Raw genomic sequence first — 57,671 nt, forward strand, 5'->3', positions numbered from 1 at the left:
GGAGGGCATGCCCCGCCGCTACGCCGACTACCTGGCCTCGGACGGCTTCACCACGCTGAACACCATCTCGACCGTCGCGTCGTTCCTGCTCGGTCTGTCGGTCCTGCCGTTCCTCTACAACGTCTGGAAGACCGCGATGTACGGCGAGGCGGTCGGAGAGGACGACCCGTGGGGCTACGGCCGTTCGCTGGAGTGGGCGACCTCCTGCCCGCCGCCGCGGCACAACTTCCTCACCCTGCCCCGGGTCCGCTCCGAGTGCCCGGCGTTCGACCTGCACCACCCGGACATCGCCGAGCTGGACCAGCTGCTGAACGCCCCTGAGAAGCAGCAGCGGTGACGCACTACCGAAGGAGCTGCCTCAGTACTTGCGGACCGTAGCCGCTTCGGCGAGGGCGAGCAGGGTGCTGCGGGTCGGGCCGTCGGCGAGCGGGGCCGCGTCGAGGGCGGCGAGGGACTGGGTCATCAGTTCGTCGATCCGGCGCTCGACGGTTTCGGCGGCTCCGCTGCGTTCCACCAGCTCGCGCAGGACCGGGACCTCCTCGGCCGTCAGGTCGGCTGCGCCGAGCCGCTCGTCCAGCTGGTGGGCGTCCGCCTTGGAGAGGCCGCGCATGGCGTGGGCGATCAGCAGCGTCCGCTTGCCCTCGCGGAGGTCGTCGCCGGCGGGCTTTCCGGTGACGGCGGGGTCGCCGAAGACGCCGAGCAGGTCGTCGCGGAGCTGGAAGGCCTCGCCCAGCGGGAGGCCGAACGCCGAGTAGGCGGCGACCAGTTCGGGGCTCGCGCCGGCCAGCAGGGCGCCGACCTGGAGCGGTCGTTCGATGGTGTACTTCGCCGACTTGTAGTGCAGCACGGTCTGCGCCCGCTCCAGTGCACCGTCGTCGGCGGAGTCCCCGGCGACCGGCTCCAGGACGTCCAGGTACTGACCGACCATCACCTCGGTGCGCATCAGGTCGAAGGCGGGCTTGGCGGCGAGCACCCGCTCGGCGGGCAGGCCGGAGCGCAGGAAGAGTTCGTCGCACCAGATCAGCAGCAGGTCGCCGAGCAGCACCGCCGCCGAGGCCCCGTACTGCTCCCGGTCGCCACGCCAGCCGCGCTCGCGGTGCAGCGCCTCGAACCTGCGGTGGATGGAGGGGAGGCCGCGCCGGGTGTCGCTACGGTCCATCAGATCGTCGTGCACCAAGGCGCTGGCCTGGAGCAGCTCCAGTGCGGCGGCGGCCCGGGGGATGCCCTCGGAGCCGGCCGCGCCGCCCGCCCCGCGCCAGCCCCAGTAGCAGAAGGCGGGCCGCAGCCGCTTGCCGCCGTCCAGCAGGAACTCGCGCAGCGCGTCGGCGGCGGGTGCCAGCTGGGTGGAGACCGTGGCGAGCAGCTCGGTCTGCTCGGCCATGAAGACCGCCAGCGCCGCGTTGACGCGCTCGCGGACGTCCTCCACGTCGATGGGGCTGACCGGCCGGGCGGTGGGCGAGGACACGATGGACTCCGGAGTCGAGGAGGGGGTGACGATCAGCTTAGACCGACCTTCTTACCGGGCCGGGTCAACGCCCCGGGTGTGCCCGTCCGTCGAACGGGGCATCGGTGTCTCAGCCAGTGGACCACGATTGTCAGGCCCTTCGCGTGCCGGGCTAGTCTGCTCGACATGGCACTCGGTATCCCCTCCACCAGAACAGACCGGGCGGATACCGTCCGCGACCTGCTGGCGGCCGGCGACCGCTCGTTCTCCTTCGAGTTCATGCCGCCGCGCACCGAGGCCGGTGAGTCCAAGCTGTGGGACGCGATCCGCCGGGTCGAGGCGCTGGACCCCAACTTCGTCTGCATGACGTACGGCGCGGGCGGCTCCTCGCGCGGACGGACCGTCAACCTGGTCGGCCGGATCGCCACCGAGACCACGCTGACCCCGGTCGCGCACCTGACCGCGGTGGACCACTCGATCGCCGAGCTGCGCAACATCATCGGCCAGTACGCGGACGAGGGTGTCCGCAACGTGCTGGCGGTCCGTGGCGACCCGCCCGGCGACCCCGAGGGCGAGTGGGTCAGGCACCCGCAGGGTGTCGAGTACGCGTACCAGCTGGTCGAGCTGATCAAGAGCATCGGCGACTTCTGCGTGGGGGTGGCGGCGTTCCCGTCGATGCACCCGCGCTCGGAGAGCTGGGACGACGACATCCGGCACTTCGTGGCCAAGTGCCGGGCCGGTGCGGACTACGCGATCACCCAGATGTTCTTCGAGGTCGAGGACTACCTGCGGCTGCGCGACCGGGTCGAGGCGGCGGGCTGCTCGACGCCGATCATCCCGGAGATCATGCCGGTCACCAACATCCGGCAGCTCACCCGCTTCCCGCAGCTCTCGGGCTCCGAATTCCCGCCCGAGCTGCAGCGCCGGTTCGAGGCGGTCGCCGAGGACCCGGAGGCGGTCCGCGCGATCGGCATCGAACATGCCACCGCGATGGCCGGGCGACTGCTCGCCGAGGGCGCTCCGGGGCTGCACTTCATCACGCTCAACCACTCGACGGCGACCCTGGAGATCTACCAGAACCTCGGCCTGCACCAGCGCTGAGCACGGTCCGTCCAGGGATGTGGGCCCCGGCCCGCCGAGCCTGTACAGTCGCCGCAACGCGCGGGGTCGGTGACGTTGGAGGTCGCGGTATGGGCATCGGGTTCCTGTTGCTGTACGCCGCGCTCGCGGTCGTCGCACTCTGGCTGGTCGCCGAGCTGCTGCTGCAGAACCGTGCCCCGCTGCACTGGCGCGCGGTCGCCCTCGGCGGCTTCCTCGCCGTGGTCGCCGGGATGGCGCTCTCGTCGGTGCTGGTGATAGGAGCCGGGGCCGCCCTGTTCGCGGCCGGCCAGGTGCTGGTCACCCTCTCGGTCAAGCGCGGCTACGTCGCGGGCTGGTCGCTGCGCCGCGCCGACGGTGCGCTGCCGGGAGCACTGGCCAAGGTGCCGCTGCTCAGCGCCGCCACCGGCGGCGAGCCGGAGGAGGCCGCCGAGGTGGTCCAGCAGGTCGGTGAGGTCGGCCCGATCGAGCCCGAACAGGCGCCGGTGGCCTACGAGTTCGAGCAGATGCAGGAGCTGGCACCCGAGCCGGTCGCGGCTGACGGGGTCTACGCCGCCGCCTACTACCAGCAGCCCTACTACGACCAGGGCTACCAGCAGCCGCAGTACGGCTACGAGCAGTACCAGTACCAGGACCCGTACGGCCAGCCGCAGCAGCAACAGCAGCAGTACTACGACCAGGGGTACCAGCAGCAGGAGTGGCAGCAGCCGGCCGTCCCGCAGCAGTTCAACCCGGAGCAGCCGGAGCAGTACGCCCCCGGGCAACAGCCCCAGCAGCAGAACTGGAACTACCAGCAGCAGATCTGACCGACCGTCAGGACTCGTAGCCCTCGACCTCGGCGGCCGGGCGGACCCGTGCGGTGCCCGGGTCCTCGCCGAACTCGCTCCGGGCCCGGCGCTGGCGCAGCAGGTCCCAGCACTGGTCCAGCTGGACCTCCAGCGCGGCCAGCTCCTCCCGGGCGGAGGCCTCGTCGGCGGTGCCGTCCGAGATGCGGGCGCGCAGCTGCTTCTCGGCGTCGACCAGCTTGCCGATCGAGCCGAGGATGTCGGAGTTCTCCTGGCCGGTCATGACGGGCCTCCTGGGGGTACGGGCTGCGGACACCGTCATCCTCGGTCCCGGCCGGGCTCCGCGCATGCCGGGAACACCCGGACGGCCGTCTCGGTTGACGTCGCCGGAAGCGGAAGGAGACCCACCCCCATGAGCTACCAGGAGTACCAGCGGGCCACCCTGTTCTTCGACTCGAAGGACTACAGCGGTGCGGCCCGGATCCTCGCCCCGATCGTCGACGCCGACCCGGAGAACCGGGCCGCGGTCGAGCTGCTCGGGCGGTCCTACTTCCACAGTGCCCAACTCGGCCGGGCGGAGCTGACGTTCCAGCGGCTGATCGAGCTGGACCCGGGCAACGGCTGGGCGTACGAGGTGCTCGGCCGCACCCTGGAGCGCCAGAACCGGGCCGACCAGGCCGCCCGCTACCGCAAGCTGGCCCGGGCGATGGGCCAGCCCGGCGCCGACGGTGCCGTGCTGCCGGTCTGACCTGAGCGAGTGAGGGGCCGTCAGGCCGGGCCGATCAGGCCCGCCACGATCGAGGCCGACATCCCGGCGCGGGCCAGCCCGCCGCCGGGGTGGGCGGCCGCGCCGATCCGGTACAGGCCGTCGAGCCCGGCCGCGTTCGGCGGGCTCAGGAAGCTGCCGCCGGCGCCCGCCAGGGAGGGCAGCGGCTGGGGCCGTCCGGGGGCGAGCTGCTCGCTCCAGCGGATCCGCTCGCGCAGGTCGAGTCCGGCCGCCGCGAGGTGGTCGAGCAGGTGGTCGGCGTAGCCCTCGGGTGCCGGCCCCGGGGGGACGGTGGCGGTCAGGGTGACCGTCTCGTGGCCCTCGGGGGCGAGCGCCGGGTCGTCCGGCCGGTGCACCTGGACGGTCGGGAAGCGGGGGTACTCGGCGGTGTCGAAGAGCGAGGCCAGCTCGGCGGCGGTGTCCCGGGCGTGCACCACGGTGCGGACGGCGGTACCTGACGGCCGCTCACCCCGCAGGGCCAGCAGTACGGTCAGCCGGGCCTGCCCAGGCCCCGCCGTGCCTTCGGCGTGGGCGGACAGCACGGTGTCGGCCTCGAAGCGGCGCTCCCCGGCGGCCACCCCGGTGACCCGGCCGTCGGCGCTGAGCACCTCGGTGACGGCGGTGTCGAAGTGGAACTCCACCCCGCGCTGCTCGCACCGGCGGAACACCGCGTCGGCCAGCGCGCGCATCCCGCCGCCGACGTACCAGACGCCGAAGGACTGCTCCATGTACGCCAGCACGGTCGCCCCGGCCGGGGCGGTGCGCGGGTCGAGGCCGAAGCGCAGCGCGTACTCGTACAGCAGCGCGGTCGGTCCGGCGCCGCCGAGCTCCCTGGCCGCCACCTCGGCCACCGTGTGCGGGGTGGTCCGGCGTAGCCGGGCCAGGCCGCGGCGGGGGGCGGCGGGGTAGGGGTCGGTGTGCAGCGGGGTCGGGTCGGCGGGGAGGGGTTCCTCCAGCAGCGGGCGGCGGGTGGCCTCCCAGACCGTGCGGGCCCGGTTCATCACCTCGCTCCAGCGTTCGCCGGAGCCGGGGCCGAAGGCGGTGTCCAGCGCCTGGGCCACACCGCCCCGGGAGGCGTTCGGCAGCAGCAGGTCGGTGCCGTCCGGGAACAGGTGGCGGCTCTCGGGCTCGACCGGGGCCAGCGCGACCAGCTGCTCGAGCGGTTCCTTGCCGGTCTTCAGCGCGAGGTCGCGGTAGACGGCGGGCAGCGCGAGCAGGGTGGGCCCGGTGTCGAAGGCGAACCCGTCGCGCTCGTACCGGCCGACCTCTCCGCCGTACGTCGGGCCGGCCTCACAGACCGTCACCCGGTGCCCCAGGGTGGCCAGTCGTGCGGCGGCGGCCAAACCGCTCATTCCAGCGCCGATGATGACGATCCGTGCCATGGGGCTTGATCCTATGCGGTCCGGTGATCCTGGCTCGGCGGGTGGTCGGGACCGGCGAAAACCACCTTCTTGCGGCTTTCATTGTCATATCGTCAGTTCAGTCTCTGCACAGCACCGACGGATCCCGACGAGCGGATGTGACCGATGAGTGACCTGGACCAGCTGGCCGAGCGCTTCGAGGCGGAGCGGACCCAACTCCGAGCCGTGGCCTACCGAATGCTGGGCTCGGTGAACGAGGCCGAGGACGCCGTCCAGGAGGCCTGGTTCCGGCTGGAGCGGACCGATGTGGCGGAGGTGCGGAACCTCTCGGCCTGGCTGACCACCGTGGTCGGCCGGGTCTGTCTGGACCAGCTGCGGGCGCGCAAGTCCCGCCGGGAGGACGCTCTGGAGTGCCACGTGCCCGACCCGGTGGTCGGCGAGCTGGACGTGGTGGACCCGGAGCAGCAGGCGCTGCTCGCCGACTCGGTCGGCCTGGCGATGCTGGTGGTGCTGGACACCCTGCCGCCCGCCGAGCGGGTGGCCTTCGTGCTGCACGACATGTTCGCGGTGCCGTTCGAGTCGATCGCCCCGATCGTCGACCGGGAGCCCGCTGCCACCCGCCAGCTGGCCAGCCGGGCCCGCCGCCGGGTGCAGGGTGCGGCCGTCCCGGAGGCTGATCTCGGGCGGCAGCGGGTGGTGGTGGAGGCCTTCATGGCCGCCTCCAGGGCCGGGGACTTCGAGTCGCTGCTCGCGGTGCTGGACCCGGACGTGGTGCTCCGTGCCGACACCGGGGCGGGCGGCCTGGCGGGCGCGTCCCGGTTGATCCGTGGTGCACAGGCGGTGGCGAACCAGGCCCTGATGTTCTCCGCGATGGCCCCGTACTCCCGGCTGGCGCTGGTTAACGGCGCGGTCGGCCTGGTCGGTGTGCCGGAGGACAGGGCGTACTCGGTGATGGGTGTGACCGTCCGGGACGGTCGGATCGCCGAGATCAACCTGCTGGTCGACCCCGACCGGCTGGCCGGGATCGACGTGTCCTTCCTGACGGGCTGAGCGGGAGTCAGTACGGGACGCGGGTCGCTCCCTGAGCAGGCTGGTGGGCTGCGGCCCGGCCCGCTCTGCGCTCGCGGCGGCGGACGATGAAGCGGCGGATCCGGGAGATCGCGAACCAGACCAGCAGGGCGCCGACCAGTATCAGGACGGCGGCGGCCGAGGCGGCCAGCCACGGGTGGAAGATCGCCAGGGTGACCAGGCCGGCCACCGAGAGGTCCTCGGTGATGCTGGCCACGATGTTGCTGGCCGGCTCGGGCGAGGTGTTGATCGCCATCCGGAGCGAGGCCTTGATGCCGTGGCTGATCAGGGCGGTGGTGCCGCCCATCGCCCCGGCCGCCACCTCGCCGAGCGAGCCCGGGTCCTGACTGGCCAGCAGCGCACCGATGGTGGCGCCCGCGATCGGCCGGATCACGGTGTGGATCACGTCCCAGACCGAGTCCACGTACGGGATCTTGTCGGCCACCGCCTCGCAGAGGAAGAGCACGGTGGCGGCGATCAGCACGTCGGTGCGCTCCAGTGTCGGCGGCACCGAGTCGGCGCCGCCGAACCGGCCCAGCAACCCGAGCAGCAGCACCACCGCATAGGCGTTGATCCCACTCGCCCAGCCGCTGGTGAAGACCAACGGGACGACGCTCATCCGTTCCCCCTCCGTGGACCCTGCCGATGTTCGGGGCTCACCGTATCCGGTGCTTCCCCCGGCGGGTCAGGACGCGGTGAGGGCGGGTGCGGTTCCCGGGGGCCGAGCGGCGGGTGAAAGGTGAGTACGGATACTCAGATCATCAGTTGAGTACTCCAGCGGATGGCCCCCGACCTGCGGGAACGGCAGAGTTGGGGCCACCCGGGACGACGGACCGTCAGCTCCGCTCCCGGGCAGCGGCCCGGCCCGCCCACGGACTGTGGGGGACCGGTGGGCACCTCGGGCCGCGACACCGAAGCCGGACACCGGCCACGGACCGCCGACACGGGGCGGCGGACCGGGGCCACGGGGGGAATGTCCGGCGGCGGAAAACACGGGGGTCACCACGGGGGAAAACGGGGGGACCAGCGGGGGGCCACGTGCAGGGCGCCCCCGTCCGGACAGGTACCGACGGCGGTCGGCTACCAGGCCCGGGCGGGGGCGTCTTCGCATACGGTCCACCCGGATTGTCAGTGCTGCCGTTCACGATGGAGGGGCTCGGGTCAGCCGGCCCGGGTCACCCGCTGTGGACCGGGGGATCGCATGACCATCAGTCAGCCCGAGACCGCCCCACTGCTCCCACTTGTGCCCGCGCCCGCCCGGCCGATCCGGGGCGCCGACATCCACCCCGTCCCGCGCCGGGCCGCACTGGACCTGCTCCGGCACGCCGAGCTGACGCTGATCCAGTCCCGCCAGTACGAGGACCCGCTCCAGCGTTACGCCACCGCGCACCTGGCCGCGCTGCGCACCACCGCCGCCGTGCTGGCCGTCCGGGGGCGCCCGGAGAAGCGCACCCGGCGGCGGCAGGCGATCCGCAGCGCCTGGGAGGTGCTGCCCGAGGTGGCACCCGAGCTGGCCGAGTGGGCCGTCTACTTCGCCGCCGGGGCCCGCCGCAGGGCCGCCGCCGAGGCGGGCATCCGGCACGCGGCCACCGCCCGCGACGCGGACGACCTGATCCGGAACACGGCCCTCTACCTCCGCCTGGTCCAGCGCCTCCTCGACCTCCGCCCCGACCAGCCGCTACCACTGGACGCGAGCTGAGCGAGGGAGCCCGGAGGGCCTCAGGCAGGCCGTAAGGTGGTGGCGTTCAGTGACATCGCTGTGGTGAGGAGCCTCCACCGTGTACCCGACCCGTCCTCGCAGTGCCCTGCGTACCGCCGTGGTGTGGGAGGTGGTGCGAGCCGCTCTGGAGCAGCGGGCCGGGGATCTCGGCCGGCCCGTGCTGGAGGTGCTCGACACCGGTGGTGGCACGGGCAACTTCGCCGTGCCCGTCGCCCGCCTCGGGCACCGGGTGACGGTGGTCGACCCGAGCCCGGACGCGCTGTTCGCGCTGGAGCGCCGGGCCGCCGAGGCCGGGGTCACCGAGCTGGTCCGGGCGGTCCAGGGCGACACCCAGACCCTGCCCGAGCTGATCGAGCCCGGCACGGTGGACGCGGTGCTCTGCCACGGCGTGCTGGAGATGGTGGACGACCCGACCGAGGCGCTGAGCAGCCTGACCGGGACGCTGGCCAAGGGCGGCCTGGTCAGCCTGCTGGCCGCGAACCGGAACGGCGCCGTGCTGGCCCGCGCGCTGGCGGGTCACTTCACCGACGCCCGGGCCGTCCTGGACGCACCCGACGGCCGCTGGGGCCCGCAGGACCCGATGCCCCGCCGGTTCAGCGTCGAGGAGCTCGGCGATCTTGCCGTCGCGGCCGGTCTCGCGGTCACCTCGGTGCACGGCGTCCGGGTCTTCGCGGATCTGGTCCCCGGTGTCCTGGTGGACACCGAGCCGGGTGCGATGGAGGCGCTGCTCAAGCTGGAGCAGGCCGCCGCCGAGCAGCCCGCGTTCCACGCCGTCGCCACCCAGCTGCACGTTCTGGCCGCGCTGGTCTGAGGTCATTCCGACGATCCGGGCACTTGTCGGAACGCTCCTGCGTTGGTCACCTTCGGATCGGGTGAGCGAACGTGGCCGGGGCCACGGACGCGTGACCATCCCGATCCGGCCGCTCGGACCGTATGATCTGGGTAAAGCCGGAAAGCATGACAGCCCGGCGCGTGGGGCATATGGACGACACAAGGCCCAGCCAGGGGTGGCGGACCGGTCGCCCCGCGACCGACGAGTAGGAGGACTCCGTGCCGCTCTCGGAGCACGAGCAGCGACTGCTCGAGCAGATGGAGCGAGCGCTGTACGCCGAAGATCCCAAGTTCGCGTCAGCGCTTGAGGGAACCGGGCTGCGCACCTACACCCGTCGGAGGGTCTACCAGGCCGCCGCAGGGTTCGTGGTGGGCATTGCCCTCCTGATGGGAGGCATGGTCGCCCAGCTAATCTGGGTGAGCGTCGTCGGGTTCCTGGTGATGCTGGGCTGCGCGGTCCTTGCCGTTACCGGCTGGAAGCGTGGTCCGGCCGGGCATGGAGCGGGACCGAAGGCGTCCCCTGCTCCTCGCCGGAAGGCCGGTGTGATGGACCGGATGGAGCAGCGCTGGCAACGCCGTCGGGACGAACACGACGGAATGTGAGCCGACCGGAAGTACGGAGCTGGTGAGGGCGGGCAGTCGAATCGACTGCCCGCCCTCAGCCTTGTCAGGACTTGTTCCGTCGCAGCAGCCCGGCCAGCCGCCGGACGGGTGCGAAGACCCGCCCGATCCGGTCCCGGACGGCGTCCTGGACGGACAGCCGCCGGTCGGCGATCCGCCGGCGCAGCCGCGCGGCGGAGGCGGGCAGCAGGACCGCCCTGGCCCGGCCGCGCCGTCCGGCGGCGGCCCGCAGACCCTGGGCGGCGGTCCGGACGTCCGGACCGAGCGGCAGCTCCGGAGCGGCCGCACGGGCGTACAGCACCCGTTCGGTGGCCAGCGCCACCCGGCCCGCCGCCGCGGCGGCCGGGGCGTCCAGCCGGCCGGCCTCGGCGATCCGGTGCGCGGTGCCGCGCGGGGAGTACGAGTCGTCCGGCGGGATGCCCAGGTCCCAGGCGGTGTCGATCAGCTCCTCCCAGGCGGCCAGCACCTGGTGGTCCGTCAGCTCGGGGGAGCCGGCCAGATGGCGGCCGCCCCCCAGCCGGCGGCGGCGTTGGCCGATCCGCCAGAGCATCGGGGTGGCCAGCAGGGCCAGTACCACCAGGACGGCCAGCAGCCCGGTCAGCGCGGGCCAGGAGAGCCACCAGGGCAGCGGCTGCTCGGGCTTGAACGTGACGTCCACCCCGTCGTCGCAGGCGTCCTGGCGCTGCTGCTGCCCGGTGCAGGTGCTTCCGGCACTGGGGGCGGCGGAGGCGCCGGGGTCGGCCTGGACGCTGGGCTGGACGGTCGGGGCGGCGGTCGGCTGGGTGACCTTCTCCGAGGTGTAGCCGGGGGTGCTGCCCCGGCTGGGGGTCGGTTCGAAGCGCAGCCAGCCGGAGCCGGGGAAGTACAGCTCGGGCCAGGCGTGGTAGTCCTGGCTGCGCACGATGAAGTTGCCCCGGCCCTGGTCGGCGCCGGGGGCGAAGCCGATCGCGACCCGGGCCGGGATGCCCAGGGAGCGGGCCATCGCGGCCATGCTGGCGGCGAAGTGCACGCAGAAGCCGGTCTTGTTCTGCAGGAACTTGGTGATCGCCTCGTTGCCGGTGCCCGCGTCCACCTTGAGGCTGTAGGTGAACTCCTTCGACGTGAACCAGTTCTGCAGGGCCACCGCCTGGTCGTACGGGTTGCTCTTGCCCGCGACCACCTTGCGGGCGGTCTCGGCGACCACCGGCGGCAGGGTGTCGGGCAGGGCGGTGTACCGCTTCGCCAGGTCGGCCGGGGTGGTTCCGGCGGCCCGCAGCTGGGCCGGGCTGGGCTCGATCTCCAGGCTGGTCACGTCGTAGCCGATGCCGTCGCTCTTCTGGCCCCGGTCACCGACCACCGTGCGGGTGCTCGGCTCGTACCGCCAGTTGCCCCGGACGGAGACCGACTGGGCCGGGTACGGCATCGGCAGCCACTCGGTGCTGAGCTTGTCGGAGATCTTGATCGAGGTCAGGAAGGTGGTGGCCGTGACGTCCTGGCCGAGGCCCTGGGCCGGCGGCATCGGGTTCGGGATCGGCTGCAGGTGCTGCTCGGAGACCTTCCACTGGACGCCGTCGAAGCTGTCCAGGGCGCCGATCCGCAGGTACAGCTGGTTGCCCTGCAGGGAGTCGGTGGAGTAGCGGAGCATCTCCACGTTGTCCTGCCGGTTCAGATTGGCCGTCAGGGCGACCACCGGGCTGAGCGAGGTGACCTGGCGGCCGTTGCCGGTGCCGAGCCCGTCGCCGTCGCCCCGGTCGATCAGGCCGAGGTCCGAGTAGGGCACCAGCAGCGGCAGCGCCACGGCGACGGCCAGCGCCAGCAGGCCGATCCGGTGGCCGCTCTGGGAGAGGCCGCCGGAGCCGTCCTGCGCGGTGCCGTGGAAGACCCGGCCCCAGCGGGACAGCCGGTCCTGGCCCTCGGCGTTGAGCAGCAGCAGGTAGCCCAGCGCGGCCAGCAGGAACCAGAGCCAGGCGGCGTCCGGGGCACCGATGCCGGTGCCGACCGAGTACAGCGTGAGCAGCGGCAGCCCGGCCAGCGCGGCCTTGCGGAAGGTCACCGCGAGGGTGTCCACCAGGACGGCGATCAGGGTGACCGAGCCGACCAGGATGAGCGTGATCCCCGGGGAGTCGGGGGCCGGGATGGTGTACTGCTGGATGTCCTCGATCCCGGCGGCGATCAGGGTGCCGACGGCGTCCAGCGCGCGCGGCCCCGGCAGTACCGCGTAGTCCATCGAGGACTGCACGGTCAGCAGGAGCAGCACGTACAGGGTGAGCAGCAGCTGGAGCGAGGCCTGCAGGGCGCGGGCGACCGAGAGCCTGCGCAGGCCGGCGCCGGCCGCGCCGGTCGCCGCGATCATGACGAAGGCCTCGCCGATCCAGCCGCTCGGCTGCACCAGCGGGATCAGACAGAACGTCACCAGCGTGGTGGCCAGCGCCGAGTAGAGCGTCAACTTCGCCCGGGTGGTCACGTACGGGGCTCCTCGGGGCGGGTGGTGCGGAAGCTGGTCATGAGCCGACCCCGTTCCGGTAGGGGGCCGGGCCTGCGGCGCGTTCGGCCAGTCGCCAGAGGGCGGGGACGGAGTCGCCGGCCCGCGCGGGCAGGACGGTCCAGCCGGCCTCCCGGAGGGCGCGGACCTGGTCGGCGGCGTCCTCGTCGGGCGCGTCCGGCAGGATGTGCCGGAGCCCGGCCCAGGTGGCGGTGTCCAGCAGGATGGCGACGGCGCCGCCCGCGCGGCGGCGGAGCCGGCCGAGCCGGGCCACCTGGTCGTCGTCCAGCGAGCCGAGGATCGCCACGATGACGCCCTCGCCGCCGAGCCGGAGCACCTCCTCGGCGCGGGCCAGCCCGCCGCCGTCGGACTGCTCGACCACGGCCAGCGAGTCCAGCAGCAGCCCGGCGGCCTCGCCGACCGAGGCGATCACGCCGCTCTCCGGGCCCGGCACGGCCAGGCCGGTGTCGGTGAGCAGCCTGGTCCGGTAGCCGCGCTCCATCAGGTGCACGCCGACCGAGGCCGCGCAGCTGACGGCCCATTCGAAGGAGGAGGCGGGGCCGCTGCCCCGGTGCCCGATCTCCCGGGTGTCCAGCAGGACGGTCGCGCGGGCCTTGAGCGGCTGCTCCTCCCGACGGACCATCAGCTCGCCGTACCTGGCGGTGGACTTCCAGTGCACCCGGCGCAGGTCGTCGCCGTGCCGGTACTCGCGCGGGATCACGTCGTCGTCCCCGGCCAGCGCCAGGGTGCGGGTGTTGGAGTCGCCGTGCCCGGACGACTCGCCGGTCAGCCGGACCGCGGGCAGGCTCTGCACCTGCGGCACCACGGTCAGCACGTCGGAGGCGGCGAAGGACCTGGTCAGCTCGCACATCCCGAACGGGTCGGCGACCCGGAGCTGGAGCGGCCCGAGCGGGTAGCGCCCGCGCAGGTCGGAGCGGACCCGGTAGGAGACCTCACGGAAGCCGCGCGGTTCGACCCGGTCCAGCACGAAGCGCGGGCGCGGCCCGAGCACGTACGGGACCTTGTCCTCCAGCAGCAGCAGGCCGGTGGGCACCCGGGAGACGTTGTCGAGCCGCAGGTGCACCCGGGCCTCCTGCCCGGCCGCCACCCGGTACGGGCTGAGCCGGCGGCCGCCCGCGACCCGGTAGCGGGTGCGGACCAGCAGCAGGGCGGCGGCCAGCGGGAGGGCGGCGAGCAGCACGCCGATCTGGAGCAGGGCGTCCTGCCCGAAGACGTAGGCGCAGAGCACGGCGGTGAAGCCGGCGGCCAGGAAGGAGCGGCCCCGGGTGGTCAGCCCGCGCAGGCCGGTGCGCAGCCCGGACGGACTGTCGGCCCGGGGCACCTCAGACCCGCCCCTGCGGACGCGGGATCGGCAGCCGGGCCACCAGGTCGGTGACGATCTGCTCGGTGCTGCGGCGGCTCAACTGGGTCTCGGCGGTGGGGATCAGACGGTGTGCCAGCACCGGGACGGCGAGCGCCTGGATGTCGTCGGGGAGCACGTACTCGCGGCCGTCCAGGGCGGCGGCGGCGCGGGCGGCCCGGATCAGGTGCAGGGTGGCGCGCGGCGAGGCGCCGAGGCGCAGCTCCTGGTGGTGACGGGTGGCGCCGACCAGCTCGACCGCGTAGCGGCGGACGGTGTCGGCGACGTGCACGGTGCGGACCACGTCGACCAGCTTGAGGATGTCGTGGGCGTGCGCGACCGGCGTGATGTCGTCCAGCGGGTTGGCCCCGCCGTGCACGTCCAGCATCGCGAGCTCGGCCTCGGCGCTCGGGTAGCCGATCGAGATCCGGGCCATGAAGCGGTCGCGCTGGGCTTCGGGCAGCGGGTAGGTGCCCTCCATCTCGACCGGGTTCTGGGTGGCGATCACCATGAACGGCGAGGGCAGCTCGTAGCTGGTGCCGTCGATGGTGACCTGGCGCTCCTCCATCGACTCCAGCAGCGCGGACTGGGTCTTCGGCGAGGCCCGGTTGATCTCGTCGCCGACCACGATCTGGGCGAAGATCGCGCCCGGCCGGAACTCGAAGTCCCGGCGGTTCTGGTCGAAGACGTTGGTGCCGGTCACGTCGGACGGCAGCAGGTCGGGGGTGAACTGGATCCGGCGCACCGTGCAGTCCACCGACTTGGCGAGCGCCTTGGCCAGCATGGTCTTGCCGACGCCGGGCACGTCCTCCAGCAGCAGGTGGCCCTCGGCCAGCAGCACGGTCAGCGCGATCCGGACGGCCTCGGGCTTGCCCTCGATGACACTCTCCACCGAGGCCCGGACTCGCTCGGCCACCGCACCGAGCTCATGCAGGCTCGAACTGCCCGCGCCGGTCTGTCCGTTGTAGGTCGTCACGCGATTGCTCCCATGCCCCGAAAATCACCTGGCCGCCACACTGCCGGGTCGGCCCGCAGGCGCATTCTTCCCTGTCAGGCGGCCTGTCGTCACCCGCTCGGGCGACACGCGCCACACTGTCCCGGTTCGTCCGGGGACGCCGGGGGCGGCGCTGTGGTTCCCGGACAGCAGAACGGGCCCGGACGGCGCTGGCCGGGCCCTGCGGACGGAACGAGCGGTCAGTGGATCTCGCGGAGCAGACCGGTGTGCACGTCGAAGACGAATCCGCGCACGTCGTCGCGGTGCGGGATGAAGGGGGAGGTGCGGACCCGCTGCATCGACTGCCGGACGTCGCCGTCCAGGTCCACGAAGGACTCCACCGCCCAGGTCGGCCGCTGGCCGACCTCCTGCTCCAGCTCCCGGCGGAAGTCCTCGGTCAGCCCGAGCAGACCGCAGCCGGTGTGGTGGATCAGTGCGATCGAGCGGGTGCCCAGGGCGCGCTGGCTGATGGTCAGCGAGCGGATGGTGTCGTCGGTGACCACCCCGCCGGCGTTCCGGATCAGGTGGGCGTCACCGAGCTCGAGGCCGAGCGCGGCGAAGAGGTCGAGCCGGGCGTCCATACAGGCCACCACGGTGACGTTCCGGACCGGCCGGGCATCCATCCCGCCGTCGCGGAAGTTCACGGCGTAGGCGCGGTTGGCCTCGACGAAACGGTCGATGATGGCGGGTTCGGCAGCGGCGGTCGGCGTGGGCCGGTCGGGGGTCACTGTCATGCGGAAGACGGTAATGGGATTTCGGCCGCCGTGGTGGGGTGGAGGCCGGTGGGTGTGGCCGGTGTGACGGAGCGCATATCCGCCGACCGGCCTCCCCGTCTGCTTCGCCCCACTCTGTCCCGGCGCACGCCGAGCCTCGTGCGCGGTACCGCCGAGTGGGGGACCGGCCCGCCCGAACCGTCCCGACCTGCGGTGATTCATGACTCCAGCCGGGTGGTGCGCCGTCGCGGACGATTGACTGGGCAGGCCCGGGCGGTAGAGTTCGGCGCAGTGGAGCACGGGCCGCAAGGTCCGTCAACTCCCCTGCCTGGCACGGCCGTACGCAGCCCGTGGCCTCCTCCCGCTCCGTGCCACCTGGCGCACCTTCCCCGGTGCCGGGCGGTCACTCCTTCCCCGGGCGAGCGGGCGGGGACCACGGGCTGTGTCCTTTTGGCAGGTGCTCCAGTTCTACGGTCAGGGGCTCGGGGAACTGCGACGCCGGCCTCGGACAAGGTGATCCGTGCGCGGGCGGTCAGGCACTTTCGCGGTGAACCCGAGCGCCAGACCTCCTCGCAGTTCCCCGAGCCCCTGGACCGTAGATGCCTGAGCACCTGCCAAAATGGTCGTCATGAGCACCGACAGCCCCGCCCCCAAGCACGTCCCGGTGATGCTCCAGCGCTGCGTCGACGCGCTGGCTCCGGCGATCACCGCCCCCGGTTCGGTGGTGGTGGACGCCACCCTCGGGCTCGGCGGGCACAGCGAGGCGCTGCTCACCCAGTTCCCCGAGATCCGGCTGGTCGCGGTGGACCGCGACCCGGCCGCGTTGAAGCTCTCCGGTGAGCGGCTGGCCCGGTTCGGCGACCGGGCCACCCTGGTGCACGCGGTCTACGACGAGATCCCGCAGGTGCTGGCCGACCTCGGCATCCCGAAGGCGCAGGGCATCCTGTTCGACCTCGGGGTCTCCTCGATGCAGCTGGACGAGGCCGACCGGGGCTTCGCGTACGCCCAGGACGCGCCGCTGGACATGCGGATGGACCAGACCCGGGGCCTGAGTGCGGCCGAGGTGCTGAACACCTACACGCACGGCCAGCTGGCCCGGATCCTCAAGGTCTACGGCGAGGAGCGGTTCGCCGGGAAGATCGCCTCGGTGATCCTGCGCGAGCGCGAGAAGGAACCGTTCACCAACAGCGCGCGTCTGGTCGATCTGGTACGCAACGCCATCCCGGCCGCCACCCGGCGCACCGGCGGCAACCCGGCCAAGCGGACCTTCCAGGCGCTGCGGATCGAGGTCAACGGCGAGCTGGAGGTGCTGGACCGGGCCATCCCCGGCGCGCTGGACTCGCTCGCACTGGGCGGCCGGATCGTGGTGATGTCCTACCAGTCGCTGGAGGACCGCCTGGTGAAGCAGTATTTCGCCGCGGCGGCCACCAACACCGCACCGCACGGCCTGCCGATCATCCCCGAGGAGCACCAGCCCTGGCTGAAGCTGCTCACCAGGGGTGCCGAGCTGGCCACCGAGCAGGAGATCGAGGAGAACCGGCGCGCCGCGCCCGTACGGCTGCGGGTGGCGGAGAGGATCAGGGAGACCCGCGGTTAGTCGGACCGGGGGGCGGGGACGGGCGAGGGAGAGACGCGGTGCCGGTGGCCGGTGGTGGCCTGACGGGTCGAACACAGCGGGAGCGCGGTGCGCTCCCCGGCCAGGGCGGCAGGACGAGGATCACGGTACGGCCGGGCCGGGGGTCCTCCCGGGGCCGGACGCCGTTCGCGGTCCTGGTGGTGGCGCTGCTCTCGGGCGGGCTCTTCGGGCTGCTGATGCTGAACACCGCGCTGAACGAGGGCTCCTTCGAGCTCAGCCGGCTGGAGCGGCAGTCCACCGAGCTGACCGACCTGCAGCAGACCCTGCAGGCCCAGATCGACCAGCAGTCCGGGCCGGACGCGCTGGAGCGCAGGCTCCGCGAGCTGGGCATGGTGCCCGGCGGCGACCCGGCGTTCCTGGAGGCCGCCGACGGCTCGGTCAAGGGCAAGCCCGCCGAGGCCAAGGACAGCCCGCCGGTCAAGCGCTCGGGTGAGGAGCTCTGGCCGCAGCCAGGACCGAGCGCCCAGTCCGCACCGCCCCCCGCACCGCCCGCCGCGCCGAGCGGTGACCCGGGGGTCCAGATCGACCCGGCTCCGCCTGCCGCTCCGTCAACTCCCGCCCCGCCCGCCGGAGGTACGCCGCGATGAGTACGCCCCGTCAGCCCCCGCGCGGCGGCCCAGGACCGCGCCGGCCCGCCCGCCCGCAGCCGGGCCGGATCCAGGGCCGGCCCCGCCCGGCCGAGCGGCCGCGCGCCCCGCGCCAGCGCACCGGCGAGCCGGCCCGCCGCCCCGCCCAGCGCCGCCCTCGCCCCGGCCCGCCGCCGGTGCGCACCATCAAGCTCGGTGACCAGCGCCGCCGGCTGCGGCTGGTCACCGTCGCGCTGGCGCTGGTGTTCTCGGTCTTCGCGGGCCGCCTGATCCAGCTTCAGCTGCTCGACTCCGACGCGCTGGCCGCCTCCGCCGGGGCCAACAACTACGTGGAGGCCACCCTCTCCGCCGACCGGGGCTCGATAACGTCCTCCGACGGCGTCGCGCTGGCCACCACGGTGGACGCGTACGACATCACCGCCGACCCCTCGCTGTACCCGGCCGAGAAGTCCAACGTGCCGGACGCGCCCGAGCAGGCCGCCGCGCTGCTGGCCCCGATCCTGGACCGGACCAAGGAACAGCTCACCGCCGCACTGCGCACCCCGAAGACCAAGTGGGTGATGCTGGCGCCCCGGCAGAGCCCGGAGACCAAGAAGCAGATCACCGACCTGAAGGCGACGCTGGCCAAGCAGGCCGACACCGCCGCCTGCCGGGCCCAGCGCAAGCTGGTCGGCAAGCCCGCCGACCAGGGCGGCCGCCAGTACGTGGACAACGTCTGCGCCAACCCGCTGGCCGGGGTGATCAACCAGGAGAGCAAGCGCCGGGTCTACCCGGCGGGCGGCCTGGCGGCCAACCTGCTCGGCTACGTGAACGTGGACGGGATCGGCACCGGCGGCCTGGAGAAGCAGTTCCAGGACGAGCTCGCGGGCAAGGCGGGCAAGAGCACGTACGCCCAGGTGAACGGCCGGATGGTGCCGACCGCGGGCGGCAGCCAGCAGTCCCCGGTGGAGGGCACCGACCTGCGGCTGACCGTCAACCGGGACATCCAGTGGGCGGCCCAGCGGGCGATCACCGACCAGGTGGCCAACGCCGGGGCGGAGAAGGGCTATGTGGTCGTCCAGGATGTGAAGACCGGTCAGATCCTGGCGATGGCCGCCTCCCCGGGCTTCAACCCGAACGACCTGAGCTCGGCCAAGCCCGAGCAGCTCGGCAACGCCGCGGTCGGCGACGCCTTCGAGCCCGGCTCGACCGCGAAGCTGATGACCATGGCGGCGGTGCTGGACACCGGTACGGCCGCCTGGGACACCCACGTCACGGTGCCCAACACGCTGCAGCGTTCGGACCGGGTCTTCCACGACGACATCGACCACCCGACCTGGTACCTGACCCTGGCCGGGGTGTTGGCCAAGTCCTCCAACATCGGCACCATCCTGGCGGCCGAGCAGCTCGGCAAGAGCCAGCCGGAGGCCAACAAGGTGCTGGCCGACTACCTCGGCCGGTTCGGCATCGGGAAGCCGACCGGTCTCGGCTTCCCCGGCGAGACCAAGGGCATCCTGGCGAAGCCGGAGGACTGGAACGGCTCGCAGCAGTTCACCATCCCGTTCGGCCAGGGCCTGTCGGTGAACGCGCTGCAGGCCGCCTCGGTGTTCTCCACCATCGCCAACGGGGGAGTGCGGGTGACGCCCAGTCTGCTGGCGGGCACCACCGGGCCCGACGGCCGGTACCTGCCGGCCGGGCCCGGCCAGGAGACCCGGGTGGTCAAGCCGGAGACCGCGAAGACCCTCACCGAGATGCTGGAGTCGGTGGTCTCGGACGAGCAGGGCACCGGCGCCAAGGCCAAGATCGAGGGCTACCGGGTGGCCGGGAAGACCGGCACGGCCAACCGGGTGGACCCGAAGACCGGCAAGTACAACGGCTACACCGCCTCCTTCATCGGCTTCGCGCCGGCCGAGCAGCCCCGGGTCACCGTCTCCTGTGTGATCCAGGACCCGAAGAACGGCCACTTCGGCGGCCAGCTCTGCGGTCCGGTGTTCAAGCAGGTGATGGAGTTCACCCTGAAGACCCTGCGCGTCGCCCCCAGCGGCAGCGAGGCGCCCAACCTCCCCGTCGACTGGAAGCCCTGATGAACAGCCAGACCCCGTCCCAGCCCGTGCCCGGTGCCAGCTCGCGTGGTGATTCGGGGGAGATTCCGGACGGGTCCGGTGCAGATGCCGGGTCGGGGGCCGCGTTTGGCTCATCGGGGGGTGTGGCGGATAGCCTTCCGGCCGTGCCGAAATCCGATCAAATCTCCGCGAGCCCGCCCCGGCCCACCGGCGTGCGCCCCACCCCGCTGGCCGAGGTGGCCCGTCTGCTCGGCCTGCCGCCGGTCGAGGGGGCGCCGGTCAGCGGCGTCACCCACGACTCCAGGGCGGTCCGGCCGGGCGACGTGTACGTCGCGTTCCCGGGGGCCAACCACCACGGCGCCAAGTTCGCCGCCCAGGCGGTGCGGCAGGGCGCGGTGGCGGTGCTGACCGACCCGGAGGGCGCCGCGCAGGCCGCCGACTGCGGCGCCCCGCTGCTGGTGGTGCCGAGCCCGCGGGCCCGGATGGGCGAGCTGGCCGCCGAGGTCTACGGCCGTCCCAGTGCGGGCCTGCGGATGATCGGTCTGACCGGCACCAACGGGAAGACCACCACCGCGTACCTGGTCGAGGGCGGCCTCAAGGGCGCGGGCCTGACCCCCGGGGTGATCGGCACCGTGGAGATGCGGGTCGGCACCGACCGGATCAAGAGCGAGCGGACCACCCCCGAGTCCACCGACCTGCACGCGATCCTCGCGGTGATGCGCGAGCGCGGCGCCGGGGCCGTGGTGATGGAGGTCTCCAGCCACGCGCTCAGCTACGGCCGGGTGGACGGCGTGCTCTACGACGTCGCGCTGTTCAACAACCTGACGCCGGAGCACCTGGACTTCCACCCGGACATGGAGGACTACTTCCGGGCCAAGGCCAGGCTGTTCCAGCCCGACAAGGCCAGGCTCGGCGTGGTCAACCTGGACGACGCGTACGGCCGCCGGCTGGCCGCCGAGGCACCGATCCCGATGACCGGCTTCTCCGCCAAGGGCGACCCGGCCGCGCAGTGGCGGGCACTGGACGTCCAGCTCGGCCCGCTCGGCTCGACCTTCACCGTGGTCGGACCTGACGGGCAGTCGGCCGAGGCGAGCGTGCCGCTGCCGGGACCGTTCAACGTGGCCAACGCGCTCGGCGCGCTGACCGCCCTGGCCACCGCCGGGGTGCCGCTGGAGGAGGCGGTGGCCGGGGTGGCCGCCGTCCCCGGTGTGCCGGGCCGGCTGGAGCGGGTGGACGCCGGGCAGCCGTACGTGGCCGTGGTGGACTACGCGCACAAGCCGGACGCCCTGCAGGCCGTGCTGGAGTCGCTGCGCGAGGTCACCAAGGGCCGGCTGCACGTGGTGGTCGGCTGTGGCGGCGACCGCGACCCGTACAAGCGCGGACCGATGGGCGCGATCGCCGCCCGGCTGGCCGACACCGCCGTGCTGACCAGTGACAACCCGCGCTCCGAGGACGCCCTGGCGATCCTCGCCACCATGCTGAACGGCGCCACCGAGGTGCCGGAGGCCGAGCGCGGCGAGGTGCTGGTGGTGCCGGACCGGGCCGAGGCGATCGCCGACGCCGTGAAGCACGCGCACGCCGGGGACACCGTGCTGGTCGCGGGCAAGGGCCATGAGTTGGGCCAGTACGTCCGGGGTGAGGTCCGCCCCTTCGACGACCGGCAGGTACTGCGCGAGGCCATCGAGCACCGTGCCGGCCGAGGAGTAGTGGAGCAGCCGTGATCGCACTGACCCTTGCCGAGGTGGCCGAGGCCGTCGGCGGCACCCTGCACAACGCCGACCCGGCCGCGCTGGTCACCGGCTCGGTGGAGCACGACTCCCGCAAGCTCACCGAGGGGAGCCTGTTCGTCGCGATCGTCGGCGAGCGGGTGGACGGGCACGACTACGCCGAGCAGGCCGTCGCGGCCGGTTCGGTCGCGGTGCTGGCGACCCGTCAGCTGGACGTGCCCACCGTGCTGGTGGACGACGTGCAGCTGGCGCTGGGCCGGCTGGCCCGGGCCGTGGTCCAGCGGGCCGACGCCGAGGTGGTGGCGCTCACCGGCTCGGCCGGCAAGACCAGCACCAAGGACCTGATCGCCCAACTGCTGGCCCGCCGGGGCGAGACGGTCTTCCCGCCCGGCTCGATGAACAACGAGATCGGCCACCCGATGACCGCGCTGCGGGTCGAGCCGACCACGAAGCACCTGGTGCTGGAGATGGGCGCCCGGCACAAGGGCGACATCGACTACCTGACCGCGATCACCCCGCCCACCGTCGGCGTGGTGCTCAACATCGGCACCGCGCACCTCGGCGAGTTCGGCTCCAAGGCCGGGATCGCCGAGGCCAAGGGCGAGTTGGTGGAGGCGCTGACCAGCGACGGGATCGCGATCCTGAACGCCGACGACCCGCTGGTGCGGGCGATGGCCTCCCGCACCAAGGCCCGGGTGCTGTACTTCGGCGAGAGCCCGAACGCCGACGTGCGGGCCACCGGAGTTCGCCTGGACGACGCCGGACGGCCACAGTTCACTCTCACCACCCCGGCCGGTTCCGCACCGGTACGGCTGCGCCTGTACGGTGAGCACCACGTTTCGAACGCCCTCGCCGCCGCTGCGGTGGCGGTGGCGCTCGGTATGTCCGTCGATGACACCGCCGCCGCGCTCGGCGAGGCGGAAGCGCTGTCCCGCTGGCGCATGGAGGTCGTCGAACGGGCCGACGGTGTCACCGTGGTCAACGACGCCTACAACGCGAACCCGGAGTCCATGCGGGCCGCGCTGCGGGCGCTGGTGTCGATGGGAGGCCGGGGCCCGGAGCGCCGCCGCACCTTCGCGGTGCTCGGTGAGATGCGGGAGCTCGGCGAGGACAGCCTCACCGAGCACGACGCCATCGGGCGGCTCGCGGTCCGACTGGACGTCACCAGGCTGGTGGCGGTCGGTGGACGCGACGCGGCCTGTATGGAACTGGGCGCGAGGAACGAAGGTTCGTGGGGTGAGGAGTCGGTGCTGGTGTCCGACGCGGACGCGGCGGTCGAGCTGCTGCGGGGTCAGCTGCGGCCAGGGGACGTGGTGTTGGTGAAGGCGTCCCGTTCGGTGGGTCTGGAGCGGGTGGCCGAAGCCCTGCTGGCTGATGGAGCCGCGAAGTGAAGCAGATTCTCTTCTCCGGGATGATCGGGCTGGTGCTCACGCTGCTCGGCACCCCGGCGCTGATCCGGCTGTTGGCCAAGCACGGCTACGGCCAGATGATCCGCGACGACGGCCCCAAGGCGCACGCCAGCAAGCGCGGTACGCCCACCATGGGTGGCATCGCCTTCATCCTGGCCACCCTGATCGCCTATGCGGCGACCAAGGTGATAACAGGTGAGAAGCCCACCGCCTCAGGTCTGTTGGTGCTCTTCCTGACCACCGGCCTCGGCCTGGTCGGCTTCCTGGACGACTACATCAAGGTGGTCAAGCAGCGGTCGCTCGGCCTGCGGGCCAAGGCCAAGCTGCTCGGCCAGTCGCTGGTCGGCCTGACCTTCGCGATCCTGTCGCTCCAGTTCAAGGACGAGGCCGGGCGCACCCCGGCCTCCACCAGCCTCTCCTTCGTCCAGGACTTCAGCTGGTCGATCGGCCCGGTGCTGTTCGTGATCTGGGCGTACTTCATGATCGCCGCGATGTCGAACGGCGTGAACCTCACCGACGGCCTGGACGGCCTGGCCACCGGCGCCTCGGTGATGGTCTTCGGCGCCTACGTCTTCATCGGCGTCTGGCAGTACGGCCAGACCTGCGCGGTCCAGGTCACCGCCACCGCCAGCTGCTACGACGTCCGTGATCCGCTGGACCTGGCGGTGGTCGCCTCGGCGCTGATGGGCTCCTGCTTCGGCTTCCTGTGGTGGAACACCTCGCCCGCCAAGATCTTCATGGGCGACACCGGATCGCTCGCGCTCGGCGGCGCCCTGGCCGGCCTGGCGATCTGCTCGCAGACCGAGCTGCTGCTCGCGCTGCTCGGCGGTCTGTTCGTGATCATCACCCTGTCGGTGGTCATCCAGGTCGGCTCGTTCCGGATGACCGGCAAGCGGGTCTTCAAGATGGCGCCACTGCAGCACCACTTCGAGCTCAAGGGCTGGAGCGAAGTGCTGATCGTGGTCCGGTTCTGGATCATCCAGGGCCTGTGCGTCGCGGTCGGCCTCGGCCTGTTCTACGCGGGCTGGGTGACCGGGTGACCTCCGTCGACTTCAAGGATCTTCCGGTCGTCGTCGCCGGTCTCGGCATCTCCGGCATCTCGGCCGCCCGGGTGCTCCGTGACCTCGGCGCGCTGGTCACCGTGGTGGACGGCGGCGACGGCGAGGGCCTGCGGGCCCGGGCCGCCGAACTGGACGGCGTGACCGTCCGGCTCGGCGACGGCGCCACCCTGCCCGAGGGCACCCGACTGATCGTCACCTCGCCCGGCTGGCCGCCGAACAGCGCGCTGTTCCTGGCCGCCGAGCAGGCCGGGGTGCCGGTCTGGGGCGACGTCGAACTCGCCTGGCAGCTGCGCAAGCCGCTGCCGGAGACCGGCGAACCCGCCCCCTGGCTGGCCGTCACCGGCACCAACGGCAAGACCACCACCGTCCAGATGCTGGCCTCGATCCTGACCGCGGCCGGCAAGCGCACCGCCGCCGTCGGCAACGTCGGCGTCTCGGTGCTGGACGCGGTGCTCGCCGAGCAGCCCTACGACGTGCTCGCGGTCGAGCTGTCCAGCTACCAGCTGCACTGGGCGCCCTCGCTGCGCCCGCACTCGGCCGCCGTGCTGAACCTGGCGCCGGACCACCTGGACTGGCACGGCTCGATGGCGGCGTACGCCGCCGACAAGGGCCGGATCTACCAGGGCAACCAGGTGGCCTGCGTGTACAACCTGGCCGACCCGGCCACCGAGGAACTGGTGATCGAGGCCGACGTCGAGGAGGGCTGCCGGGCGATCGGCTTCGGCCTCGGCGCCCCCGGCCTGTCCCAGTTCGGCGTGGTGGACGGCCTGTTGGTGGACCGCGCGTTCGTCCCGGACCGGCAGCAGAACGCCGCCGAGATCGGCGCGGTCGAGGACGTCAACCCGCCCGCCCCGCACAACATCGCCAACGCCCTGGCGGCGGCGGCGCTGGCCCGGGCGTACGGGGTGGACACCAAGGCCGTCCGGGAGGGCCTGCGGGCCTTCCGTCCGGACGCGCACCGGATCTCCGAGGTCGCGGTGGTCGGCGAGGTCACGTACATCGACGACTCCAAGGCCACCAACACCCATGCGGCGGCGGCCTCGTTGGCCGCGTACGAGCCGGTCGTCTGGATCGCCGGCGGCCTGGCCAAGGGCGCGACCTTCGACGAGCTGGTGCAGGGCGCGGCGTCGCGGCTGCGGGCCGCCGTGCTGATCGGCGCCGACCGGGAGCTGATCCGGGAGGCACTGGCGCGACACGCGCCGGATGTTCCGGTGATCGAGGCCGCCCAGGGTGAGACTGGCGCGGTGGCGATGGCCGAGGTGGTCCGCGCGGCCGCCGGACTCGCCCGACCGGGTGACACGGTCCTGCTGGCGCCGGCCTGTGCCTCGATGGACATGTTCGTCAACTACGGCCAGCGCGGCGACTTCTTCGCCGAGGCGGTCCGGGCGCTCTGAGCGGGGCCCAAGGGGTTAGGTACGACTACGGGGGAGCTGTCTGATGGCCGGTCAGGGAACGGCTGGGCCGGAGCGCAGCTCCTCCAAGTTCCAGGTGATCTCGGCGAGTACCGCCACCTTCAAGGCGGCCGACCCGGTCACCCGGCTGCGGGCGTTCCGGGGCCGGGTCCGGTACCTGCTGGACCGTCCGCTGACGCCCTACTACCTGATCCTCGGCTCCGCGCTGCTGCTGTTGGTGCTCGGCCTCGGCATGGTCTTCTCCTCCTCGCAGATCCTGGCCAAGCGCTGGGAACTGCCGATGACCTTCTTCTTCCGCAAGCAGCTGATCGCCGTGCTGCTCGGGCTCGGCCTGATGGTGCTGTTCGCCCGGACCCCGCTCAAGCTGATGCGGGCGACGGTCTACCCGGTGCTGTTCGGTGTGCTGGGCGCGCTGGTGCTGGTCGCCGTGCCGGGGATCGGCAAGAACGTCGGCGGCAACCAGAACTGGCTCGACCTGGGCTTCTTCCAGGTCCAGCCGTCCGAGTTCGCCAAGCTGGCGCTGGTGCTCTGGGCGGCCGACCTGCTGGCCAGGAAGCAGAAGACCAGGACCCTGGACCAGTGGAAGCACCTGCTGGTGCCGCTGGTGCCCGGCACCCTGCTGCTGGTGCTGCTGATCATGGCCGGCGGCGACATGGGCACCACGATGATCCTGATCGCGATGCTGTTCGGCCTGCTCTGGCTGGTCGGCGCCCCGCTCCGGCTGTTCGCCGCGACGCTCGGCATCGCGGTGGTGGCCTGTACGGCGCTGATCATCACGGTGCCGCACCGGCTGGACCGGCTGGCCTGCATCGGCGTCACCAAACCGGACCCGAACGTCAACTGCTTCCAGGCGCTGCACGGCCTCTACGCCTTCGCGGCGGGCGGTCCCTTCGGTTCCGGCTTCGGCGCGGGCGTCGAGAAGTGGGGCCAACTTCCGGAGGCGCACACCGACTTCATCTTCGCCGCACTGGGCGAGGAACTCGGTCTGGTGGGGACGCTGTCGGTGCTCGGTCTCTTCGCGGCACTAGGCTACGCGGGTATCCGTGTGGCCAGCAGTACGAAGGACCCCTTCGTCAGGTACGCCGCGGGAGCTGCCACCACCTGGATCATGGCGCAGGCCATGGTCAACCTGGGGTCGGCACTGGGACTTCTGCCGATCGCGGGCGTCCCGCTCCCGCTGTTCTCCTACGGGGGTTCGGCGATGCTGTCGGCCATGTCCGCCGTCGGGGTGCTGCTGTGCTTCGCACGCAGCTCACCGGGGGCGAAGGCGGCGCTTGCCGCCAGGCCCCTACGCATAAAAAGATGGGCTAACAGCCGGTTCGGATCTGTCCTGACCCGGGTGCTGCCACGACGAACCACAGCGCGCGAGGCTGCGAAGCCGAAGCGCAGGGAGCGGTGAATTTCGGTGCATGTCGTACTCGCAGGCGGCGGAACCGCCGGGCACATCGAGCCGGCCATGGCGCTCGCGGATGCCCTCCGCAGGCACGACCCGTCCATCGGGATCACCGCACTCGGCACCGAGCGGGGTCTGGAGACCCGGCTGGTGCCCGAGCGCGGCTACCAGCTGGAGCTGATCCCGGCGGTGCCGTTGCCCCGTAAGCCCACCCCGGAACTGATCACGGTGCCGGGCCGGCTGCGCGGCACCGTCCGGGCCGCCCAGGAGATCATCGAGCGGGTCAAGGCGGACGCCGTGGTCGGCTTCGGCGGCTATGTCGCGATGCCCGCGTACCTGGCCGCCAAGCGCGCCGGGGTGCCGATCGTGGTGCACGAGGCGAACGCCCGCCCCGGGCTGGCCAACAAGATCGGTGCCCGGTACAGCGACTTCGTCGCGGTCTCCACGCCCGACTCCAAGCTGCGCGACTCCCGGTACATCGGCATCCCGCTGCGCCGGACCATCGCCACCCTGGACCGGAACGCGGTCCGCCCGGAGGCCCGGCACTACTTCGGGCTCGACCAGCGGCTGCCCACCCTGCTGGTCTCCGGCGGCTCGCAGGGCGCCCGGCGGCTCAACGAGGTCGTCCAGGCCATCGCGCCCCGACTCCAGCAGTACGGCGTGCAGATCCTGCACGCGGTCGGGCCGAAGAACGAGCTGCCGGTGATCGACGACATCCCCGGGATGCCGCCGTACCGCGCGGTGCCGTACGTGGACCGGATGGACCTCGCGTACGCCGCCGCCGACCTGATGCTCTGCCGGTCCGGCGCGATGACGGTGGCCGAGCTGGCCGCGGTCGGCCTGCCCGCCGCCTTCGTGCCGCTGCCGATCGGCAACGGCGAGCAGCGGCTGAACGCCCAGCCGATGGTCAAGGCGGGCGGCGGTCTGCTGGTGGACGACGCCGCGCTGACCCCGGACTGGGTGCTGCAGAACGTGCTGCCGGTGCTCACCAACCCGCAGAAGCTCTGGGACATGAGCCGGGCCGCCGCCGAGTTCGGCCGCCGGGACGCCGACGACCTGCTGGTCGGGATGGTGTACGAGGCGATCGAGGCGGCCAGAGGTGGTCGCCGCCGTGGCTGAGACGCCGGTCCTCACTGATCCGGTGGAGGACGAGGAGGAGGCCGAGGAGGAGTACGCTCCCCGGCTCCGGCTCTCCCGCCGCGGGATCGTGGTGCTGAGTGCGCTCGGGGCAGTGTTCCTGGGCGCGCTCGGCTGGCTGGTGTTCTTCTCCTCGGTGCTGGACGTCCGGGTGGTCGCCGTCCAGGGGCTGACCGGCGACAAGTTGACGGCGCACCAGGTGCGCGAGGTGCTGGGCAGCGGGCAGCACGGCCCGCTGGCCCGGGTCGACCTGGCCGAGGCCGAGCGACGGGTGGCCGGGCTGCCGCGGGTGGCCAGGGTCGAGGTCTGGCGCGGCTGGCCGCACACCTTGCGGATCAAGGTGGTGGAGCGGCGCCCGGTGGCCGCGGTGCGGACCGATGACGGGAAGTTCACCCAGGTCGACGCGACCGGCTTCGGCTTCGCCACCGAGGACGCGCCGCCGGCCGGGGTGCCGGTGGTGGAGCTGGCGCTCAGTCAGCAGGCGAACGACGCCCTGGCGGTGTTCGGGAAGCCCGAGCTGGTGCGGGCCGCGGTGACGGTGGCGGCGGGGCTGCCACCGGAGGTGGCCAAGCTGGCCGGAGCCGTTCGGGTACACAGCTACGACGACATCCAACTGCAGCTCGCCGACGGTGTGGTGGTGCGCTGGGGGAGTGCGGAGCGGACCGTGCGCAAGGCCCAGGTGCTGGCCGCGCTGCTGCCCCGGAAGGCCAAGATCTACGACGTGAGTGCGCCCGAGGCCCCCGGTATCGGCGGATGATGGCCCGGCGTGTCGGGAAGATCCGGTAAGTTCTCTTCCCAGGGGCGGTGTTGACGGAGTAGTACCTCCGCCCCGAACCTAGGTGGTCACCCCGGTTTCACCGGGTGATGGATGATCACATAGGCTCAAAAGAAAAACGGGAAGCTCGGCGTGTTCGTTGAACACGGATGAGTTGCCACCTAGTGTCCTGTGTCACCAGGCTGTGTCCCACGGTGATGTGACGCAGGCACAGCCACAACCCTAAAGGTCAAGTTTAGGGTTCGGGTCGGTGGTCGGAATTTCGGACATACAGTCAGGAAATACCCCGGGCTCCCCACCCATCGACATCCGTCGGCCCTCACAAACGGGAGGAAGCCGACCCGGAATCTCGAGGCGAGAGGCCTTCGACGTGGCAGCACCGCAGAACTACCTCGCAGTCATCAAGGTCGTCGGTATCGGCGGCGGTGGTGTGAACGCCATCAACCGGATGATCGAGGTCGGTCTCAAGGGCGTCGAGTTCATCGCGATCAACACCGATGCGCAGGCCCTCCTGATGAGCGACGCCGACGTCAAGCTCGACGTGGGCCGTGAACTCACCCGGGGCCTCGGCGCCGGGGCCAACCCCGAGGTCGGCCGGAAGGCCGCCGAGGACCACCGCGAGGAGATCGAGGAGGTCCTCAAGGGGGCCGACATGGTCTTCGTGACGGCCGGCGAGGGCGGCGGCACCGGCACCGGTGGCGCCCCCGTGGTGGCGAACATCGCCCGCTCGCTCGGCGCGCTCACCATCGGCGTGGTCACCCGGCCGTTCACCTTCGAGGGCCGCCGCCGGGCGAACCAGGCGGAGGACGGCATCGCCGGGCTGCGCGAGGAGGTCGACACCCTCATCGTGATCCCGAACGACCGGCTGCTCTCCATCTCCGACCGCCAGGTCAGCGTGCTGGACGCGTTCCGCTCGGCCGACCAGGTGCTGCTCTCCGGCGTGCAGGGCATCACCGATCTGATCACCACCCCCGGTCTGATCAACCTCGACTTCGCCGACGTCAAGTCGGTCATGTCGGACGCCGGTTCGGCCCTGATGGGGATCGGCTCGGCGCGCGGCGAGGACCGGGCCAAGGCGGCCGCCATCATGGCGATCTCCTCCCCGCTGCTGGAAGCCTCCATCGACGGCGCCCGCGGCGTGCTGCTCTCCATCTCCGGCGGTTCCGACCTCGGTCTCTTCGAGATCAACGAGTCGGCCCAGCTGGTCAGCGAGGCGGCGCACCCCGAGGCGAACATCATCTTCGGCGCGGTGATCGACGACGCGCTCGGCGACGAGGTCCGGGTCACCGTGATCGCGGCCGGGTTCGACGGCGGCCAGCCGCCCGCCATCGTCCGCGACCCGGTGGTCAAGTCCACCCCGGCCGCCGGTGGTTCGACCCCGGAGCGCCCGGCGGGCCGCCCGTCCTACGGCAGCATCGGTTCGGTGACGGACCGTCCGAAGGACGAGCAGGGCACCACCACCACGGCCTCGCCGGTCCCCCCGCAGGTGCAGCCGGTCCGGCAGCCGCTGCTGGAGAACCCGGCCGAGGAGCTCGACGTACCGGACTTCCTGAAGTAACCGAGGCACCCGATGCCCACCGTGTTCCCGTCGGGAACACGGTGGGCATCGTGCGGTCCGGAGTGCGATCATCTGCTGTGGCGAGCTGTGTGGGGCGACTGTGACTGACTTGTACGGACCGGAACCGGGCGGACCGGAGTTCCTGGCGGCGCTGACCGAGGGTCAGCGCGCCAGGTACGAGGAGCTGGGCGCCAACCTCGAGGTGGTGCAGCGCCGGATCGCGGACGCCTGTACGGCGGCGGGGCGGGCCCGGGACGCGGTCAGGCTGGTGGTGGTCACCAAGACCTATCCGGCCGAGGACACCGCCCTGCTGGCCGCCCTGGGCGTCACCGACGTGGCGGAGAACCGCGACCAGGACGCCGCCCCCAAGGCCGAGCTGTGCCGCGAACTGCCGCTGGACTGGCACTTCGTGGGCCAACTGCAGACCAACAAGGTCCGCTCGGTGGTCCGCTACGCCAACCACGTGCACTCGGTGGACCGGCTCCGGCTGGTGCAGTCACTGGCCGCCGCGGTGGCCAACGCCGGGCGTCCGCCGGTAGGTTGCCTGGTCCAGGTCGCCCTGGACAAGGAGGCCGGCGAGGGCGAGGGCCGGGCCGGGGCGGCCCCCGAGGAGGTCGCCGCACTGGCCGACGCGATCGCCGACACGCCCGGGCTGCGACTGTCCGGTGTGATGACCGTCGCTCCGCTGGCCGGGCCGTTGGCGGGTGATCCGGCGAAGGCTTTCGAGCGGCTGGCGGAAATCTCAACTGCCCTACGGTCGACGCATCCGGCTGCCACGATGGTCTCGGCGGGCATGAGCGGTGACCTGGAGCAGGCGGTGGCCGCCGGAGCGACACATGTGCGCGTCGGTACGGCGGTGCTCGGAGTGCGGTCAACGCTCCGGTAACGTCACCGGGTAGTAGATCAGACTGCAGGACAAAACAGGACAGAACCTAGCAGCTGGCTACAGCGCTAGTGAACCGTGGATCGATCGCAAACCCGCAGCCACTCCCACTCTATGACGGAGCGTCGGGTGGTGTGCGGAATCCCGCAGGCGAAGGCCGCCGGTGACGATCCACCACAGAGCGGAGGAGACAGGAGCATGGCCGGCGCAATGCGCAAGATGGCGGTCTACCTCGGCCTCGTGGAGGACGAGACGTACGACGGCCAGGGTTACGACCCCGACGACGACTACGACACGGACCCCGAGCCGATCCGAACCGGACGGACCGAGGGCCTGGAGCGCCCCGCGGCGGCACCCGCCGCGCCGGCGCCCGTCGCCCACATCGCGCCTCAGCCCGTCCCGGCTGCCGTGCCGATCCGGCAGGAGCAGCCGCGGATGGCCCCAGTGTCGTCCATCACACCCGACCGCCGCCAAAACCTGGAGAAGAGCACCCCGGTGATCATGCCCAAGGTCGTCAACGAACGAGAGCCGTACCGCATCACCACGCTGCACCCGAGGACCTACAACGAGGCCCGTACCATCGGGGAACAGTTCCGTGGCGGCACCCCGGTGATCATGAATTTGACCGAGATGGACGACACGGATGCGAAGCGGCTCGTAGACTTCGCCGCTGGACTCGTCTTCGGTCTGCACGGCAGTATCGAGCGAGTGACACAGAAGGTGTTCCTGCTGTCTCCTGCTAACGTCGATGTAACGGCGGAGGACAAGGCTCGGATCGCCGAGGGTGGGTTCTTCAACCAGAGCTGACCCGACCACGACTTCTCGGTGGATCTCGTGGCAGTGGTACGTGACTGACGGATCGTCCGGTATGCCGGATATGAACAGGGAGACGCGATGGGGATCGTGCGGGGAGTGCTCTTCTATGCGCTGAGTGCTTTCCTCTTGGTCCTGCTCTTCCGTCTGGTCATGGACTGGGTCTTCCAGTTCGCCCGCTCGTGGCGTCCTGGGAAGGCCATGGTCGTGGTGCTGGAGGCCACGTACACTGTCACCGATCCGCCGCTCAAGCTTCTTCGGCGATTCATTCCGCCGTTGCGTTTCGGGGGCGTGGCGCTCGACCTGTCCTTCTTCGTACTGATGATCATTGTGTTTGTCCTGAGATCGCTCGTGCTGACTCTGCCGTCTTGAGCGCTGCGACAGGATGCCGGTGTGCCGACGATCACGTTGAGGTGAAGAGATGTCACTGTCCCCCGAGGACGTTCGGAACAAGCAGTTCACGACCGTCCGGCTGCGTGAAGGCTATGACGAGGACGAGGTCGATGCCTTCCTCGACGAGGTCGAAGCTGAGCTGACCCGACTGCTCCGCGAGAACGAGGACCTGCGGGCCAAGCTCGCCGCGGCCACTCGTGCCGCCGCGCAGAACCAGGCCAACATGCGCAAGGAGCAGCAGCCGCAGGACGGCCGCCAGGGTGCTCCCGTCCCCGCCGCCATATCCGGCCCGCCGGTGCCCGGCCAGGGTCAGATGCAGCAGGGTCCCGGCCAGCAGCAGCAGATGCAGCAGCAGATGGGCAACCAGCCGCTCGGCCTGCCGTCCGGTGCGCCGCAGCTCCCGTCCGGTCAGGGCGGCCCGATGGGCCAGCCCAACCAGCAGCAGCTGCAGCCGATGGGCCAGCAGCAGCAGATGCAGCAGCCGATGCAGCAGCAGATGGGCCAGACCATGGGCGGCCAGCAGCAGCTGGTGCAGCCGATGGGTGGTCAGATGCTGCAGCCGATGGGCCAGCAGCAGATGGGCCAGACCATGGGCGGCCAGCAGCTGCAGCCGATGGGCGGCCCGATGGGCCAGCAGCTCGGCGGCCCGATGGGTGCCCCGATGCAGCAGCAGCAGGCCCCCGGTGGCGACAGTGCCGCCCGGGTGCTCGCGCTCGCCCAGCAGACTGCCGACCAGGCGATCTCCGAGGCCCGTTCCGAGGCCAACAAGATCGTCGGCGAGGCGCGCAGCCGGGCCGAGGGCCTGGAGCGGGACGCCCGCGCCAAGGCCGACGCCCTGGAGCGGGACGCGCAGGAGAAGCACCGGGTCGCGATGGGCTCGCTGGAGTCCGCCCGCGCCACCCTGGAGCGCAAGGTCGAGGACCTGCGTGCCTTCGAGCGTGAGTACCGCACCCGCCTGAAGTCCTACCTGGAGACCCAGCTGCGCCAGCTGGAGTCGCAGGCGGACGACTCGCTCGCCCCGCCGCGGATCCCGGCCACCGCCTCGCTGCCGCCGGCCGGTGCCTCGGCGATGAGCAGTCAGCCGTCCTTCGGCGGTCAGTCCTCCTTCGCCGGTGCGGGCCAGCCGTCCTTCGGCGGCCAGTCCTCCTTCGGTGGCGGCAACGGTCAGCCCTCCTTCGGTGGCCAGCCGAACGGTGCCTCCAGCGGCGCCGCGCAGATGGCTCCCGCCGGGATGACCCAGCCGATGGCGGCCGTCCGGCCGCAGCCTCCGCAGCCGATGCAGCAGGCGCCCGCTCCGATGCGTGGCTTCCTGATCGACGAGGACGGCGACAACTAAGCAGTAACCATCGAGGGCGCCCCCGCCGTGACGAACCGTCACCGTGGGGGCGCCCTCGTTTTTTCTTGGCACACGCTTCGGCAGGCAGGGGCTCGGGGCTCTGCTGATGTGCGGCTCCGCCGCGTGGGCGACGCCGACCTCTTGGCACGTGCCTCGGTAGGGCACATCAGGGGCTCGGGGAACTGCGACGCCGACCTCAGAAGAGGTCGCACCCGCGTGCATGGTCAGGCACTTTCGCCTGTGACCCGCACGCCAGATCTCGTCGCCGTTCCCCGAGCCCCTGGACCGTAGCCGGTTGAGCGCCTGCCTACGCCTTGCGGAGCTGGAAGCTCAGGCCGAGCCCTTCGTCGGTGAAGGTCTCCGAGACCCACTCCGCCGCGCCCGCGAGGAAGTCGGTGGCGAGCACCTCGTCGGCGACCAGCTGGCCGTGCTCGGCGATCGCCTCGGCGGTCTCCTCGGTGGCGGCCCGCCACCGCAGCACGATCCGGTCGGCGACGTCGAGGCCGGAGTTCTTCCGGGCCTCCTGGATCTGCCGGATGGCGTCCCGGGCGATACCGAGCCGCTTGAGCTCCGGCGTGATGTGCAGATCCAGCGCCACGGTGGCGCCGGACTCGTTGGCGACCGCCCAGCCCTCGCGCGGGGTCTCGGTGATGATCACCTCGTCCGGACCGAGCTCGACGGTCTCCCCGTTCAGCTCGACCGAGGCGGTGCCGGAGGCACGGAGCGAAGCAGCCAGTGCAGCCGCATCGGCCGCGGCCACCACCTTGGCGACGTCCTGAACGCCCTTGCCGAACCGCTTGCCCAGAGCCCGGAAGTTCGCCTTGGCCGAGGTGTCGACCAGCGAACCGCCGACCTCCGCCAGCGACTCCAGCACCGAGACGTTCAGCTCCTCGGCGATCTGCGCCCGCAGGTCACCGGGCAGCTCGTCCCAGCCCTGCGCCGCGATCAGCGCACGGGACAGCGGCTGACGGGTCTTCACACCCGACTCGGCGCGGGTGGCCCGACCGAGCTCGACCAGCCGTCGCACCAGCGCCATGTTCCGGGACAGCTCGGTGTCGATCAGCGCCTCGTCGGCGACCGGCCAGGAGGCCAGGTGCACCGAGGCCGGAGCGTCCGCGACCACCGGGACGACCAGGTCCTGCCAGACCCGCTCGCTGATGAACGGGGTGAGCGGGGCCATCAGCCGGGTCACGGTCTCCAGCGCCTCGTGCAGGGTGGCCAGCGCGGCCGCGTCACCCTGCCAGAACCGCCGACGCCCGCGCCGGACGTACCAGTTGGAGAGGTCGTCGACGAAGCCGGAGAGCAGCTTGCCGGCCCGGTGGGTGTCGTACAGCTCCAGCGCCGCGTCCACGTCGCGGACCAGGGTGTTGAGTTCGGACAGCACCCACTTGTCCAGCTGCGGCCGGTCGGCCGGACGCGGGTCCGAGGCGGACGGGGCCCACTCGGCGGTGCGGGCGTACAGCGCCTGGAAGGCGACGGTGTTCCAGTAGGTCAGCAGCGTCTTGCGGACCACCTCCTGGATCGCCCCGTGCCCGACCCGGCGGGCCGACCACGGCGAGCCGCTCGCGGCCATGAACCAGCGCACCGCGTCGGCGCCGTGCTGGTCCATCAGTGGGATGGGGTCGAGGGTGTTGCCCAGGTGCTTGGACATCTTCCGGCCGTCCTCGGCCAGGATGTGACCGAGGCAGACGACGTTCTCGTAGCTGTTCTTGTCGAACACCAGGGTGCCGACGGCCATCAGCGTGTAGAACCAGCCGCGGGTCTGGTCGATCGCCTCGGAGATGAACTGGGCCGGGTACCGGCTCTCGAACAACTCCTTGTTCTGGTACGGGTAGCCGTACTGGGCGAACGGCATCGAGCCCGAGTCGTACCAGGCGTCGATCACCTCGGGCACCCGGGTCGCCGTCGCCGAGCAGGTCGGGCAGGCGAAGGTGACGTCGTCGATGAACGGCCGGTGCGGGTCCAGCGCGCTCTGGTCGGTGCCGGTCAGCTCGGAGAGCTGGGCCAGCGAGCCGACGCAGGTGAGGTGGTTCTCCTCGCAGCGCCAGATCGGCAGCGGGGTGCCCCAGTAGCGGTTGCGGGAGAGCGCCCAGTCGATGTTGTTGTTCAGCCAGTCGCCGAAGCGGCCGTGCTTGACGTTCTCGGGGAACCAGTTGGTGCCCTCGTTCTCCCGGATCAGCGCGTCCTTGACGGCGGTGGTGCGGATGTACCAGGACGGCTGCGCGTAGTAGAGCAGCGCGGTGTGGCAGCGCCAACAGTGCGGGTAGCTGTGCTCGTACGGCAGGTGCCGGAACAGCAGGCCGCGGGCCTGCAGGTCGGCCACCAGCGCCTCGTCGGCCTTCTTGAAGAAGACGCCGCCGACCAGCGGGACGTCGGCCGCGAAGGTGCCGTCCGCCTCGACCGGGTTGACCACCGGCAGGCCGTACTTGCGGCAGGTGGCGAGGTCGTCCGCGCCGAAGGCGGGGGACTGGTGGACGATGCCAGTGCCGTCCTCGGTGGTGACGTAGTCGGCGTTCAGGACGTAGTGCGCGTCCGGGATCTCGACCAGGTCGAACGGACGCCGGTACGCCCAGCGCTCCATCTCGGCGCCGGTGAAGGACTCGCCGGTGGCCTCCCAGCCCTCGCCCAGCGCCTTGGCCAGCAGCGGCTCGGCCACCACCAGGCGCTCGGTGCCGTCGGTGGCCACCACGTAGGTGACGTCCGGGTGCACGGCGGCGGCGGTGTTGGAGACCAGCGTCCACGGGGTGGTGGTCCACACCAGCAGCGCGGCGGTGCCGGCCAGCGGGCCCGAGGTGAGCGGGAAGCGGACGAAGACCGAGGGGTCGACCACGGTCTCGTAGCCCTGGGCCAGCTCGTGGTCGGAGAGGCCGGTGCCGCAGCGCGGGCACCAGGGGGCGACCCGGTGGTCCTGGACCAGCAGGCCCTTGTCGAAGATCTGCTGGAGCGACCACCAGACCGACTCGATGTAGGACGGGTCCATGGTGCGGTAGGCCTCGTCGAGGTCGACCCAGTAGCCCATGCGCGTGGTGAGCTCGGTGAAGGCGTCGGTGTGCCGGGTCACCGAGTCGCGGCACTTGGCGTTGAACTCGGCGATGCCGTACTTCTCGATGTCCTGCTTGCCGGCGAAGCCGAGCTCCTTCTCGACGGCCAGCTCGACCGGCAGGCCGTGACAGTCCCAGCCGGCCTTGCGGGCGACGTGGTAGCCCTTCATGGTCCGGTAGCGCGGGAAGACGTCCTTGAAGACCCGGGCCTCGATGTGGTGCGCGCCCGGCATGCCGTTGGCGGTCGGCGGGCCCTCGTAGAACACCCACTCGGGGCGGCCCTCGGACTGCTCGAGGCTGCGCTGGAAGATCTTCTGGTCCTGCCAGAAGGACAGGATCTGGTGCTCCAGGACCGGCAGGTCCACCTGAGCGGGTACGGAGTTGTACGTGGTCATCGCGGGGTCTACCTCCGACGGATGCGTGGACAGCCTTCCGACGGAGGGACGAGACGGCAGGCCGTCCCGCGGTACCACCCTCCTTGGCCGCGGATGGGGACTGCGGCCCTCTTGTTTGGGCTTGCTACCGGGTCTAATGGGCCGTCAGGCCGTTCTTCCGGTGGCTCCGGGGTGATCTTCCCGCCGCGCACACCCCCGGGCTCACACCATCCCCGGGTCGCTCCTGGCTGCGTACGTCGGTACTCGTCCCATCAGCGCCTTGCAGGCTCAGTGTATCGGGACCGGCAAGGCGTTATGCGCGCCCACACGCGTGGTTAGCGGATGACGATCTGGGCACAACACGGTCAGCACTCGGGCGGCTGCCCGGGTGGGAACCCAGGGCCTTATCGGTATGTCCCGTTGTGGGTGGATTCGATGGGGATTATCGTTCCGGCACCGGAGGCCGCCGGGAACCGGCGGTCCGTTTCGTTCGTAGATGAGGTCGAAGCCATGGCTGAGAAGGCAAGTGGCGCTACCGCCACTACCGTCACCAAGCGGACGCGCAAGGCCGTGGCAGGCGACTCAGGGGAGGGGACCGTGAGCACTACACGGCGGAAGACCAGCACCGGCACCGGACGGGTGGCCGCGACCAGCCGCAAGCACGCCCCGGCGGGGAGCGGGGCACGCGGGGCCGAGTCGGTGGACCCGGCGGAGCTGCCGGTCCGCCCCGGCGAGGAGTCCTGGACCACGGCCGAGGTGGCCGAGCTGCACCAGGAGCTGAACGACGACGCGGACCGGCTGCGCAGCGAGATCGCCGCCGCCGAGCAGGCCCTGGACGGGCTGATGCGGGACTCCAACGACGGCGCGGGCGACGACCAGGTCGACGCCGGCACCAAGAACATCAGCCGGGAGAGTGAGCTCGCGCTCGCCAACAACGCCCGTGACAGCCTGGCCCAGACCGAGCGGGCGCTGGCCCGGCTGGAGGGCGTGGGCTTCGGGGTCTGCGAGTCGTGCGGGCAGGCGGTCGGCAAGGCCAGGCTGCAGGCCTTCCCGCGGGCGACCCTGTGCGTCACCTGCAAGGCCAAGCAGGAGCGCAGGTAACGAGTCGGCCACGGGGGTCGGGCGGTACCGTACGCTCGACCCCAGTACTCGTTCACTCTCGGCAGCGGAGCGGATCATCAGCACTCCAGGCTCTCCCCAGACCCAGGACGACTCCGTCCAGCCCGCCTCGGCCGACCTCGCGTCGGCCGAGCCCGCAGCGGTCGAGGCTGCACCGGCGGAGGCTGCTTCGGCCGAGGCCGTGGAGGACGCGGTGAGCACCCCTGAGGAGCCGGCCCGCCGGGAGGCGCTCCGCCGTCGCCGGATCGCACTGCTGCTCGGGGTGGCCCTGCTCGCCTACCTGATCGACCTGGGCAGCAAGCTGCTGGTGGTGGCCAGGCTGGAGGGGCACCAGCCGATCGACGTGATCGGCGACATCGTCACCTTCCAGGTGATCAGGAACGGTGGGGCCGCCTTCGGGATGGGCCAGGCGATGACGGTGGTCTTCACCGCGATCGCCACCTCGGTGATCGTGGTGATCTGGCGGATCGCCCGCAAGCTCTACAGCCTGCCGTGGGCGATCGCGCTCGGTCTGCTGCTCGGCGGGGCCCTGGGGAACCTGACGGACCGGCTGTTCCGCTCGCCCGAGGTGTTCCGCGGGCACGTGGTGGACTTCATCTCGGTCCAGCACTTCGCGGTCTTCAACCTGGCCGACTCGGCCATCGTCTGCGGCGGCATCCTGGTCGTGCTGCTCTCCTTCCGGGGCAGCAACCCGGACGGCACCGTGCACCAGGTGACCAAGGAAGACAAGAGCGTGTAGCACCCGGATCACGCCCGGCGTGCAGGCCGTGCGGTCCGGTAGTGGCGCCGGGTCCGGCATACTCGTACGGGTGAGTACCGCAGCGCAGACCCGCAGCCTCCCCGTTCCCGACGGCCTGGAAGGTGAGCGCCTCGACGCCGCCCTGGCCCGGATGTTCGGCTTCTCCCGGACCAAGGCCGCCGAGCTGGCCGCCGACGGGAAGGTCACCATCGACGGCGTGACGGCCGGCAAGTCGGACCGGGTGATGGCCGGTGCCTGGCTGGAGGTCGAGATCCCGGCCCCCGCCGCCCCCGTCCAGATCGTCGCCGAGCACGTCGAGGGCATGCGGATCGTCCACGACGACGAGCACATCGTGCTGGTCGACAAGCCGGTCGGCGTCGCCGCCCACCCCAGCCCCGGCTGGACCGGACCGACCGTGATCGGCGGCCTGGCCGCGGCCGGCTACCGGATCTCCACCTCCGGCGCGGCCGAGCGCCAGGGCGTCGTGCACCGCCTGGACGTCGGCACCTCGGGGCTGATGGTGGTCGCCAAGTCCGAGCGCGCGTACACCGACCTCAAGCGGCAGTTCCACGACCGGATCGTGGAGAAGAAGTACAACACCCTGGTGCAGGGCCACCCGGACCCGATGAGCGGCACCGTGGACGCGCCGATCGGCCGCCACCCCAGCTCGGACTGGAAGTGGGCCGTCACCAAGGACGGCAAGCACTCGATCACCCACTACGACCTGATCGAGGCCTACCGGGCCGCCTCGCTGCTCGACATCAAGCTGGAGACCGGCCGCACCCACCAGATCCGGGTGCACATGTCCGCGCTGCGGCACCCCTGCGTCGGTGACATCACCTACGGCGCCGACCCGACGCTGTCCAAGCGGCTCGGCCTGACCCGGCAGTGGCTGCACGCGGTCTCGCTCGGCTTCGAGCACCCCGGCGACGGCGAGTGGGTGCAGTTCGACAGCGAGTACCCGGAGGACCTGCGCCGGGCCCTCGAGATCATCTCCTCGGAGAGCTGATGGCCGCCGAGCTGCGGGTTGCCGCCGGCGACGTCGACCTGGCGCTGGTCAAGCTGATCCGGCACGAGGTCTTCGTGGTCGAGCAGGGTGTCCCGGCCGAGCTGGAGTACGACGAGTACGACGCCACCGCGGTCCATGTGCTGGCGCTCGCGGACGGGATGGCGCTGGGCACCGGCCGGCTGATCCACGGCGCCGAGGCGCTCGGCAAGACCGGGATCGCCGGGCGGGTGCTGCTCGGCCGCCTCGCCGTCCGCAAGGCCGCCCGGGGCACCGGGCTCGGCGCCGAGCTGGTCCGGGCGCTGGAGCAGGCCGGTCGCGAGCACGGCGGCACCGAGCTGGAGCTGCACGCGCAGGTGCAGGCACTGGGCTTCTACGAGCGCCTCGGGTACGTCGCCGAGGGCCCGGTCTACGACGACGCCGGAATCCCGCACCGGACCATGACGCGGAAGCTCTGACGCAGAGCTCTGACACGGCAGCTGTGACGCGGCGGATCTGACGCACCGAAAGCTGTGAAACACCGGGGATCCGGGTGGCCTGCGGGCTGCCCGGATCCCTTTTTCTGCCCTTCCAGCTCCCTGTCCGATGTACGCACGGGCAGTGTTTCCGCAGAACCCCCGCGGAGGCCCACCGTGGCTTGAGCATCGGAGGTTTGGAATGCTTCGATGACGGCTCACACGCGCGAATAGGGCTGGGGGTCAGGTGCGCCGGTTGAGTTCGTCGGGCACCGTTCCGGCTCTTCAGGACGGTCGGGTGGAGCTGCGCCGCCCGATCGAGGAGGACGCGGACACCCTGCTGGCAGGTTCGCGCGATCCACTGGTCCGGGAGTTCATGCAGGGTGTCCTCGCGCACCCGGACCGGGAGTCGGCGGTGCGCTGGATCACCGAGGTCGCCCCCGGACTCTGGGCCGCCGACCGGGCCGCGTATTTCGCCGTGCTGGACGGCCCCGGGCCCGCGGTCGGCTGGGCCGAGCTCACGGACCTGCGTCCGGACGAAGGTGCGGCCGAGGTCGCGGTCTGGCTGCTGCCGGCCGCCCGCAGTCTCCGGGTGGCCGCCTCGGCGCTCCGGCTGGTCTGCCGATTCGGCTTCGAGCAGCTGGAGTTGGAGCGGATCGACGCCTATGCGGCGGCGGACAACATGCCCGTCCAGGTGGTCGGAGCCTTCATCGGTTTCCGCCGGGCAGGCTTCCGCCCACAGCTGTTCCGCAGCTCCAGCACCCAGACGCTGCACGACGCCGTGTACGCCACCGTGGTGCYCGGCGAGCTCTGCTGACCACCCGCGGGCCCGGCTGGCGGGCCCCTCTGCTGACTGCTGATCTTCCGACCCGGACGTTTTTTGGGGGCATTGTGTCGGGCACCATTCGCTTCACCGCTGGATCGCGTCAACTGGCCGTCGGCCGCATGGAGTTGACGATCGACGAGGACGGCTCGCTGCTGGTCGAACGGCAGCTGCCCGAGGGCGACACGGTGCGGTACGGCGGGCTGGACCAGGCGGTCCCGCAGCGTCTGCTGACCACACTGCGGGCCACCCCCGGAGCGTCCGCCGAGGAGCCGGTCGCGGACCGGGCGGCCCGGCGGCTGACGGTCGGTGACACCGCCTGGACCGACGGCACCGAGCACCCGGTGCCCCCGGTGGCCCGGCTGCTGGAGGCGCTCGCCGTCCAGTTACTCCAGCCGCTGGAGTACGGCCAACTCCCGCTCGCCGTCGTCGAGTCGGCAGCCGTCGAGGCCGCCGCCGACACGGTGCTGCCAGCCGCCGCGATCGGCACGGTGGACGGCCTGCCCGCCTACGCGCTGGCCGAGGGTGGTCAGGGCTTCGACCTCGGCCGACTGCCGGACGGCGGCTCGCTGGGCGGCTCCGACGGCGAGGCGGGACTGCTGCCGAGCGCGGTCGCGCTCGGGGTGGTGGACGACCGGGAGCTGTTCGCGGTCGGTGCGGCCGACGGCGCGGTGCAGGTCTGGGACGCCGCCAGCGGCGCGCTGGTGCACGGCACTTCGGGCGGTGAAGGCGCGCAGGTGGTGGCCGCCGGGCTGGTGCAGGGCGTCCCGCTGGTGTTCTCCGGCGGCCGGCGCGGCGAGGTCCGGGCCTGGCGGGCCGAGGACGGCAAGGGGCTCGGCCTGCTGGAGATCGGCGGCGAGGGTGCCCGGGCGCTGTTGCACGCCCGCTGCGCCTCGGTCGACCTGGTGGTGGCGGCCGCATCCGACGGCACGGTCCGGGTCTGGGACGCCGGTGCCGGGGCCCAACTCCACCTGCTGGTCGGCCACTCGGCGCCGGTCATCGCGCTCGCGGTGCTCCCGCTCGGCGAGCAGGCACTGCTCGCCACCGGCGGCCAGGACCAGGACATCCGGCTCTGGGACCTCGCCACCGGGCGCCAGGTCGCACTGTTCACCGGCCACTCGGCCACCGTCACCGGTCTGACCTTCACCGAGCTGGACGGCCGCCCGGTGCTGGCCTCCTGCGCGCTCGACAACACGCTGCGCACCTGGGACGTGTACGCGGCCACCGCGCTCGGCGGCCGCCCGGCCGGCGGCAGCTGGCTGACCGCGCTGGCCACCGTCACGGTCGGCGGCCAGGAGCTGCTGGCCAGCGGCGACGAGCACGGCCGGATCCGCCTCTGGGAGACCAAGGGTGGTAAGCCGGTGGGCAGTTACGAGCCGGAGCGGGCGGACGGCGCCGGCCCGGTTCCGGTCAACGCGCTGGCGGTCGGCGACCTGTACGGGCGCCCGGTGCTGGTGGCCGGCTACGGCGACGGCAGGATCCGGCTCTGGGACGCGGCGGCCAGGACCGAGCTGTACGCGCTGGACTCCGACGGCGGCCCGGTCGGCTCGGTGGCGGTGCTGCCGGCCGAGGGCGAACCGGTGCTGGTCTGCGGCACGGTGGCCGGCGCGGTGCGCTGCCACCGGCTGAGCGACGGCGTGCCGCTCTCGGTGCCGACGCCGCACACCGGACCGGTCACCGCGCTGGTCTTCGGAGAGCCGGTGCCCGGTACGACGGCCATCCTGGTCTCGGGCGGGGCGGACGGCACCGTACGGGTCAGAAGCGCCCAGGACGGCGCCCCGCTCCGGCAGTTGGCGGCCCATCAGGACGGTGTGACCGCGCTGGCGATCGGCGAGGTGAGCGGCCGCCGGGTGCTGGCCAGCGCGGGCCGGGACCGTACCGTCCGGCTCTGGGACGTCGACGGCGGCCAGGCCGGACCGGTCCTGACGGGTCTTCGGGAGTCGGCCGAGAAGCTGACCGTCGGCACCCTGGACGGCCGGGCCGTGGTGCTGGCCGGCTGCACCGACGGCTCCGTCCTCGGCTGGGACGTGATGGGCGGGCACGGCATCGCCGATCTGCCCGGCGGCACCGCCGAGGTCCGCTCGTTGATCTGCCAGGAGCTGGACGGCGAGGTGCTGGTGGCCGCCGGAGACGCCACCGCCACGCTGCGGCTCTGGCACCTGGCCACCGGCACGCTGGTCAACGAGGCGCCGCTGGACCGCACACCGCTGGCGATCGCCTTCGGCGAGACCGGCCTGTACGTGGTCGGACCGGGTGGCGCGCTCACCCTCTGAGCACCGCCGTCCGTTCAATCGTTCCGAATTTCCTAGGGGTTGGGAAGCATGGCAGGGGATTCCTTCAATATCGACCTGGACGAGGTCGAGGCCGCCGCCACGATGATCCAGCGGATGCACGACGACCTCGAAGAGGCGTACATCAAGCTCTCCACACTGGTCGCCACGGTCAAGGACGACATCTACGGCACCGACCTGGTGGGCAAGTCGCTGGGCGGGGCGACCGCCTCGGTGATCGGGCTGGCCGAGCAGCAGAAGAAGACCCTGGAGGGCTTCAAGGCCTTCCTCGGGAACACCGCCCAGGTCGCGGGCAACCTGAAGATGATGAGCGGCAGTCACCGCGAGACCGACTCCGAGCACGCCGACCTGCTCAACAAGATCGGCGACGGAACGGACATCCCGCTGCCGCCCCCGCCGTCGGCGGGCACCGGACCGGGGTACGTCTCGCCGACCAAGGGGCCGAACCTCAACTACAACCACGCGGGTGACCGCCCCGAGCCGAAGCCCGCGCCCACCTACGGCCGCCCGCAGGTGATGTGAGCCCCGGCCCGTCGTCATCCCCTCCGTGCAACAGCGTCGACCAGGAAACGAGTGACCACCGGTGAAGAAAGAGCTGCCTCCTGAGCTCGCGGACGTGCTCAAGACCTTGCACAGCAGTGAGCAGGGCGGGGACGTCCAGTTTCCCGACGGCAACGAGGAACGGATCAACGACCTGGCGGCGGCCTGGAAGACGTTCAACGACGTCGCCGATGTCCGGATCCGGACCATCTGGGCCCATGCTCAGCGCGCCTGCGAGCACATGTCCGGTGAGGCGGCGCAGAGTTACGAGCGCTATCTGGAGAAGTACGGCGTCGGTGAGGGCTCGCACGCCGGGACGATCCTGACGGCCGGAAAGATGGTCGAGGCGCACCTCAGGGGTGCCGCCGCGGCGATCACCGACACCAAGACCACGATGATCAACCAGCTCGAGTACGCGAAGAAGTACATCGAGCAGAACCCGGCCGGCAAGAAGGACGACATCGCCAAGTCGGCGGGCGTCAAGTCCGCGGTCGAGGCGTACCACACGTACGTCAAGGACGTCACCGGCAGCGTCGACACGATGCTGAAGGCGGGTGCCGACCACGGTGCGGCGACGGACGCCGCGACGCAGATCGCCAACCTGGCTGGCGGCAAGGTGCCCCCGCCCGGCGGGGACACCCCGCCGCCGACCAAGATCGACTCGGCGCCGCCCGGTGGCGGTGCCGGTGCCGGTGGTGGCGGTGCGGGTGCGGGTGCGGGTGGCGGCGGCGCGGGGTCAGGTGCCGGTGGCGGCGGGGCCGGTGGTGGCGCGGGCGGCGGTGCTCCGAAGCCGAAGCCGTACACGCCGCCGAAGGTGCAGCCGTACAAGCCGCCGGCGACCAAGAACCCGTACCTCGGTGGCAACGGTCTCGGCCCGGACGGGAAGCCGCTGTTCAAGACCGCCGTCCAGCCGCCTGGCCTGAACCTGGCCGGTCACCCCGGCTACCAGGGCCTCGGCGACGGGTCGATCACCCCGTACTCGGGCTCCGGCGGTGGCGGTGGTGCGGGTGCGGGTGGTGGCGTCGGCGGTGGCGCGGGCGGCGGCAGTGCCTTCGGCGGTGGCGGTGTCCCGGGTGCCGGGGCGTACGGACGCGGTGGCGGGCTGGCCGGTGCGGGTGGTGCCGGGGCCCGTGGCGCCGGTGGTGCGGCCGGCGGTGGCCGTGGCGGCACGGCGGGCGGTGCGGCCGGGGCCGCGTCGGGTCGTGGCACGGCCGGTGCGCCCGGCGCGGGCGCACCGGGCGGTGGCGCGGGTGGCGGCAAGGGCGGTGGCGCCGGTGGCGGCAACCGTTTCCTGCGGCCCACCCGGCTGGGCTCGGAGGAGGAGAAGGAGAAGCGCCGCCGCGATCGTGGGGTCGTCGGCGGGGAACAGGTCGACCACGAGGCGGGTGACCCGCATTTCGAACGGATGCGGCGTCAGTGGCTGGACGAAGCCCGTGGGGGCTCGTCCGGTGAAGCCGCCGCTGCGGCTGCGGCGGCTGCCGCCTCTCAGCCCGCGGTGGGCGGGAGTGGCGATCTGATGACCCAGTTGGCAGGCGCGCTGCTGGGCGCCGAGCCGACTGTGGCCGAGGCCGGGGCGGAGGCGGGCGGAGCTGTGACCTCCGCCGACTCCCCGGTCGCGTCGACCGGTGGGGCGGTGGCCCCGGAAGGGACGACCACCGCCCCGCCGGCGGCGCCCGCGCCGGAGGAGGAGTACCTCGACCGGGCGCGCTCGGTGGCCGAACGGCGCGGACGCCCCGACGAGGAGGGCCAGGTGACCGAGGCCCCTGCGGCGGCCGTCGTGGAGCCCACGCCGATCCGGCAGGAAGGCGGGTACGACGTGCCCAGCCCGTTCCTGCGCGCGGCGCTGACCCGGATCGCCGCCGGCGCCGGCGCCGAGGGTGGTGGAACGCCCAGGCCGTGACCTGGTTCCGGTTCCCCTGAGACCGGGCGGCGGAGGACCTCCAGCCCTCCGCCGCCCTCCCTTTTTTGCCCAGCACCCGTACCCCGCCGACTCGATGAGGGACCGTCATGGAAGAACAGCCGCAGTTCCGACCGGCCGAACAGGTGGGGACACCCGTACGACGAGCCGTCATGGAACCCCAGGCTGCGCCGCTCTGGGGCGGCGGGGACGACGTGATCCCGGCGGAGCGGTCGTTCGAGCGTCTGACGCCGGCGCAGGAGGCGGCGGAGCCGCTCTTCACGCCGGTGGAGCGGTCGTCGGAGCGCATCATGCCCGCGCAGGCGGCGGCTGAGCCGTTCTACACGCCGGTGGAGCAGACCTCCGAGCGCATGATGCCCAAGCAGCAGATGCACACCATGGCTGGGGAGGACGCGTTCGGGACCGTCACGGAGGCGCGGTCGAGCCGGGCTGCCGCAGCCGATGGGTCGTTCCCTGCGATGCAGGCGGTCCCCCCGAGCGAGGGGGTGACTGCCGCGCTGAAGGTGGGTGCGGATGGTTCGGTTCCCGCGATGCAGGCGATGCCCATGAATGACGGGACGACTGCTGCGCTGAAGGTGGGCGGAGATCAGGTCGTCTCCAAGCAGGCGCTGTCGGCTGCCCGTTCGTCGAGTGGCAGTGCGGGGGCGGGGTTCGTCGCGATCCCCGAGCAGTACCGGGCGGCTGCCGGGCCGGTGTTGGGCGTGGCCGACGATCTCAAGGAGCTGTACACCAGCCTTCGCCGACGGCGAGGACGGCGAGCCGGGTTACCTCGGCAACGAGAAGGACATTCTCGATGGCCTGAAGCTGCTCCCGGAAATCGTCGAGCGGATCGGCAAGATCCTCAAGGGACTGGGCGACAGCTACGACAACGCCGAGCAGTTCAGCCTCGACGGGCTCGGCAAGCCCGAACTCCCGCTTCCCGGAACAGGTCAGCCGGACCTGGTGCTGCGGGACATCGCCAACGGCAAGCTCAACGGAAGGCACTGAACCCACCATGGCTGTCGAACTCCCCGAGCCCCTCCAGTGGGTCCTGCTCCTGCTCGCCGGTACGCGGTGGCCCGAGGGCGAAGAGGACCTGATGCGGGACATGGGTCGCCGTTGGCGGGCCGCTGCCGAGACTCTGGACGAGGCCGGCCGGGCCGCCGACTCGGCGGTGCGGCGTGCGCTGGACGGTCAGCAGGGCGCCGCCGCCGAGGGGTTGGAGAAGGAGTGGGGCAAGCTCGTCCTGCCGGTCGACGGCGAAAAGCCCGGATTCTTCCCCGGGATGGTGAAGTCCTGCAACGCGATGGCCGACAGCCTGGAGGCGATGGCCAACTCCACCGAGACCGCCAAGATCTCGATCGTGGCCCAACTCGGCATCCTGGCCTTCGAGATCGCCACTGCGGAGGCTGCTGCTCCGGTCACGGCGGGTGCTTCGCTGGCCACCATCCCGGCTTCGATCGCCGTCAGTAAGACGACGGTCCAGATGATCCTGAAGAAGCTGGCGAAGGAGATCATCGAGTACGCGTTGAAGGAGGCCTTCCAGGAGGTCGCCATCAACCTGCTGGCCCAGAGCATCCAGCTCGCGGCGGGCAACCGCAAGGAGCTGGACGGCAAGGAGCTCGGCATGAGCGCGGCCGGCGGCGCGATCGGCGGTGCGGCGGGCGGCCTGATCGGCAAGGGCCTCGGCGCGGCCGGCGGCAAGCTGATCGGCAAAAAGATGGACACCCTCCCGGCCCAGATGGTCGAGGGCGCCCTGACCGATGTCGGCGCCGATGTGGTCACCCAACTCGCCCTCACGGGTGAGGTGGACGGCTCCGGCCTGGGCGGTTCCGCCCTCAGCGGTGCGGGCAGCCCGGCCATCATGCGCGGCGCCTCCGCCGTCAAGGGCAAGTTCAACTCCTCCGACATCCCGGACGCCTCCGACTTCGCGGGCGGCACCGACATCCCGGGCTCGGGCGGCTCCAACTCCTCGGGTTCCAGTACCACCGGCGGTACCGGCAACAGCGCCTCCGGCAGCGACACTTCGGGTGGCGGTACCTCGGACAGTGGCACGCCAGGAAGCGGCACGTCCGGGAACAGTTCTTCCGGCAACGGGACCACGGGCAACAGCAGCTCGTCCAACCCCTCTGGCTCGAACGGCTCCACCGACTCCGGCAGTTCGAGCAAGCCCGACACCCACGGGAACACCACCCCGGACAGCCAGCCGAACCTGTCGGACGTCGGCAGCGACGGCCATCACATCCGTCAGAACTACCCCGAGGGCACCAACCCCGACACGAACAGCGACTCGGGCAACCAGTCCAACCTGTCCGATATCGGCAGCGACGGTCACCACATCCGTCAGAACTACCCCGAGGGCACCAACCCCGACACGAACAGCGACTGGGGCAACCAGTCCAACCAGTCCAACTTGTCCGACGTCGGGAGCGACGGGCACAACATCCGTCAGAACTACTCCGAGGACACCCCGCGGACCTTCTCCGCCAACCGGGACGCCAGTACTCCGACTCCCGACACCGCCCCGTACCAGGGCCCGGCCACCACCCGAGGCGAGCCTTCCCCCCAGCTCGCCCCGTACGAGCCGCCGACCCAGCGCACCCCGGACAGCACCCCGGACCCGACGCCCACGCCCCGGGCAGCGCCCACTTCCGACGGCCCGCCCGCCGATGTGCCGCACCAGCGTCAGGCTCCGGACACCGACCAGCACGACCAGCCGGCGGGCACCCGGGTCGCCGGTATGGGATCCGTCGGAACGCGGACCGCACCGTCGACCCCGGGCTACGCACCCAGCCCCACCGCAGAGTTCACGCCTCCTCAGGTCACCCCGGACGCACCGGCGCAGACCGTCGCACCGGGCGCCGTCCCCCAGGGCGCAGGGAACAACGCCGGAGCATCGGCGTCTCGTCCGACCACGCCACCGCCGACGTCCACGGTTCCGCGATCCGAGGCGCCGGTGGTCGCACCGCCCACCAACGTCGGCAACAGCACGTTCACTGCCAGGCCCCAGCAGCAGGCCCCGGCCACGGACGAGGGGTCGATCACCCAACCGGCTCCGGCTCCGGCGCCCGACGCGTCGCTGCCGCCGCTTGCCAAGGTCCCTGCCAAGGACCGGATCACGAACTTCCAGAACGACGTCAAGGGGGTGGAGGTCGAGGACGGCAAGGACACGAAGGTGATCGACGGGACGAACGACGTCCTCTCCATCAGGCCCAACCGTCTGACCGGTACCCTTCCCGCAGTCAATGTGGATCCGGATTTCGACCTTGCGGCCGCGACCTTCGTGGTGGATGTCGACCAGGTGTCCGGCGACTTCAAAATGCCGACGGGGCAGGTGGCTTCGGCCAGTCGGCCGGTGCGGGGCAGCCATTTCCAGACCGCCTTCGGCGAGGTGGACGGAAAGACCTTCGCTGTGGCGATGGAGAGCTACCGCCACGACGGCAAGACGAAGGACGAGGACTTCGAGAAGGTGTGGCCTGCGCCGCGCTATTTCGCCAGTGACGCGTTCCTGGCGCAGTGGCAGGCGGTGAGCGGCGCCAAGAAGAACAGCAGGTTCGCGGACAACGTCGAGTCCGGATTCCACGACTCGGAGACCAAGTTCCCCGATGCGTTCCCGCAGCACGTCTTCCGGCAGAACATCTCGGGTGACGAGGCGAAGAAGACGCTCGGCGGTGTGATGAACATGCACGCTGTCGAGACGGTGGCCGGCCGCCACGGTCTGAAGGTCGAGGACGTGCTGACGTCCGAGGCGTCGGACGAGGTGGGCAAGCCGAAGGACAACGGCGCGAAGGGTGTGAAGACTCCGGTCGACGTGGTCAAGGGCAAGGACCTCGACGTCTTCGTCAAGCCGGAGTACCTCGCCGAGGTCAAGGGGGCGGTCGGGCAGCGCATCGAGATCCCGATCGACTCCGCCGGATTCGCCGGGGTTCTGAGCACGGTCAACGGTGGGTCGACCAAGAGCATCGTCGACCAGTTCAACCGGATGAGTGCCGACCAGGCGACCGCCGACGGCAGCGACCGCAAGTCGGTCGCTGCCATCAAGAACGTGGTGGTGACGCTGGACGGCACCAACTACCACATGCGGTTCGACGTCGAGAACTCGAAGCAGCCGCTGACGGGGGATCAGGGCGGCGACACCTCCCGGTCCGCGCCCGCCCCGGAGGACGGGAACCTCCCGGACTCGTCCGCACCGAAGGACCGGAGCGCGCCGGACCCGTCTGCTCCCAAGGACGGAGGCGCTACGGAGCCTCCCGCTCCCACGGCCAGGGGCTCGTTCGGCTCGCCTGCGCCCGAGGGCACGGAGTCGTCCGTGATTCCCGCTCCGGCGGACACGCAGTTGCCCCCGGTCCTGCCGAGGAACGCGGACCCCGGTGCGCCGCTGCGGATGCAGCAGTTCGACGAGCTGATGAGCCAGTCCCGTCCGAAGAAGGATCGGGCCACGGTCGAGATCGGCACGGTCGACCCCAGCAGGATGCCCGCGGTCACGCTCGACGCGGGGACGGGGGGACCGCACATCACCAAGGTCTTCGGGGTCGATCACCAGTCGCACGACTACAAGAAGGCGGCGGAAGGCAGTGCTTCGGCCGGTCGGCCCGTGGCGGGGGGGAAGTTCTACAACGCCTTCGGGTTCAAGTCGGACGGCTCGACCTTCGCGGTGGCGATCGAGAACTACCGGGCCAACGGTGCGGACAAGCCGCCGTACCGGGCGACCGACGCTTTCCTGGCCCAGTGGCAGGCCGTCGAACTGGCAGGGGTCTCGGGGGACCGAACCTCGATCAAGGACGGCCTGGGCAGGCCGAGCAGTGACGGTCCGAGCAGCCTGCCGGATTCGATCTACCGTCAGAACGTCTCCGGTGACCAGGCGAAGGCGCTGATCGGGGAGGCACTGAACGGCGCCACGCCGCCGCGGACCTTCCCGGCCGGCAGCGACGGCTACACGAAGATCCTCGCCACCGACAACGGCGACTCCACCAAGCGCATCGTCGACCAGTTCAACGGGATGCGGCAGCAGCAGAACGCCATCAAGCAGGTGGTGGTGCTCCAGGACGACAAGGGCAACTACCAGCTGCGGTTCGACGTCGACAAGACAGCCCCTGCGCCGGCCCCGACCGAGGGCGGCAGCACGCCCAGGTCTGCCACGTCCGACCAGGTCTCGTCCTTCGGGTCGCCGGACCGGAGCGCCACCGGGGATGCCTCCCACGCCCGGATGACCGGCTACCTCGGCAAGGTCGACTCGATCGACGCGATGGTGGTCAAGAAGCCGGAGAACGTCTTCGCGCTCAAGGCCGACCAGTCACTGGACGAGCACGCCGTCACCGCCATGTTCGACGTGGAGATGACCTCTGACGGCTACAAGGTGCACCCGGACCGGCCCGAGAGCGAGGCGCCGGTGGCCGGGGCGAAGTTCAAGACCGCGTTCGGTTACACCGAAGACGGACGGAGCTTCGCGATCGCGGTCGAGAGTTACCGCTACAACGGGGAGAAGGACGCGAACGGTGTTCGCATCAGGCCGGGTGTGCCCTACTTCGCAAGTGACGTCTTCCTGACACAGTGGCAGGCCGTGGAGACCTTGGCGGCCGAGAACGGTCCGGAAGGGATCAAGCCGAACAAGATCGAAAAGCAGTTGGGCAAGAACCAGCCCGTAGCGGTGCCGACCGGCCTGCCGGATTCGATCTACCGGCAGAACATCTCGGGTACGGCTGCCAAGGTCGCCCTGGTCTCGATCATGGGAGCGGACGCGGGGCCCTACAACCGCGTCGCGACCCCGGAGCAGGCCGCCCGTCTCCTGACGGAGACTCAGAACGGCTCGAGCACCCAGCAGATCGTCGACCAGTTCAACGACGTCTCCGGCCGCCAGGAGGGCGAGCGCCTGGAGATCAGCCAGGTGCTCGTGATCCGGGAGGCGAACGGCAGCTTCCACCTTCGGCTCGACGTCCAGCAGGAGGCGCCCGTTGCGCCGCCGGCCAACGCCCAGCCCGCCCAGGGACAGGTGCCGCCGGTCGGTGGTTTCGGTTCTCCGGAGCAGGTGCCGTTGGCTTTCGGGCGGACGACGCCCACGACGGTGCCTGACGGCTCCCTCCCGAAGGGGCCGGCGACTCCGTCGGCCCCGGCGACCCCACCGCACCAGCCGGCGCCGGGGCACGGGAACGGTTCGGATCGAAAGCGTGGCCGGGACGAGGAGCCGGACGAGACGCCGGACAAGTGGCGGCGCACCCCGGCGTACGAGAACAGCGATGGCGTGCTGACCGACCGGGGGTACCTGCCGGCCAGTGACGATCAGTACGACGCTCTGGCGAACCACACGAAGGGTACGAAGTTCCCGGAGCCGACCAAGGAACTGCTCGACCTGGTGGACCCGCACAAGGTGCCGGTGACGCCGCCGCCGGGCTTCAAGCCGGGCAGTGATCTGCACAACTGCCTCGAAGGGGTCGAGGCGTACCGCGACACCCACTTCGGCCGTCCCCGTCCCTCCGGCCAGACCTTCACGGGTGAGGCGGAGTTGGGTGTGGCCTCGGTGCTGAACAAGCGTCATGACGTGCCGCACCTCTTCGGCAAGGGGCAGCCCGCCGTCGACGACCTGATCGCCAAGGTGCAGCAGGGCGGGCCCGGCTCCTTCGCGACCGTCATGGTGGGCAAGGAGGGTGCGGAGGGCCACGCCCTCGCCTTGGTGAACCTGCCGCCGCAGGGCGGGAAGCCGGGCGGGCCGCACTGGGTCGACACGAGCAAGAAGACGTCCTGGCCCGCCGAGCCCGGTGCCCTTCCGGACCGGCGTGCGGGTGACTGGAAGGTGTGGGCCTCTGCCGTCGACGGCAGGGAGCAGACCCTGCCGGGGATGACGCCCGATCAGAACTTCCGGGAGCACTTCGGCGCGAACGACTCCAAGACCCCGGAGCAGGTCCAGGCCGAGGTGAAGGGCCGGGTGGCCACCCTCGCCGGACTCATGGACGGCGGGGAGTTCGAGCACAGCACCTTCAAGAAGTCGCCCCTGGTGAACGGGTTCCTCCAGGACGGCGGGACCCCGCCCCTCAAGTTCCACCAGATCGAGCAGAAGACCAGCGACTACGAGGAGAAGGCGGGCAACACCGCCGACGGCGCACCGGAGAAGGGTGCGCAGTTCACCAACGCCTACGGGTTCGACGCGGACGGGCGCGGCTCCGCGCTGATGATGGAGAACTACAAGGCGGAGACGACCAAGGAGGACCGGGCCAGCGGCAAGGCCTACTTCGCCAGCGACGGCTTCTTCACCCAGTGGGCGGCCGTGCACCCCGGCGGCCGGACGGACGTGGACATCGAAGGCCGGCTGGCCAACCCGTCGGCGTTGGAGATCCCCGACAGCCTGCCGGAGAACATCTACCGGCAGAACGTTTCGGGCTTCCTCGCGAAGACCGCCCTGCAGGACGCCCTCGCCGGAGGCGGGCACGTCTCACCGGAGCCGGCGTCCCCGTTCACGAGAAAGGGTGAGCGGGAGGGGTGGCTCAACCGGCAGAAGGAGCAGGGCGTCGAGTGGGGGCAGGAGTGGCAGGACCGACTCGACCAGAGCACCCCGGGGGACCGCGAGAAGCTGCAGCAGTGGAAGCAGTGGGTGGACCAGCGGGCGGCGGACCGCGCAGCCTGGACCGACGTGAACCCCCATCAGAGCCAGGAGCGGGACAGGCCGCTCCTGGTCAGGATGACGCCGGACCAGTCGGGCTTCCAGGAGATCCTGGGCAAGACCGTCAACGGCAAGACCACCTCCGCCATCGTCAACGACTTCAACTTGATGAAGCCGGATCACCGCGCCGAGATCACCGCCATCACGGTGGGGCGTGACAAGAGCGGCAACCTCAGCCTCCGCTTCGAGGTCCAGCCGGTCGCCGGCGGATCGTTCGGCTCGCCCGACACCGACACCAACTCCCCCGGCAGCACCGCGGACCGGTCGGCCGCGGACACCACCGGGCCCGGCCCCGACACCCAGCAGGACTCGGGGCAGACGCCGGTGGCTCCCTCCGGGAGGGCACGTCCGGACATCAAGCCGGCTCCGGAGCGCTTCGGGCTCTTCACCGACTACATGTCGCATCACGACGGCATCCGGGACAACGGCGTGTCCAAGCCCAAGAAGAGTTCGGCGATCGCCGCCTTCGACCCGGCCGGGGCGAGCGACTTCGACCAGAGCCTTCCCAAGCGCGTCGAGATCTCCCACGCGACCTACCCCAAGCAGGAGGACGACCCGAAGAGGCCCGATGAGCCGAATCCGCCCAAGAAGGGGATCGGGTCCAACTACACGAACTCCTACGGGGTGACGGCCGACGGGCGGCTCATCTCGATCATGCAGGAGAACTACCGGTACCCGATTTCGCCGAAGCTCCTCGAGCTCGAGGGGAAGATCGCCACAGAGAAGGCGAAGCTGGCCGACCCGGTGAATCCCGCCCCGGAGAGCGAGGTGGAGACGGCGATCGAGCAGGCCGTCGCCGAGGCGGCGGGCCACGAGTCCGTCGACAACGACTCCCTCGGGGACATGGACGTCAAGGACGTCGAGGAGTTCCTCCGGCGGGAGAAGGTCGCGCAGGGCATCACGGCGAGCGACGCCTTCATGTGCCAGCTCTCCATGGCGCTGGACGCAGACTTCGCCCTTCCCGCAGTTCGCAAGAACATGAAGAACACGGACCGGATCGAGGCCGAGCCACCGACGAGCTTCCCGGACCAGGTCTACCGCCAGAACATCTCCAACCCCGAGGCCAAGGTCGCACTCGCGGAGATCGGTGAGGGCAGGTTCACGCGGGACGACGACAAGTTCGGTGACGTCCTGAAGACGGCCAACGGCAAGACCACCAAGAACGCCGTGGCCACCTTCAACGAGCTGAACGGCCTGACGGGTGATCAGCGGGTCGACATCGGCAGCGTCGAGGTCAAGAAGGACGCCAACGGCAACTTCCACCTGAAGTTCGACATCGTCCACCCTTCGGGCGACACCCGGGTCGACGGTCAGGCGCGGCGTCCGGACGAGACCCCCGGGCACGCCGGCGGGCAGGACCAGGACTCTTCCCCCGCCACGCCGGACCAGGAGGGGTCGGAGCAGCCGGACACCGCGGACGCCGAGGCACCCGCTCCCGCACCGAGGGCGCTGAAGGACGTTCTGCCGACGGAGCGGATGGCGGACTACTTCGCCAACATGGGTGATGCGGAGCTCTACACCGTCAAAGAACAGAACCTGCCGGCCCTGAAGGTCGACCCGACCAAGACGTTCTCGGGCGCCACCATCTTCGGGGTGGAGCAGGAGTCGACGGACTACGCGAAGTCGACCGAGAACGCGGCGGCGGGCCGGCCGATCGCGGGTGGGCGGTTCGCCACGGCCTTCGGCTGCAAGGACGGCAAATCGTTCGCGGTGGCGATGGAGACCTACCGCTACGACGGCAAGGCGGTCCTCGACGGAGACGGGAACGTCATTCACGAGGCGGGGCCGGAGGCCCCGTACTTCGCGAGTGAGGCGTTTCTGACGCAGTGGCAGGCCGCCGAGTCGGGCAACCGTACGGATGCGGAGACCGCACTCACGGAGCTGCACGAGAACGGTCCGACCGGGATGCCGGACTCGATCTACCGTCAGAACATCTCGGGCGGTCCCGCCAAGGCCACGCTCGATCTGCTGGTCCACGGGCCGGTCGTCCAGCAGGCGGTGGACACCAGCGGCCGGGACAACGTCCTGACGCCCTCCGTGATCGCTGAGATGGGCGAGGGCAAGACGCTCTCCGAGGCGATCAAGGGCAAGAAGCTGGAGCAGATCGTCCAGGCGGACGCCCTCCCGGAGGTCGAGGCCAAGCTGCCGACAACCCTCGTCGGACACAAGGGCGACGCGGTCTTCGCCGAGGTGCTGAAGACCGACAACGGCAAGTCGACCAACAACATCGTCAAGCAGTTCAACAGCATGCGGGACGGGCAGCTCGCCATCTCGCAGGTGATGGTGATCAAGGACGGCACCAACTACCACCTGCGCCTGGACATCGAGCCGGCGCCGGCCGCGCCGACCGCGGATGCGGTACCGGTACAGGGGCAGGTGCCGCCGGTCCGCGGGTCCGACACACCGGGTCAGGCGCCGCCGGCCTTCGGCCGGGTGGCCCCCAGCTCGTCGGGCTCGCCCGACACGGGCATCGACTCCGGTGCAGGGAAGGGGGCGCGGCCGGCCGCCGAGTCGGACGTGGTTCCGAGCCGTCCCCAGGAGGGGCACACGGAGACCGAGCCGTACCACTCTGCCAGCGCGCACCGGCCGCAGGGCAGCCCCGGTGGTCTTGACGATCCGTCGGATCTCGACAACCAGCGGATCAACAACGCGGTCCCGCACGCCCCGGACGGCCGTCCGCAGGTGCATCCGGACCCGAACAGCGGCAACTGGCACGCGAGCATCAACGGCGACGGCCCGCGTACTCCCGGCCGTAACAACAACTGCGTCGACGTGGCCCTCGCCACCGTCGACACCTACTCCGGCCACCCGACGGCCGCTGCCTCCCGTACCTCCGACCTCGACTCCGCCGACCGCCCGTCCAGCCTGGGCGAGCGGAACGGTCGCGACCGGATCGAGAACTCCCTGGGCGCCAAGTTCTCGGACTTCGGCGACGGCCCCGCCGCCTTCAACCGGCTGGAGAACAAGCTCCGTCAGAACGGCCACGGTTCGCAGGCAGTGATCATCACTTCCGACCAGGAGGGCCGCTCGCACGCCTGGAACGCGGTCAACCACAACGGCAAGATCACGTACATCGACGCCCAGACCGGCAGCCGGTCCGACAAGCCGCTGCACAACGGTGAGGGTGGCGTCTTCGCCATCCCGCTCGACCCCGACCGCAAGCCCAGCACCTCGGCGCCCGACGTCACGGACCGGCCTTCCAGTGACCCGGGTCTGTCGGACACGCCCCTGGAGCCGGCCGGTACCGATCCGGGGGAGTCGTCCGGCTCGGACGGATCGGACGACGGGAACGGCGCTGACGACCCGGGCGACACGGGTGACTCGAATGCGCCGGAGAGGCCGCTGACGACCGAGGACTCGCTCGCAGCCGACCCGAAGACCTTCTTCAAGGAGAATCTGGTCTTCACCAATGCCGACACCGGGCTGGCCCTGCGCCACGAGGGTGTGTTCACCCAGTCCGAGCGTGCGGCCCTCCAGAAGCTGATCGACGGTCAGACGAACCACTGGTTCACGATGGTCCCCGACCCGAGTCGGAGCACCGACGGCAAGCCGGCCTATGTCCTCACTCCGGCGCTGGAGAAGTACGCCGAGGCCAACAGCGAGATCCGGACCCTGATCGGGAACAAGCCGATGCCTGCGGCGGGGCCTGACACCGACTACCTGCAGTCCGGGTACGTCCCGTTCAAGTACGGGGCGCCGTCCACGGTGACCGGCTCGGACGGGGTCCAGCGGATCGACCTGGGCAAGATCGGGCACGCCGACATTCCGCTGTCCGGCAACGGCACTTCGGGGCCTTCGAAGCTTGTCGTCACACCCACGATGAACGGGTGCGCCTTCGCCGTGACCCCGAGCGCCCGGCCCGGTCACTTCACCGCCTGGCACTACCAGTCGCCGAACGGCAACGTGGCCAACGAGAAGGCTGCCCTGTTCCGGCGTGACCAGCGCCCCACGGACTGGTTCGGCTGGGAGGAGTACGAGAGCGCCGACACCGGGGACAGCGACAGGACCAAGACCTTCGAGGTGACCAACACCCTCTGGCAGGACAACGACGGTGGCTGGCACATCGTCAGCCAGGAGAACCGGGAGACCAAGACCGAGGAGCAGGTGAGCACGGTCCGGACCCGTCCGCTGAAGCTCACCCCGGGGACCGAGGACGACCAGGCCGCGCAGGTGGCCCGGATCTATGCGGGCTTGGCTCAGAAGGAACTGGTCGAGTTCGACCGGGCCGCGACGAAACTGCTCGCCAAGCCGTACTGGACCCCGGCGGGGAGGCAGGAGGTGGCGGACCAACTCGGTCTGCTCCGGCAGCAGATGGAGGCCCAGCGCGACGCGCTGCGCACCATGGGGGGCT

Annotated in this window: 41 protein-coding genes and 1 pseudogene (1 of these 42 running past the window's edge); 33 read left to right on the plus strand and 9 right to left on the minus strand. The window is 71.3% G+C overall.

The annotated features are described in order from the left end of the window. Positions 1 to 337, plus strand: a pseudogene (locus ASC99_RS40625) (cytochrome ubiquinol oxidase subunit I); the annotation flags it as partial. A gap of 21 nt (positions 338 to 358) precedes the next feature. Here ASC99_RS40625 and ASC99_RS17575 read toward each other — a convergent pair. Beyond that, positions 359 to 1,465: a polyprenyl synthetase family protein gene (locus ASC99_RS17575; RefSeq protein ID WP_235502526.1), complete on the minus strand. Its 1,107-nt coding sequence runs from the start codon at positions 1,463 to 1,465 to the stop codon at positions 359 to 361. A gap of 165 nt (positions 1,466 to 1,630) precedes the next feature. On the opposite strand from ASC99_RS17575, the gene metF reads away from it, so the two are divergent. Together metF and ASC99_RS17585 are read left to right on the plus strand one after the other, a co-directional pair. Continuing rightward, positions 1,631 to 2,545, plus strand: coding sequence for a methylenetetrahydrofolate reductase [NAD(P)H] (metF, locus tag ASC99_RS17580; protein ID WP_057233047.1), 915 nt, complete (start codon positions 1,631 to 1,633; stop codon positions 2,543 to 2,545). A gap of 89 nt (positions 2,546 to 2,634) precedes the next feature. Beyond that, entirely contained in the window at positions 2,635 to 3,348 is a 714-nt protein-coding gene (locus ASC99_RS17585) for a hypothetical protein (RefSeq protein WP_057233048.1), read from the plus strand. Positions 3,349 to 3,355: 7 nt separating this feature from the next. Here ASC99_RS17585 and ASC99_RS17590 read toward each other — a convergent pair whose 3' ends face one another. Next, the gene (locus tag ASC99_RS17590) at positions 3,356 to 3,610 is read right to left on the minus strand and encodes a DUF2630 family protein (RefSeq protein ID WP_057233049.1); all 255 of its coding nucleotides are present in this window, start codon (positions 3,608 to 3,610) and stop codon (positions 3,356 to 3,358) included. A gap of 129 nt (positions 3,611 to 3,739) precedes the next feature. Between ASC99_RS17590 and ASC99_RS17595 the strand changes: the two genes are divergently transcribed. Beyond that, positions 3,740 to 4,075, plus strand: coding sequence for a M48 family metallopeptidase (locus tag ASC99_RS17595; protein WP_057233050.1), 336 nt, complete (start codon positions 3,740 to 3,742; stop codon positions 4,073 to 4,075). A 20-nt stretch (positions 4,076 to 4,095) separates the two neighbouring features. Here the strand turns inward: ASC99_RS17595 and ASC99_RS17600 are convergent, their stop codons facing one another. Further along, positions 4,096 to 5,475, minus strand: a complete 1,380-nt coding sequence (locus ASC99_RS17600) for an NAD(P)/FAD-dependent oxidoreductase (RefSeq protein ID WP_057233051.1) — start codon at positions 5,473 to 5,475, stop codon at positions 4,096 to 4,098. A 144-nt stretch (positions 5,476 to 5,619) separates the two neighbouring features. Here ASC99_RS17600 and sigJ point away from each other — a divergent pair, with 144 nt between their 5' ends. Next, positions 5,620 to 6,504: an RNA polymerase sigma factor SigJ gene (gene sigJ / locus ASC99_RS17605; protein WP_057233052.1), complete on the plus strand. Its 885-nt coding sequence runs from the start codon at positions 5,620 to 5,622 to the stop codon at positions 6,502 to 6,504. Between the two features lie 7 nt (positions 6,505 to 6,511). Here sigJ and ASC99_RS17610 read toward each other — a convergent pair whose 3' ends face one another. Then, positions 6,512 to 7,141, minus strand: coding sequence for a DUF4126 domain-containing protein (locus ASC99_RS17610; RefSeq protein WP_057233053.1), 630 nt, complete (start codon positions 7,139 to 7,141; stop codon positions 6,512 to 6,514). Between the two features lie 582 nt (positions 7,142 to 7,723). On the opposite strand from ASC99_RS17610, the gene ASC99_RS17615 reads away from it, so the two are divergent. The 3 genes from ASC99_RS17615 to ASC99_RS17625 all read left to right on the plus strand — a co-directional run bounded on the left by ASC99_RS17615 (position 7,724) and on the right by ASC99_RS17625 (position 9,676). After that, positions 7,724 to 8,221: an SAV_6107 family HEPN domain-containing protein gene (locus ASC99_RS17615; protein WP_057233054.1), complete on the plus strand. Its 498-nt coding sequence runs from the start codon at positions 7,724 to 7,726 to the stop codon at positions 8,219 to 8,221. 79 nt (positions 8,222 to 8,300) lie between these two features. After that, on the plus strand, positions 8,301 to 9,053 hold the full coding sequence (locus ASC99_RS17620) for a methyltransferase domain-containing protein (protein WP_057233055.1): 753 nt from the start codon (positions 8,301 to 8,303) through the stop codon (positions 9,051 to 9,053). 239 nt (positions 9,054 to 9,292) lie between these two features. Beyond that, complete coding sequence (locus ASC99_RS17625; RefSeq protein ID WP_057233056.1) at positions 9,293 to 9,676, plus strand: DUF3040 domain-containing protein; 384 nt, start codon at positions 9,293 to 9,295, stop codon at positions 9,674 to 9,676. A 64-nt stretch (positions 9,677 to 9,740) separates the two neighbouring features. Here ASC99_RS17625 and ASC99_RS17630 read toward each other — a convergent pair whose 3' ends face one another. The 4 genes from ASC99_RS17630 to ASC99_RS17645 form a co-directional block, all read right to left on the minus strand. Next, positions 9,741 to 12,137, minus strand: a complete 2,397-nt coding sequence (locus tag ASC99_RS17630) for a DUF3488 and transglutaminase-like domain-containing protein (protein ID WP_057233057.1) — start codon at positions 12,135 to 12,137, stop codon at positions 9,741 to 9,743. 37 nt (positions 12,138 to 12,174) lie between these two features. Further along, complete coding sequence (locus tag ASC99_RS17635) at positions 12,175 to 13,497, minus strand: DUF58 domain-containing protein (protein WP_057233058.1); 1,323 nt, start codon at positions 13,495 to 13,497, stop codon at positions 12,175 to 12,177. A 1-nt stretch (position 13,498) separates the two neighbouring features. Further along, the gene (locus ASC99_RS17640) at positions 13,499 to 14,491 is read right to left on the minus strand and encodes a MoxR family ATPase (protein WP_057233059.1); all 993 of its coding nucleotides are present in this window, start codon (positions 14,489 to 14,491) and stop codon (positions 13,499 to 13,501) included. Positions 14,492 to 14,709: 218 nt separating this feature from the next. Then, positions 14,710 to 15,243 carry a carbonic anhydrase gene (locus ASC99_RS17645; RefSeq protein ID WP_057233060.1) on the minus strand — a complete coding sequence of 178 codons (534 nt, stop codon included), beginning with the start codon at positions 15,241 to 15,243 and terminating at the stop codon, positions 14,710 to 14,712. A 607-nt stretch (positions 15,244 to 15,850) separates the two neighbouring features. On the opposite strand from ASC99_RS17645, the gene rsmH reads away from it, so the two are divergent. From rsmH to ASC99_RS17720, 15 genes are all read left to right on the plus strand, one after another. Then, a complete protein-coding gene (rsmH, locus tag ASC99_RS17650) occupies positions 15,851 to 16,819 on the plus strand; it encodes a 16S rRNA (cytosine(1402)-N(4))-methyltransferase RsmH (protein WP_057233119.1) in 969 nt (322 codons plus the stop codon). A 38-nt stretch (positions 16,820 to 16,857) separates the two neighbouring features. Continuing rightward, positions 16,858 to 17,445 (plus strand): septum formation initiator family protein, encoded by a 588-nt coding sequence (locus ASC99_RS17655; protein ID WP_057233061.1) that lies wholly within the window; start codon positions 16,858 to 16,860, stop codon positions 17,443 to 17,445. Continuing rightward, positions 17,442 to 19,508 carry a penicillin-binding protein 2 gene (locus tag ASC99_RS17660; RefSeq protein WP_082598406.1) on the plus strand — a complete coding sequence of 689 codons (2,067 nt, stop codon included), beginning with the start codon at positions 17,442 to 17,444 and terminating at the stop codon, positions 19,506 to 19,508. Before ASC99_RS17655 ends, ASC99_RS17660 begins: the two co-directional genes overlap by 4 nt. Before the next feature lie 143 nt (positions 19,509 to 19,651). Beyond that, complete coding sequence (locus ASC99_RS17665) at positions 19,652 to 21,208, plus strand: UDP-N-acetylmuramoyl-L-alanyl-D-glutamate--2,6-diaminopimelate ligase (RefSeq protein WP_057233062.1); 1,557 nt, start codon at positions 19,652 to 19,654, stop codon at positions 21,206 to 21,208. Continuing rightward, complete coding sequence (gene murF / locus ASC99_RS17670; RefSeq protein ID WP_057233063.1) at positions 21,205 to 22,605, plus strand: UDP-N-acetylmuramoyl-tripeptide--D-alanyl-D-alanine ligase; 1,401 nt, start codon at positions 21,205 to 21,207, stop codon at positions 22,603 to 22,605. Before ASC99_RS17665 ends, murF begins: the two co-directional genes overlap by 4 nt. Beyond that, a complete protein-coding gene (gene mraY / locus ASC99_RS17675; protein ID WP_057233064.1) occupies positions 22,602 to 23,663 on the plus strand; it encodes a phospho-N-acetylmuramoyl-pentapeptide-transferase in 1,062 nt (353 codons plus the stop codon). The genes murF and mraY overlap by 4 nt, the downstream gene beginning before the upstream one ends. After that, on the plus strand, positions 23,660 to 25,078 hold the full coding sequence (gene murD, locus ASC99_RS17680; RefSeq protein WP_057233065.1) for a UDP-N-acetylmuramoyl-L-alanine--D-glutamate ligase: 1,419 nt from the start codon (positions 23,660 to 23,662) through the stop codon (positions 25,076 to 25,078). Before mraY ends, murD begins: the two co-directional genes overlap by 4 nt. Before the next feature lie 43 nt (positions 25,079 to 25,121). After that, positions 25,122 to 26,495 carry a putative lipid II flippase FtsW gene (gene ftsW, locus ASC99_RS17685; RefSeq protein ID WP_057233066.1) on the plus strand — a complete coding sequence of 458 codons (1,374 nt, stop codon included), beginning with the start codon at positions 25,122 to 25,124 and terminating at the stop codon, positions 26,493 to 26,495. A gap of 6 nt (positions 26,496 to 26,501) precedes the next feature. Then, complete coding sequence (gene murG, locus ASC99_RS17690) at positions 26,502 to 27,608, plus strand: undecaprenyldiphospho-muramoylpentapeptide beta-N-acetylglucosaminyltransferase (protein ID WP_057233067.1); 1,107 nt, start codon at positions 26,502 to 26,504, stop codon at positions 27,606 to 27,608. After that, positions 27,601 to 28,383, plus strand: coding sequence for a cell division protein FtsQ/DivIB (locus ASC99_RS17695; protein WP_162257890.1), 783 nt, complete (start codon positions 27,601 to 27,603; stop codon positions 28,381 to 28,383). The genes murG and ASC99_RS17695 overlap by 8 nt, the downstream gene beginning before the upstream one ends. Positions 28,384 to 28,771: 388 nt before the next feature. Next, on the plus strand, positions 28,772 to 29,959 hold the full coding sequence (gene ftsZ / locus ASC99_RS17700) for a cell division protein FtsZ (RefSeq protein WP_057233069.1): 1,188 nt from the start codon (positions 28,772 to 28,774) through the stop codon (positions 29,957 to 29,959). A gap of 151 nt (positions 29,960 to 30,110) precedes the next feature. Then, positions 30,111 to 30,845 carry a YggS family pyridoxal phosphate-dependent enzyme gene (locus tag ASC99_RS17705; RefSeq protein WP_057233123.1) on the plus strand — a complete coding sequence of 245 codons (735 nt, stop codon included), beginning with the start codon at positions 30,111 to 30,113 and terminating at the stop codon, positions 30,843 to 30,845. 195 nt (positions 30,846 to 31,040) lie between these two features. Beyond that, positions 31,041 to 31,649 carry a cell division protein SepF gene (locus ASC99_RS17710; RefSeq protein WP_057233070.1) on the plus strand — a complete coding sequence of 203 codons (609 nt, stop codon included), beginning with the start codon at positions 31,041 to 31,043 and terminating at the stop codon, positions 31,647 to 31,649. An 87-nt stretch (positions 31,650 to 31,736) separates the two neighbouring features. Beyond that, positions 31,737 to 32,027 (plus strand): YggT family protein, encoded by a 291-nt coding sequence (locus ASC99_RS17715; protein ID WP_057233071.1) that lies wholly within the window; start codon positions 31,737 to 31,739, stop codon positions 32,025 to 32,027. A gap of 49 nt (positions 32,028 to 32,076) precedes the next feature. Next, positions 32,077 to 33,384 (plus strand): DivIVA domain-containing protein, encoded by a 1,308-nt coding sequence (locus ASC99_RS17720; protein WP_057233072.1) that lies wholly within the window; start codon positions 32,077 to 32,079, stop codon positions 33,382 to 33,384. A gap of 307 nt (positions 33,385 to 33,691) precedes the next feature. On the opposite strand, the gene ileS is transcribed toward ASC99_RS17720, so the two are convergent. After that, complete coding sequence (gene ileS, locus ASC99_RS17725; RefSeq protein WP_057233073.1) at positions 33,692 to 36,820, minus strand: isoleucine--tRNA ligase; 3,129 nt, start codon at positions 36,818 to 36,820, stop codon at positions 33,692 to 33,694. A 576-nt stretch (positions 36,821 to 37,396) separates the two neighbouring features. Between ileS and ASC99_RS17730 the strand changes: the two genes are divergently transcribed. From ASC99_RS17730 to ASC99_RS39735, 10 genes are all read left to right on the plus strand, one after another. Then, a complete protein-coding gene (locus ASC99_RS17730; RefSeq protein WP_235502525.1) occupies positions 37,397 to 37,900 on the plus strand; it encodes a TraR/DksA family transcriptional regulator in 504 nt (167 codons plus the stop codon). A gap of 76 nt (positions 37,901 to 37,976) precedes the next feature. Then, entirely contained in the window at positions 37,977 to 38,657 is a 681-nt protein-coding gene (gene lspA / locus ASC99_RS17735; protein ID WP_369824205.1) for a signal peptidase II, read from the plus strand. A gap of 70 nt (positions 38,658 to 38,727) precedes the next feature. Continuing rightward, positions 38,728 to 39,666 carry an RluA family pseudouridine synthase gene (locus ASC99_RS17740; protein WP_057233125.1) on the plus strand — a complete coding sequence of 313 codons (939 nt, stop codon included), beginning with the start codon at positions 38,728 to 38,730 and terminating at the stop codon, positions 39,664 to 39,666. Then, the gene (locus tag ASC99_RS17745; protein WP_057233076.1) at positions 39,666 to 40,121 is read left to right on the plus strand and encodes a GNAT family N-acetyltransferase; all 456 of its coding nucleotides are present in this window, start codon (positions 39,666 to 39,668) and stop codon (positions 40,119 to 40,121) included. Before ASC99_RS17740 ends, ASC99_RS17745 begins: the two co-directional genes overlap by 1 nt. Positions 40,122 to 40,416: 295 nt before the next feature. Then, the gene (locus tag ASC99_RS17750) at positions 40,417 to 40,935 is read left to right on the plus strand and encodes a GNAT family N-acetyltransferase (protein WP_057233077.1); all 519 of its coding nucleotides are present in this window, start codon (positions 40,417 to 40,419) and stop codon (positions 40,933 to 40,935) included. A 128-nt stretch (positions 40,936 to 41,063) separates the two neighbouring features. Continuing rightward, complete coding sequence (locus ASC99_RS17755; RefSeq protein WP_057233078.1) at positions 41,064 to 43,214, plus strand: WD40 repeat domain-containing protein; 2,151 nt, start codon at positions 41,064 to 41,066, stop codon at positions 43,212 to 43,214. A gap of 48 nt (positions 43,215 to 43,262) precedes the next feature. Further along, positions 43,263 to 43,754, plus strand: a complete 492-nt coding sequence (locus ASC99_RS17760) for a hypothetical protein (protein WP_057233079.1) — start codon at positions 43,263 to 43,265, stop codon at positions 43,752 to 43,754. Positions 43,755 to 43,815: 61 nt separating this feature from the next. Further along, on the plus strand, positions 43,816 to 45,672 hold the full coding sequence (locus tag ASC99_RS39440) for a hypothetical protein (RefSeq protein ID WP_057233080.1): 1,857 nt from the start codon (positions 43,816 to 43,818) through the stop codon (positions 45,670 to 45,672). A gap of 648 nt (positions 45,673 to 46,320) precedes the next feature. Further along, positions 46,321 to 46,677: a hypothetical protein gene (locus ASC99_RS17770; RefSeq protein ID WP_157531596.1), complete on the plus strand. Its 357-nt coding sequence runs from the start codon at positions 46,321 to 46,323 to the stop codon at positions 46,675 to 46,677. Between the two features lie 7 nt (positions 46,678 to 46,684). Further along, positions 46,685 to 57,671, plus strand: partial view of a toxin glutamine deamidase domain-containing protein gene (locus ASC99_RS39735; RefSeq protein ID WP_057233082.1) — the 5' portion only. Its footprint extends 2,261 nt past the window's final position; only the first 10,987 of its 13,248 coding nucleotides appear in the window; its start codon is at positions 46,685 to 46,687; its stop codon lies off the right edge, out of view.

The organism is Kitasatospora sp. Root107 (assembly GCF_001424875.1).
Lineage (GTDB): Bacteria > Actinomycetota > Actinomycetes > Streptomycetales > Streptomycetaceae > Kitasatospora.

Coding starts and splice junctions, on each gene's coding strand:
- metF (WP_057233047.1), top strand. CDS start 1,631: ATGGCACTCGGTATCCCCTCCACCAGAACAGACCGGGCGGATACCGTC.
- ASC99_RS17585 (WP_057233048.1), top strand. CDS start 2,635: ATGGGCATCGGGTTCCTGTTGCTGTACGCCGCGCTCGCGGTCGTCGCA.
- ASC99_RS17590 (WP_057233049.1), bottom strand. CDS start 3,610: ATGACCGGCCAGGAGAACTCCGACATCCTCGGCTCGATCGGCAAGCTG.
- ASC99_RS17595 (WP_057233050.1), top strand. CDS start 3,740: ATGAGCTACCAGGAGTACCAGCGGGCCACCCTGTTCTTCGACTCGAAG.
- ASC99_RS17600 (WP_057233051.1), bottom strand. CDS start 5,475: ATGGCACGGATCGTCATCATCGGCGCTGGAATGAGCGGTTTGGCCGCC.
- sigJ (WP_057233052.1), top strand. CDS start 5,620: ATGAGTGACCTGGACCAGCTGGCCGAGCGCTTCGAGGCGGAGCGGACC.
- ASC99_RS17610 (WP_057233053.1), bottom strand. CDS start 7,141: ATGAGCGTCGTCCCGTTGGTCTTCACCAGCGGCTGGGCGAGTGGGATC.
- ASC99_RS17615 (WP_057233054.1), top strand. CDS start 7,724: ATGACCATCAGTCAGCCCGAGACCGCCCCACTGCTCCCACTTGTGCCC.
- ASC99_RS17645 (WP_057233060.1), bottom strand. CDS start 15,243: ATGACAGTGACCCCCGACCGGCCCACGCCGACCGCCGCTGCCGAACCC.
- rsmH (WP_057233119.1), top strand. CDS start 15,851: ATGAGCACCGACAGCCCCGCCCCCAAGCACGTCCCGGTGATGCTCCAG.
- ASC99_RS17660 (WP_082598406.1), top strand. CDS start 17,442: ATGAGTACGCCCCGTCAGCCCCCGCGCGGCGGCCCAGGACCGCGCCGG.
- ftsW (WP_057233066.1), top strand. CDS start 25,122: ATGGCCGGTCAGGGAACGGCTGGGCCGGAGCGCAGCTCCTCCAAGTTC.
- ASC99_RS17710 (WP_057233070.1), top strand. CDS start 31,041: ATGGCCGGCGCAATGCGCAAGATGGCGGTCTACCTCGGCCTCGTGGAG.
- ASC99_RS17715 (WP_057233071.1), top strand. CDS start 31,737: ATGGGGATCGTGCGGGGAGTGCTCTTCTATGCGCTGAGTGCTTTCCTC.
- ASC99_RS17720 (WP_057233072.1), top strand. CDS start 32,077: ATGTCACTGTCCCCCGAGGACGTTCGGAACAAGCAGTTCACGACCGTC.
- ileS (WP_057233073.1), bottom strand. CDS start 36,820: ATGACCACGTACAACTCCGTACCCGCTCAGGTGGACCTGCCGGTCCTG.
- ASC99_RS17745 (WP_057233076.1), top strand. CDS start 39,666: ATGGCCGCCGAGCTGCGGGTTGCCGCCGGCGACGTCGACCTGGCGCTG.
- ASC99_RS17755 (WP_057233078.1), top strand. CDS start 41,064: ATGGAGTTGACGATCGACGAGGACGGCTCGCTGCTGGTCGAACGGCAG.
- ASC99_RS17760 (WP_057233079.1), top strand. CDS start 43,263: ATGGCAGGGGATTCCTTCAATATCGACCTGGACGAGGTCGAGGCCGCC.